This is a genomic window from Roseovarius sp. MMSF_3359 (assembly GCF_030733385.1).
Classification (GTDB): domain Bacteria; phylum Pseudomonadota; class Alphaproteobacteria; order Rhodobacterales; family Rhodobacteraceae; genus Roseovarius.
In genome coordinates this window covers 110,229-164,747 of the sequence record NZ_JASHJC010000011.1, presented here as the reverse complement: position 1 = coordinate 164,747, position 54,519 = coordinate 110,229, and the positions used below count along the sequence as shown (strand labels likewise).

The following is a 54,519-nucleotide window of genomic DNA, read 5'->3' as shown; positions in this document are numbered from 1 at the left end:
CCTTTCCTAGCAGTGATAGACAACTGCAGTATGGCGCATCGCGACGCCGGGGGAGCAGGAGCCATCCACCCCATCCGCAATACGGGCTGCGAACGCAGCATCAAGGTGCTTTTGCGAGTGACCGCTTTGGGCCGACCTGCGCGGTTCTTTCAATTGTTTGGTTCCCAAAACCTAAGAAGTTCAGGGTTAAGCTGCTTAACCTGGACCATAACATCTTGTGGTATACCGACCGCGTTTTGAAGGTGATGTGACTTCGCTAAAACATCGGGCGTGACAACTGCGCCCGTGAAATTCGTACCCTCAAAAGACGCACCTTCTAGAGATGCGCCGGTTAGATCCGCCAGAGCGAAATCGGCTTGGTTGAAGTTACCACTTAAGGAAGCTCCTGAAAAATTGACTTCGGCGAAATTCGAACCCTCAAAAGTCCCTTGGATCGTTGATTTTGAGAAATCGCTACCACGTAGGTTGGTCCGCTCAATTGATGCATTCAACATAGTCGTGCCGACAAAGAGCGAACCTCCAAAGTCAGAACTACTAAATCGCACGTTCGGTAGGTTCATGCCCGATAGATCAGTGTTTCGAAACCTAAAATTGCTGAATTCAATTTGGCCGATTATCAACAGCTCTCGGAAAGCGCGAACCTGGTTCGTATGCTCAGCATCGTTGTGAAGTTGCCAAAACAAATCACGAAGGGTCTGTTGAGCAAGCCGTTCGGTCTGCGTCTTGATTGCGTTTGTTTGTTCGATGAGGGCGGCTACTTGGACCACGAGAACCAATTCGCCCAATAGCGCCAACAAAAGAAAAACAGATATCATTCGCGCGCGAAAAGCTGCGAAGCTGCTCAAGATTATGGGGGCCTTTGTCTTTATCAAGTCACCGAAAGCACCAGCTTCCACGTCTTTTGCTGCTTCTTCGAAGACATCTTGGATTTGATCAGAGGTTACGCCAAAAAAGGCATCGGTAACACGCCTCCCCCAAAACAATAGGAATACGTTTACTGCAATTACGAGACAGATAAGGCCAAGGAACACGTAGGCCCATAACTTGGGAAGCTGCGCGAGATCGAGTGCAACGACCGCCAGCGCTAAAGCGAGAACTGCCCCGGTCGCAGCCCCAATGGAGAGATGAATGAGTTTGTTATCAAAAGCCATCAATGAAAACTCCCGTCCCGTGGTTAGCATCAAACCTCAGCGTGTTAAGTCTAGTTGAAATTGAGCCCGATTATCGAAACGAAGTTCTACGCATTATGTACTAAAGCAACCTCGAACCCACTCAACGACAAAAACGGTCACACAATCGAAAGAGAACCCTAGCAGCATTGGGGCGATGTCTGAAGTCGACCCGCATTAGATTTGGCGTTCGCAGCGAAAGTCCGGAAAGTAGGCTGCGACCGCAGAATCGCAGATTGCGGCTGGATGTCGGCTTCGGGCCGTCCTCATCGAAGATAATCTGGCCCAACATTCTGATGCCGCGCTTGCTCCTATGTCCGCTCTGAACCCTAAACAAACGTTCGATCAACGTGTGCCGAAAGGTCATTTTGACCGATAAATCACACGCAAAGGGCTGCGGCTTCGGCAGACCAGTCGATCATCAAACTGGGTAACTGTAGCACGTCATTTTACCTATACCTCTCAACTCCACTTCTCTGTTGGAGAGTTCACCGATTTTCGGTCTGACACGGTTATAGGTGGTTTCGGAAATTAGCATCTCACCTGGGTCGGCTGCCGTCTGAATGCGACTTGCTACATTTACAGTGTTTCCCCAATAATCGTAGGCCCACCGCCTGGATCCAATGACTCCTCCAATTATGGAACCTGTGTGAATTCCTATCCTGAGCTGAAGCGGTATATTCAGTGAGTCCCCAATTTCTACGGCCGATTTTTGCCATTGCTGTCCACATTCGATTGCGTGGAATGCGGCATCTTTTCCAGATTTTGATGGGGAAACCGCCATATAACAGTCTCCAATAATCTTCACTTTGTCGATTCTATGTTCGTCAGTCGCTGAATCAAAAGCCCCGAACAGCTCGTCCAATACCTCCAAAAGATGCTCAGGCCCCAACTGATTGGTTAACCCTGTGAAACCTTGTATGTCTGCGAATATCACGGTTGCTTCACCAATCGGTTCTGCGATTGGAGGAGCCCGAGTTTTAAGCGCAGCAACGATCCGTTTTGGGATAAGCTCGTGCAGCATGCTTTCTGTCTGGGCACGTTCATGGTCAAGTTCGACATTGAATTGATAGACTTGGCGAACAAACCACTCGCGCCAATAACCAAGGAATGCGCTGAGAACGAACATTGAAAGAATGTGGTAGCTGTACGCGTAAAATTTCGTTGGTTCAGTACTTAGGCCTTTGTACGTAAATCCAACAAAAACAGTCGTCAGCGCCACTCCTGTCCAAAGCGCAAATTTAAATCGCATGCCCGAAATGAGAAAAAGGAGAAGGATAACAAAAACATAGTTTATGACACCGGCGCCTGAGGTCAGGCCAAGCCCACCGTCTTGATCAAGTATCAGCAACCCCCAAAACAAACCTGATGATCCAATGAGGATGATAGCAGAAAACAACAACTCAAGATGTGGTCGAACAGACCGTGCAAACGACACGGCAAAAGCCGATGCGATACAGGGAAGAACGACAAACCCCCTTACGTAGTTCGCACGCGCTGACTCAGCCGGATACAATAAAATATCAACGATGATGTCACTGATTAAAACAAGAGCGGTTAAACCCAGAGCAATTTGAAGCTGGGGCACAAATCGTTCGACATAGTCCTCTGCGAAATCCCTCTCCAGACGATGGCCGGGAAATCTCAGTAGCACTCGATCCAATACTTTTCTCAATGGCATGAAAGAACTGAATTCCATCGTCAGGGTTATTAAGGATAGATGGGCATATGCCCAAAAAACAAAGGCTGACCCATCTCGATCTGCCGATTATGCGGTGGTTGTGCGATGAAGCAAGCTTCGTTTTTCGCTGATCCTTCTTCCGATGCTAATTCATTTGTTAGAATGCGTGTTTTCTCAATAGTTAGATATTGGGCGATACAAGGTTAAAAAGTCTATGGCAAAAAACGCATGCGAACGTACAGTCGTCGAAAGCTTCAGATATTTTTCTGAGGTTTAGGGGGTGGCAGCTTTGTCCTATTTTAGTACCAAAGGGACAGTTTGAATAGAGCTTGGAGGTGAGGATTGCCGACGAGCTGCTGCCATAAAGGTGTGCAGTTGAGGCAGTGTGTCTGACATCAGCACCTGTGGGCCTGATTAGAGGATTTGCATAACGGAAGGTTTCTGGCTCATCTGAACCATCAAGGAGTGAAGATGAGACGGAAAGCTGGAACTGACAAACCGACGGCCGATCGGGTCGTCAAAGACATTCGCCGCAAGACGCGGAAGCTCCATTCGGCGGAAGAGAAGATCCGCATTGTTTTGGAGGGCCTGCGGGGCGAGGAGAGCATCGCCGCTTTGTGCCGGCGCGAGGGGATCGCCACGAGTCTGTATTACTCGTGGTCCAAGGAGTTCCTGGAAGCAGGGAAGAAGCGGCTGGCCGGCGATACAGCCAGGCAAGCGTCAAGCCCCGAAGTGAAGGAATTGCGGGCCGAGGCGTCGGCCCTGAAGGAGGCCGTTGCCGACCTCACCCTGAAAAACCGCCTGCTCAAAAAAAGCATGCTCGGGGTGTCCGTCATCACATGAAGTGGTCCGATTGAGCTGACAGCGTTTAAGATGTTCTGGCTCATAGATTGTGATGTTACGCGGCGCGCCCAAGGTTGAGCAAGCGTCGCTGTTTCAGTGTTCTTTCCGTGGTTTTTCTCCTTTCCTTCAGAATGCCATCGCTGCGATCGAAATAGACATCGGCTGACCATGTTAGCGAAAGCAAATCGATTGGCCCATGCTAAAGCGAGAAAGAGAATTTTTGCGCCCGCTGCTTGGTCTTGGCAGAGCTAGATAATCGTAAGCTCTGGCCTAATTTTTCGACCAAAAATATACCAAAAATACCAATTACCCAAAAAAAGAACCAATTTTATTGGCAAATTAGCTTAAACCTGCTAGCCAGTTGTCATGAGGCCAACCAATTGCAAAAAATTGGTATATTATATTCTGATGTGAGGATGCACCTGCATCGAATGGCTTCCACAAAAATTTGCTCGGCAAACGGGCGTTTCAACACGGGAGAAATTCAATGTTTTCAATGATTGTCAAATCAGGGCTGACGCGCCGCACATTCCTGAAATCGTCAGCGGCTGCGGCGGCGGCCAGCAGCATGCCTCGGGCCGCCCTGGCGGCAGACAAAGTGATTAGAATCGGGTTCCTGGCGCCATTGACCGGCCCGGTAGCGGCGTGGGGCAAACCCGGGCTGGACGGGTGTGAAATCTGGGCCGAGCGGATCAACGCCGCCGGAGGGATTACGCTGGCGGATGGCAGCTATCAGGTGGAGTTCGTGGGATATGATAACGAATACGATCCCGCCAAGGCACGCACCGGTGCAACCAAGCTGATCCGCGAGGACGGCGTTAGCTTCATCATGATGCTGGGTGGCGATACCTGGCCCGGGGTACAGCCAGTGGCCGACAAGACCGGCATGTTGTTCTCGACGCTCCTGCCCAGCGACCTCAGCCCCGACACAACCACATTGATCGCGCCAGCCGAGGTTCATCCGATCTACAACGTGACCGGCGTCGAATGGCTGGCGGCCAACAAGCCTGAACTGAAAACTGCCGTGATGTGCGCGCAGGACGATGCGCTTGGCCTGCCGTCGGTGGCGACATATCTGGCAGCCTTCGAGGCAGCAGGTATCGAGATGCTGGACGATCCGCTGCTCTTTGACCCGGCGACAACGGATTTCGCACCGGTGGTGACCAAGCTGATTTCGGGCAACCCCGACATCGTCTGTCTCGACACCTGCTATTCTGACTACGTGCACCCGATTGCCGAGCAGCTTTTCCAGCAGGGATACGAAGGCCAGATCATCAGTTGCACCGCAGACTTCTATGACCAGATGATCGAAAAGACGTCCGAAGAGTTCCTCGAAGGCATGGTGTTCCAGTTCCCAGATTTCGATGACCCGGCACTCAACGCCGAAAACATCAATTTCGATGATCCCAACGGGTTCTATTTCGAGTTCAACAAACGCTTCCCGGGTCAATGGGGCGCGGTGAGCTGGGAATATGCCTCGATCATGGATCTCTGGAAGGCCGCCGCCGAGAAGGCCGGATCTGCCGAGCCGGACGCGGTGATCACCGCGATGAAGGAAGGCGGCACCGGCAAACACGCCTTCGGCGATGCCAAATGGTGGGGCACCGAGCTTTTCGGGATCGACAATGCGCTGGTCGGTGACTGGCCCGTCGTGGCGATCGAAAGCGGCAAGGCCCGGATCAAGGGTTTTGGCAACATCCCGACCTGGTACGAGAAACATGGCGATCTTCTGGTCAAGCATATGAAGGCATATGACCAGATGTGGGATCAGCGCGGCTGATCCTTTCCCTCGGGGTGGCGCTCTCCCCGCGCCGCCCCGGCCATTCCTGAATTGAGAGCCTACGATGCTGGACCTTCTTGCGCAGACCGGCCTGAACGCCGTCTATGCCGCTTCTTATATTTCGCTTATTGCTGTCGGTCTTGTACTGATCTTCGGCGTGATGGGCGTGGTGAACTTCGCCCATGGCGAGCTTTACATGGCAGGGGCCTATGCGGTGGTCCTGCTCTATACCGACTTCCAGATCCCGTTCTTTCTGGCTGTTGCGGTGGGTATGATGTTTGTCGGCTGCCTCGGCCTTGCGATGGAACGTGCGCTGTTCCGACCGCTTCGGGATAATCCGCTGGGTGGGTTGGTCGCCTCGATCGGTTTCCTGATGATCCTGCAATCGCTGGCGGTCATGGGCTTTGGCGTGCGCATGGAGCATATCCCGCCCGTCACCCAACATGTCATCGAGTTTTCCGAGCGTGTACGGCTGCCGCTCTCTCGTCTATTCGTGATTGTCGCGGCGGTCGTATTGTTGTCGGCGCTCTGGATCTTCCTCAAGAAGACCCGCTTTGGCTGGGCCTTGCGCGCAGCGGCCCAAGACCCCGAAGCGGCAGCCTTGCAAGGGATCTCGATCAATCAGACCGCGCGGATCGCCATGTTCATCGGTGCGGGCCTGGCGGGGATTGCGGGGGCGATGACCGCGCCCTTGGTGTCGGTCAACCCGCATATGGGCCATTCGGTGATCGTGACCGCGTTTATCGTCATCATCGTCGGCGGGGTCGGATCGCTTGAAGGGGCCATCGTAGCGTCGGTCGCCTATGCGTTTGTGCACACCTTCGTCACCACCTTTTTCGACGGGGTGATTGCCGATATCACCGGGCTGAGCCTCATGCTGCTGGTACTCATCGTCAAACCCACCGGTCTTTTTGGGAGCGCGGATCGTGCGTAACCTCCTGATCTTCCTGGCCGGTGCGGCGGCCCTGATTGCCCTGCCGCATTTCCTTAGCTTCTCGCAGCAGGAAATCCTCGTCTTCCTCACGATCAATGTCCTGCTGGTCTCCAGCTACCGGTTGCTGACCCTAACGGGCGAATGGTCGCTCGGGCATGTGGTCATCATGGGGGTGGGGGCCTATGCCAGCGCGCTTTTCACCAAGGAATTGGGGATATTCGTGCCGGTCTCAATTCTGCTGGGCGGTATCACGGCGGCGCTCCTGGCGGTGCTGCTCAGCTTTCCGCTCTTCCGGATGAAGGGGTTCTATTTCCTGATCGGCTCCTTCGCGGCGGGCGAGATCATCCGCCTGCTCTGGAAACGCTTCCGCGACCCGTTCGGTGGACCAAAGGGCATCAAGGGGATCGACCCGATGCCGGACTTTTCCATCGGCATCTACGATTTCGATTTCTTCGAACCGGTCAGTTATTACTATCTTTCGGGCGCCGTCGTGGTGGTCTGCCTCTGGATATTGTGGCGGATCGAACGCAGCCCCGTGGGCCTGACTTTTCATGCGGTCCATTGGCAGGACAAGCTGGCCGAGGCATCGGGCGTGAACCTGCGCGCTTACCGGACGCTGGCCTTTGCCATCGCCAGCGGCTTTGCCGGGATCAGCGGCGCGCTGCTGGCGCATTACGTCGGCACGATCAATCCCAACAGCTTCGATGTCGAGGTCATGGTTTTCGTGCTGACATGGGCCATCGTTGGTGGCACCGGCACGTTTTACGGCCCCATTCTGGGGTGCATTGTCCTGACCGTTATCAACGAAATCGTTCTGCGCGAGTTGGGGTTCGAGCAGATGCGCCCGCTGATCTATGGGGCGATCATGATCCTGTCGATCCTCTTCATGCCCAAGGGCCTTGAAAGTGTCGTGCAGAAACTCATCAGCCGGAGAGCCACGGATGGCGCTACCGGACAGGAGGCCAAGACATGACCCAGTTTCTGGAGGTCGATAACCTGACCATGCGATTTGGCGGACTGACGGCCGTTGACGGCCTCAGCTTCAAGGTCAACCACGGCGAGATCCACGGGCTGATCGGGCCCAACGGTGCGGGCAAGACCACGACGTTCAACATGATCTCGGGGTTTTACAAACCGACCGAGGGGCAGGTGCGGCTCAGGGGCGAAGACATCTCGGGCCTCAAGATGCACGAGGTTGCGCGGCGCGGCGTGGTGCGGACCTTTCAGCATTCGACGCTTTTCGCCGAATTGACGGTGATGGAGAACGCCCTTGTCGGCACGCATATGCCGTTCCGCCCCAATATCTTTGCCGCCATCATCGGCTGGGATCACGAAGACCGGCGCGGTGCCGCGGCGCGGGCCAGCGAGGCACTTGAGTTCTTTGGCCTCGATCACCTCAAGGACGACCTGGCCGGTGACCTGAGCCACGGTCATCAACGCGCCCTCGGCATGGCCGTGGCCTATGCCAGCCATCCGGATGTGATGCTGCTGGACGAGCCATTCACCGGCATGAACCCTGAGGAGACGAAGGGAATGATGGACCTGATGCGCAAGCTGCGCGAGGACGGCATCACCATCCTGATCGTCGAGCATGACATGCAGGCGATCATGGGGCTTTGCGACACCATCACCTGCATGAGTTTCGGCAAGTTCCTTGCCGAGGGTGGCCCCGAGGAGATCCGCAACCACCCCGCCGTGATCGAAGCCTATCTTGGGGGCGCCCGCCATGTTGCTTGAGATGAAGGATATCTCGGTCAGTTACGGCAAGGTATCGGCAGTGCGCGATATTTCGATCAGCGTGCCCGAGGGCGGCATTGTCACGATCATTGGCGGCAATGGCGCCGGCAAGACCACAACATTGCGGGCGATGTCGGGGATGGTGCCACTGACCAGCGGCGAGATCCACTTCAACGGCGACCGTGTGGATGGCCTGTCCAGCGACAAAGTCGTCGCCCGGGGAATTGCCCACGTCCCCGAAGGCCGGCGCATTTTTCCCGACATGACGGTTGAAGAGAATCTGCGCACCGGTGCCTTCCTGCGCCGTGACAAGGATGCGGTTGAAAACGTTCTCGAAACGGTTTTTGGACGGTTCCCCCGCTTGCGCGAACGCCGTCGTCAGATGGCCAAAACCATGTCCGGCGGAGAGCAGCAGATGCTGGCCATCGGGCGTGCCCTGATGTCCGCGCCAAAACTTCTGCTGATGGATGAGCCGTCGATGGGCCTCGCCCCGGTGATTGTCGAGGAAATCGCGCAGATCATTGAAGAGATCAACGCGCAGGGCCTGTCGGTCGTTCTGGTGGAACAGAACGCCGAACTGGCACTGGAACTGGCCGATCACGCCTATGTTCTGGAAACCGGAAACATGGCCCTGGAGGGACCAGCAAATGAGCTACATGACAACGACCATGTTCGCGCCGCGTATCTGGGGATTTGATTTTTCGCACCCGCAGGCGCAGGTCGCCCTGGCTGCCGGATGGCGTCGGGCGGACATCCTTTGGGAAGACCTGATGGTTGCGGGAAATGCTGCATGGCTCAAGGGCGAGAAGTCGCTTGCGTCCATGTGTTTTCGCCGGGCGTCCTGGGTTGCGCGCCTTTGTTTTGATGCCCGCGACCTGCGCCGTGCAACGGTTCTGGTCAATCGTGCTATTGTGGCCAGAGAGGCCGGGAAGACGGTCAGGGCAGCAACATTTTTCGCCAAAGCCGTATCCATATGGGACAGCGCGTCCGGGCAGGCGGTGGCCGACATGCAGATTGCGCCACGGTCCCGGAGTTCGCTCTTTCATCTGCGCATGGAGGCGCTGCACCGCGACACCTATCACGACAATTTCCGCAAACGAATATCCATGATCGCCAGCGAGGTGCGTGCCGCCATTGGGAACTACCAGCAGGATCAACTGCCGGAGTGCCGCCTCTATTCGCGCTGGATCGGGGAACGGCCAACTGTGTACGACGACACACGCAAGGCTATCGGCGCGTGCCTACTTATTGTTGATAGCCCCCCACCTGATTCCATCAAGAGACCCTCATCCCAACGACTGAACAGTTAGGCCCGAAACCCACCTTTTCCGCAAAGTGTGCTGAAACAGCTGTTCAAGCAATCATTGGAACGGCGGAAATGTCCGCTGAGCGTGAACTAGAGAGGCTCTGGATTTTGCGAACGCGGCGAATGTCTGCAAAGCGGACTGCGACTACAGCACCGTAGTCGGTCATTGGATGACTGCTTTGGGCCGAAGGCAACATTGGTTCCCGTCGCATTGCCGCCTTGGAACAAAGGAAAGATCTAATGGATATCACGTGCATTCGTCGATGACCTTGCTTGCGGCCAATGCACAGAAAGTTGCTAGAAAACACAAAAGACATATCGCGGAGGCGGTGTATTCAAACTCCACCCTTGCGAGCATGGCAACTGTCGCTATCCCGCCTAATCTTGCAAAAGTGATGTCCAGACTTGTTGAAATCGCGCTCATACCCTTTGGTGCAAATTTTAAGACCAATTGCGTTGACGGTGCGTTGCTGCATGCCAGCCCCGCACCGACGAAAACCGAAGACAATAAAAGGAAAAGCATGTTTTCATTAACGTAGGACAGCAGAAACCCTACGACTATAAAGAGAGGGCCGATCAGCATTATTGTTCTAACATGAGGTGCGTCCACCTTGTTTCTCAACAGAGTGCTTAGACCTGAGAATGTCAGCCATAAAACTGACAGTGCGAAGCCGATGCTTGACGTTTTGATTTCGTTTTCGGACAGGACGATTGGCAGCCGGAACAGGAAATAGCTAATGGATCCATAAGTGCAAAACACATAGACGAACATCAGCCAGAGGTCGCGGCTTCGAAAAAGTTCAATGTAGTTAGGCTTTTGTTGGGCGTGCGGGACGTCGTTCTTCGTGACAAGTATGTCTTTCGAGAAAAACAAAGCGACTATAGCTATCGCTGCAATAAGGATAAACGCGATGCTCCAACCGTGCTCCGAAAGAAAGTTGCCGTAGAATAGTGGCGCGAGAGCGGCAATATAGCCTGCGATACTGCCCCAAAATATCAGCATTTTTCCCGGTGTTAGCGGTGCAGCGCGCGTCAGTAGAACGGGGACAAGTGGCGAAAAGATTCCACTGCCAAAGCCTTGCAATGTGCGTCCAACAATAAGCATCTGGAAATTGTCTGCAGAGACGACAATCAGTGATCCAGCGACGAAAAAGGTGACGCCAACACTGAAGACCCTTCTCGTATCAAATGTGTCTCCGAACCAGCCGCCAAGCAGAACGCCGATCGCAACTGCAGATCCATATGAGTTGAAAACCCAGGTCAGTTCACCGATCGAAAGACCGAATTGCATTTGTATAGTCGGCAGTAGCAGCGGAACCAGCGTAAGTTCCATGACGAACGCAATGTATGCAGCAACTGGACCGAAAACTGCCGTTCGTGAGGATAAAACGACTGGGTCCACCTTTTCAATATCCGGTATATGGGATGTCATCAATTAAGCCCTTTGACCCGACTTGCCTCTCATGCGTCCAAATGTTTTTTTATGTCAAAGGGAGGAGAGGTGAGCTGGACCGCGGCTACGCCATTTGCGCGCTGAACGCTTTGGGGTGCTCTTGCGAGTAAGTTTGCCAAATCGTTGACGCCCATCCAGATTAAGTGATCTTCTTCGGTTACCTGCTGATCCGGTCCCAACCAGTGGCCGGGTTCACAATGGCTATAGCCGTACCGCAGATGGGCTCCCTTGGCGGCCAGCTTTTTGGGAACAAATGCAAACACGTAAGACGGGCTCCAGGCGCTGGCCATGATTTCAAGGAGGATACGCGATAGCAGTGACGTTGCACCCTGGCTGCGCGGACCACCCAGGCCGTTGGCGCGGAGCCAGAATTCGCCCTGATAACAGACCTTGCCTGTGATCGTCTGAAGTGCTTCGGGACCAGAAAAGAATGTGAGATCGGGATCCGGTGTTGAATCCGGGGTAATATACTTGTGACGGTGCGTCTTCAGGTGCTCGGCGAGTGAAACACCGTCCAGATCCAGAAGCCGTACAGCCTGCGTGTGAATCAATTCCCCGCATGGAGAAAAGCCGCAGATCCAGAAGCCGTTGGTGTGATCTATGTACGAACTCGCCACATCGAACATAGGGTAAATCGGGCCACGATCGGTTAGTTGGCCTCGCAAGGTGCGGTACTTTGCGAAATCATCGCCTATCTCAACTCGAATTCCCGCGTGCTCAAGGTCGTTGAGTGTGTCGGAAAGTTTTTTTATCAACTCAAATAGTCTATTCGGTGACATCACCATCCGACTGGCCCTCTCTTCATGGTCTGACCGTTAACCTCCCATTAATTAGTTAACGATGTGTTAGTCACGTTTATCGGCTTCTCCCTCCGTCCTCTGATCGGTCGGTCGAATGATTAAAATGCCGCACTCTGCACGACTGTCGGCTTTCGGGAAGCCCGCAAGAGAAATCGGACAGGTGCCGAATGTCTGGTATGGGCCGCCTGTGAGGGCGGCCCGTCTCTTTAGATTTCGATCGCTTCTGCAATCGCTAGCGCATCCTCCAATTCGACGCCCAGGTACTGGACAGTGCTGTCCATCTTGGTGTGACCCAGCAGCAGTTGAACCGCTCTCAGGTTACCTGTTTTCTTGTAAATCTGTGTGACCTTCGTCCGGCGCATTGAATGCGTGCCGTATGCTGTTGCCTCCAGGCCGATGGACGTCACCCAGTCCCTGACGATCCGGGCATATTGCCGTGTCGAGATGTGAAGTCGTTCGTGAAATCGCCCTGGCCAGAGGTATTCGGATCCAACCATCAGCGGATCTTCCATCCAGCGTTCGAGCGATGTTCGCGTGCCTTCCATGATTTCGAAGCGAACGGGTTTGTTGGTTTTGCTTTGCAGAATGGATGCACGCTCCTTGATCTGGCCAGCCGCCATAACATCGGCAATCTTCATCTTGACCAGATCGCAGCCGCGCAACTTGCTGTCGATGGCCAGGTTGAAGAGGGCGAGGTCCCGGTGGTTTTCTGCCAATTCAAGACGAACGCGGATGGCCCAGACGTGTTTCAGTTTCAGTGGGCGCTTCTGACCGACGATGCGGCCCTTGTTCCAGGCCGGTCTGAGCGCGCGGATGGCTGGTAAGTTTGGTATGTCCATGGCTGATCCTCCAATCCGCCACGCCCGCCAGCACCGTCAACACATCGTTGACGGCGAAGGATACCACGGGGTTACTAAGACGCGTTACCAGCCAGTTGGGTGTCGAAAGCCGGTAAATGTGATTTCTTGACGCGGGGGCTCGCTCTACCAGCAAAAAATGCAGCAGAAAGGAATACTATTTATGGGCGTCAACCCGGTCGAAAATTAGTCAAGAAAACAAATTGTAATATTGCACGGAAAGTTAATCGTCACTGCATTCGGACGGGGAATTGTGACCAGTCATCAAAATAAAATTATCTGACAATTTACTTGCGTGATAAATTACTCTCCTGGAATCCGGTAAGTAAAACTTTGCCACAACCATACTCAATTGCCCGACGCCATTTGTTGGCAATGCGTGGAATTCGACTTCCGGGTTAATTCTTGCCCCGCCAAAGAACTGTTTTCGATGCGCGAGCTTGGTAAATTCTTCAAGGTTACTAGGCTTTTCGTGTTGGACACCGGCTAACTTGCCGTCCGAAAATCTAAGCATCACGCCTGTTTCATCAATAACCCATCTTTGGTCCGATGTTTGTGACATCGACCATTCGTTAGATTCAACAAAGCTCTTTGTCTGTTCTTTCGTAATGCACAGCGGGAAGACATCAAGTGGATCTATTGGGGCGGTCTCAACCAAAATTTGTTGTGCGTCGGTGCTCTCTACTGAAACTCCAAACGCGGCAGCAAAAACTAGCGAGTTTCCAATTCTTGTCATCGAGAAAGTCGACCGATTCCATCTAGAGAAAACTAGCTTAGGCTTTGTAGCGACCCGTTTCAACGGACAAGCTGTTTCGCTTCAGTATTGTCCGCTTTGTCCGCATTGCTGACCTTCGGCACAAGTTAGACCAACCAAACTTGTCAGATGACCGCTTTGAGCCCAAAGCAGACAAAAAAATTTGTCGGTGGACGACTATTAGCTTCGCCTTTCTTCACCGGCTGCATAGCGATCCAGATCATCAATCGCTTCAAGAAACGCGTGACGGATTTCAGATTGGCTGAAAGCACGGTCCCACAACTCAGTCATTAAGTCGTTCATGACATGCGTTAGTGGATCAGCAAGTTTGCTTGGATTTTCATCACATAGCTTGCGTATGATCTCAGCGAAGTCATGCGCTGCGTTTATCATACGCCTGTTCCAATCAGTTTCTTTGTCGAGTTCCATCGCGCAGTCTCCAGAGGTTGAAGGCAACCCTTAGCCTTGTGGCACTTACATTGACAGCACGAACGGCAGCTTTGTCCGCGAAATGTAAGTTCGGTCTGGTCCAGATCTTGCGCTTACAGCGAATGGCTGCAAAGCGGACTGCAAGCGCAGAATCGTGTGCCAGCGCTGAACGGCAGCTTCTCTAATTGGGTGTCTGGGTCAAGCTCGTTTTCCTTGTTTCTCGAGGGGCATTTGTCGCTCATCCGGGTCACGCTTCTCTTCGCAGTCTAGTTGATGCCGCGTGGGACATCGCTGCACGCATGTGTCGGATTGGCAGTAGAGAGCCTCGCTTAGGGACGAGCTTCTCGTTGCGCAGCAGACATATTCGGCTTCATCCACGAACCTCGTCCGGTGAGGACGACCCCGTTCGGTTTTGGTGTTGGGCGGGTCAGATCATGCTGTGCCCTCCACCTTTTCCGGACGGAACTCAGTGCCATCTGTCCACATGCGATGAAGCAGAACAGCCAGCTTGCGCGCAACAGCGACGACAGCGCGACGTCGGCCTTTGGTCCGCATCAGACGCATCCCCCAGGATTTGACTTGAGACCCCGCCATGGTTCGCATCAGAAGGGCATTGGCCGCAGCGTACAGAGTTGCGCGAACATCTCGATCGCCCGCTCTGGATATGCGCCCCGGATTGTCATGCTCACCCGACTGGTATCGTCGTGGCGTCAGGCCAAAGTGTGCCGCGACAGTGCGGGATCTCTTGAAGCGCGCAGGATCATCAATGGCGGCCTTGAAGGTCAGTGCTGCTATAGGACCGACACCTGGCACTGTCATCATCCGCAAACAGACGTTGTCACTCCGGGCCGCATGTTTGACCCGGCGGTCCAGATCGAGGAACTGCCGATATATCTCAAGCCGGGCATCCAAAAGCGGCAACATGGCGTGAGCCAATACGTCATCAGCTTCGATCAACGGACGCACGATGTCATCGAAACTGCCATGCTGGACAGTCTTGGGCAGGCGCAGTCCGAAGATCTTCAAGAGCCCCCGAACCTCGTTTGCCAGATCGATTGTTTTGTTGAGTAAGGCTTTGCGGCAACTCAGCAGGGCGCGCGTGCCATGTGCCTCTCTGCTCTTCATGTGAACCGGGCTGAACCACCCAGTTCTCAGGATCTGAGCAATGCCTCTGGCATCGTTCCTGTCCGTCTTGTTCCGCATCGCCGATAATGCGGCACTTACCTGACGGGCTTCCATGCAGACGACATCAAAGCCATTGTCCGTAAGCCCATAGAACAGATGCTGGCTCATGGTGCCCGCCTCAAATCCGATCCGAATGATCGAATGCGGGAAGCTCGTCAAACAATCGGCAATCTCATCAACATCGCATGCCAACTCGCGTTCCAGGACAACGTCACCCCTCGTATCCACAATGCACAGCGCGCATGATCGCAGCGACACATCCAGCCCGGCAAAATACTTCATTGTCTTTCTCCCTTGTCCACAGATGTCCTGTGATCCTAACGGGAGCTCGACCTCAGTTCAGGGTCAGCCCAATTACGCATGCTTTGGGCCGTCGTTGATCAAGCTCGGCGGTTCACACTGGGTCGACGCTGCACCGCCTCCAAGGTCGGCACCGAGCCCATTTTGACAGATGCTGCACTTCCCATGAATGACGTCATTTGGTTAGCTCACGATGCAGGTTATACGTAATCAAATCGAACAATTTGATTCTTCGGCAATCTGGAATTTCTTCACTTTCTCTGTCAGCACCGCACAACCGGTTTGCCGAAAATCCCGAAAGCCAGGTAAGCGTCCTGTAGATTTCGCCTTTTGCCACAGGCTGATTGGTGCGCTGAATAAGCATGGCCTTAAGGTGGACACCCGTGCCAAATTCGGCCGCTAGATTAGCAGGAGGAATGATACGAGCAGTCTCAGGCCGGTTTTCATCGTCGAAAACGATCAAAGTCGGATAACTATGGTATCGCCGACTCCCACCTACGTTTAGCGGAATGACTTCATTAAAATTCGCGAACGCAGACGCGACTTTGGCCATGCTACCCTTTGCTCCTTGAGCCCTCAACGCCGACATCGCCCAGTATTCCATCCCGTCCACCAAAACAAACAATCGACGTCTCTTGGTTATCTGGACGAAGAACGCCTCGCCAAAGGTTAGTATCGTCGCATTCCCAACATCGCCTTTGAAGAACTCACTGGGCGGCGTTATATCTACGGAACTGATCGAACTCGCCTGCACATCGCCAGCAGGTGTTTCCACCACAACAGTCAGGAGTTGGTTCCAGCTTTCAGCCAATGCGATTGCAGGCAGAATGAAAACCAAGGACACGACCAAAAAAAACGATTTCATATTCATTGCTTTATCACGCGAGCGTTCACAAATTTACTGAAATCTGGCCGCATTCGCAGCTTTGGATTCCTTGGCCGGATTTCAATACACAAACAGGCAGTACCAACCGAGATTGAGCGGTTGACGATTTTCATTCGGCCGGTCGACGAAAGGTCCAACTATTGCTGCTGAGCTTTTTCTTTCGTGTGTAGGAGATTTTCAAAAGCCCTTCGTTCTTCTTCGTCAATGTGTCCGTTTTCGTCTCGATCCATTTGTGCGAGAACAATATCGGCGAAACCTGAAAACTCATCCAAAGTTACAGCACCGTCTAAATCGCCATCCAGATCAAGTGTGGGAAGCATGGCCAGAATTTGATGAATGGCTGGTCTTCCGAGCTGAGGTTTGAACTGCGAATGTCGCAATCGAATTTCATCTACAGTTAAAACTCGGTCGCCGTTAAAATCTGCATCCATGGCTTCTTCTATCTTCGCTGATACGATTTCCTCGACTTGTTCAGCTGTGGGCATCACTTTGATTCCATTCGACTTGAGAGGTGAACGCGCATTGTAGATAAAGCTTGGTCTCAACTCATCCACAGTTACCTGAAAGTCAGCATTTAAGTCATTGCGAAGAAAAAGTGATAGGGTGCTCGCCCATCCACCGGCGGCGTGAATTGCGGCCAGGTATTCAATATCTGTTGACGAGATACCGGGAGCATCGTCGACATCGTTTTTCTGAAAACTAATCAACACTTCACTCTTGATCTCATGTACCTCATGTGTTTGCCGAGAATGATAGTAAATTTGTCTGGCGAGCCACAAGTTGTCATCAACTATGTCTGCAAGTGAACCGGATGGGACTACAATGAATGCTAATATACTGGTTCCGATTGCCAAAAGTTGATTGCGCATATTCTAAATGCCTAATGTCGACTCAATAAATTCAAGTCTCACCGAATAATATGAAACTAAGTTGACGCTTATCTGGCGAAATTTGGAAGCGTCCAAATTGCCGCCGTGAAATTACTATCATGATCAAATTTGCTTCTACGTGGTGGCGACAGTTGTGAATGATGTTCTGGTATTATGGAGAAGCAGGCGACCTAGGCCCACCGGAAGCCTCACACTAAGGCTACTAAGCAGTACAAACCAATTGATAACCAGGTTTTAGCAAAGGAACAGAAAATAGCTAATGCAGCTGAGCATCCCTATTTGAATGGGTCCACCGTTAAGGTTAAGAAACGGAGGACCAAGAATGGCAAACAAGCGACCGAAGCCGGAAGAGATTGACTCGAAGCTATGACAGGTTGAAGTTCTGATGGGGCAAGGCATGCCCCGTCTGGTTGCAATCAGACAGATTGGGTTTGTCGAACAAACCTATAACCGCTGACGCAAGCAGTACGGTGGAATGGGTGTAGATGAACTGAAAGAACTGAAGCGGCTTCGGAAGGAAAATGAGCGGCTGAGGCGTGCGGCCTGCAGACACAGCATCCGCTGGGTGCATTGGATGTCAACTCTGGGCCGCAGCATCCTGCTTACTCGGCAAACTTAACCCTAAACCCGCTTGTTCCAGAGCATTACTGGCACCATTTACTGGGCTTTCTGGGGCAAGATGTTTTCCCACAGCGAAACGGTACCGCCAGCCTCTCGCCAATCAAGATAGAGCCTACGTCTCGACCATCGACCAACAACGTGCCGCATAACCGGCCGAAATTGCATTGTTTGGTTCCTTCTGTGCCCGGCTTGCATGCGCACGCGACACGACGCACCTGGATACTGGCTGCAGTTGAGACGAGTTGACGCAATCTAGCCGTGGCCCTGTTGCCAAGATTCTTTTCGGCTGTGCACTTTGCTCGATAGGTTTCCGGCGTGTTGAATCCTACAAGTCGCACATCGGCAGACAATCCAGGAACAGCTATAGTATCACCATCAATGATGCGGACCTGGCTGGCTCGGAGTGTTTGAAATTCGAAGTAGGGATATGCGCTCGGCGCGGCAGTCGATTGGGTGGCTCCGCTTGTTCGGTTTTGGGACAGGTAACTTGAGGACATCCATCCTTCGCCCAAACGCGACGATATTTTTGACCAACCATTCTGGCGATTGAGCAACCTCACTTTTGCGCCCTGCGCTAGCTGACCCATCACCGCGTGGTTTGTACCGGGCCCACTGCGCTGATTGACGTTAGTCCCAGTGACGTACCAAACTGAAGGGGCTTCCCCAATCGAAGTCCCTGTAGCGCGATACTCAGGCTCAGTATCAAAAAACGCACTGATCAAGGTAACGAGCCCAAATACGATCAGAACGGGAACGAATAGCTGTCTTTCAACGCGACGAATAGCACGTCTCGGGGCATTGATAATCCGCAGTGGGTTAACTGGCGCAGAACGTCGTGAGCGAGACTTCGACGCCACTTTGGAAGGCACGCGGCTAGGCTTTGGTTGTTTCGCGCTTTGCGAGTCTGTAAGTTCGATCCCCAAGATCTCGTGCAACTTGCGACATTGCGCGGTACTCAGACGTCTCTTTTCACCATATTGCGTAAACTTTTGGTCCATGTTGGTCAGAAATGACCTTTGCCATGCATCGAGCGACCGAGTGCTAAGCTTTTCCTTGATCCTGGCTTTGATTAGCTGAGTTCGTTCCGGCGAGAAGGGCATCAATACCGCAGAGTTTGTAGCATTTAATCAGTTTGATTTAGGTGTGTTTTTACGACGATTACAATGCGCCTAGTCGTCGCCGACTACCCTGCGATCGCGTTGACAAGAAATCGCATCTTGTGAAATGAGTCAGTGCATTCGATTTGCGTTGAAACTTGAATTGCTACGGTCACAAATTCTGAAAATGCAGTTATTCTGGAGATGAATTTTTTGAAACCAGCAGTTCTGGCTGTCCCATTACTTTGTTTTCTTGGCTTCGCGCTCTTTGGATGCGAACGAAGTATCGAATGGAATCAGCGTACAATTTTACATTTTGAGACGCCGTACGGACCAATGCAGGCAAGTGGTGTGATCGCCGTACGCTTTGGACATCCAACGGCTTTTTCGCGAAATTATTTGATCGGGGGTGGAGGTTTACGGAGTCAGGTCAGAGGAGAAGCTGTTGTTGCCGATTTCGGCGATGGCAAGGTGTTGATTGCTTTGCTGCAGAATTTGACACCTGCACTACGAACTGCTGTTTACCACCAGCAAGAAGATGTTGCGCAGAGTTCACATGATCGCAACGCAGCGCTTCGTACAAGCAAAGCAGCAGCGGGGCATTTTGAACCGATAGATGTGGCGCGCCAAAATTGGCCCAAGATCGTTACCTTTGCTAACCTTAGTGATCCGACAACGATTAAATTGGTCGACCCAAACAGAATTTCATTGGTCATTGGTGACGGTTTCACCCTGACACACGTTACGGTCCAGGCAACCACAGACCCAGTTACAAGAGGTAATGTCGCCAAGGTGTTGCCCTGCTTCGATTCGCGTGAAGGATGCGTTACACCCTATCAGCCCACACCTTACGGTCATCCTTTGGGTCTATTGTTGGGTGGATTGGGCAAAAGCAGCTTTTGAAAAAGTGTCAGGCATCTGAGTTATGACCCTCGATCGGTCACGATAATGGGCCCGCTTATCGAACTTCCCAGTGAAGGACCGCCTGTTTGCAGTAGTTGGCAGATCCCCTACACTTGAAGGCCAGCGGGATCATGATAAGACAAATAGACGGTTCCTTTAGAAAGTTCGACTTGGTGCAATTCATCGATAAGCATGTAGGAGCCCGCATTCAGCTACGCAGGCTGATTTTGGGACTTTCAGCCGATGAGCTAGGGAATGAAACCGGCTGCTCGGCCGTTCAAATCCAAAGATACGAACAAGGGCTCGAGAGAGTTCGTGCATCAAAGCTATTCGATTTGGCGACTGTGCTTTGTGTACCTGTGACACACTTCTTTGACGGCCTTGAAGTTCCACCGGTACGAGGCTGTTCGAGCGAGGACGGCTTTGTTTTCGACAACGAGGCCACGTGTCTGATTGCTTCGTATCACGGGGTGAGCCCTGAGGAACGTGAGGAAATTTTTGCGCATACTGTTGCGTTGGGTAAGCCTCAAGCCGGAAAGTTAAACTGAAAGCCCGAATAACGCCCATCTTACTGATCGCACCACCTTTTGGCCCAGGATCAAAATAGGTCATTTATTCCCTCACCGGTCCTTTTCATCAGCCGTGCTGATATTGACCTTTGGCGTTTATTCTCACAACTTAGAAGGATCCTGGGTGATACCAGGGCCAGCCCAACAGGGAAGTGCAGCTGATGCTTCGCGGCAATCTCCTGCATGCTTTTTATTCTCGCAGCGCGTCCAACGCGACCTTGGCTTTGAACTGATCTGTGAAATTCCGGTGCTTGGCCATTCTCGTATCACTTCAAAGGTTCAGGATACCACCTAGCCGACTGTCCGGTTTTCCGGGGCAATTTTCGTTATTGTCGAGCAGAAAACTTCGCGACAAAACGAAAAGCACTCAGAACTTAGTAAAATTACAAAAGAAACAGATGCTTAGGGTGTAAAGCCATTAACAACTCTGCAATCTGGCCCGAGTAAATTCAACAACGGGCCAAAGCCCGCAGCAGTTTGCAACTAAAAGTATTTTCGAGGGAATGTTATGAGTGATCCATTTATCCACCATCCGGAATTGCGCGACAAAATTACCGATCCTTCTCGGTCCTTCTTTCGTGATTTCGATGCACGGGATGTCTTTTCTCAGCAACCTGGTCTGAGCTGGGTCGTCGATATGCTCAGGACACCGGAGCAGCGCGCAGAGTGCCGAGAGGCTGTGATTGCGGACCGACGAGACGATCATCTGTGGGTTTTCGCCTATGGCTCCCTCATGTGGGATCCAGCATTCGAGTTCCGACAAGTCCGGCGCGGGCGGATTGAAGGGTATTCACGCGGCTTCATTCTGAAAGATATCTACGGTGCCCGAGGAACAGTTGAACAACCAGGTCTGATGGCAGCACTTGAAACCGGGTCGGGTTGTGACGGCCTGGTTTTCCAAATTGAGCGCAACAAAATCGAGATCGAAACAGAAATAATATGGCGTCGTGAAATGGCGTTTCCGTGCTACATCCCAACCCTTGTGACAGTGGACACAGGTGGCGAAATGATTGAGGCTTTGACATTTGTCGCCGATCATAGTGCGGATGCAATGCATCCGCATCTGACACACGAAGAGCAGGTTCAGTTCCTAGCCACAGGAAAAGGTTTCCTCGGTAGCAGTATGGAATACCTGGAAAACATCGTGAGTCATTTCTCGGCCCTCGATATTCTGGATGAACATTGTGAAATCTTGCTCAGAGACGCTCAAGCATTCAGCCGTGCCAACCAAGCTGCCTAACGTCTCAGATTGTGCAGTAGCGTTCGAGGTTTTCTTTGATCGGCTGATCAATGCGCAGGGCTAGAACGTGGGCCATGATGTCTTCAAAGATACGTTCGTTTTCCGCGGAAAATTGGCGAGATCCTCACACAAGGATGTTCAATCCAACCACTCCCTGCTGTCGCGTGCTGTGACCTGGCATGGATTGTGATTATTGCGCGCGTCTAGGTGGTGCTTTTTGTGACAGCTTGGGCAGAGCGCTATCGGGATAAACTCGCGATGTCCGCTTGCAATGTCAGATGAAAATTCTTCCGCGCAAACTTCGAGAGCTTCGCTATGCGATAAGAGGGCTTTGGATGAAATGCCGCAATGTTGGCATGCCGCATCTGCCAGCGCATTCAAACGCTCGGCTACAGTCACAATCTGCTGGTAATTGCATGTGATGCTGGACATGGGCGTTCCCTATTCAAAGCTTCGCGCGATTGGGAGTATCGCGGATGACGCAACCGGATGCGATGGCGATAACAAATAAAGTAGACACAGTAGATTCATACAAGTTGAGTATAGCAATTGCTGTGGCGGGACTGCGGCGGAGGCAAGGACATTCCGCGATTATGTGTTTGCTGGCAGAGAAACTTTTCTGCCTATGCCGGGACTCAAAAACTGGTATTCAGCATTATTTCGATCGGTTTGGCCCCGAGCTACCGTCATTCATGTTTCTTGAGTGCCGCACTATCTTTAAGGATCGGTCCTCATCACGGATATGAATCATTGCCGGCGAACTGATTCAGCAATGTCATTGGACAGGCGGGCCGTACCGAATGATAATTCGGCCATGCAATTGCCCGAGGCCACACCTGTCCATCTGATCCATGTGAACCCTGAGCTCAACATGGCGCGGTTCTACGGCATCGAAATTCAGCCCACGCTTTTCGGAGAAATGTCAGTGCTTCGCAGCTGGGGGCGTATCGGTACAAAAGGGCGCGGCATGATGGTGACCTATGAGGATGCAGCTCAAGCGACCGAGGCGTTCCTGAAGTTGGACAAGCAGAAACGCCGCCGCGGATATGTGGCGGTGCCAGAGTGATCGCGGATGGCTTGGTCGATCATTGCGTTCCGAACAATTCATCCCGCGCAGTGCCGTCGAAATTCTGACCTCCTTTTCGGTCATGGCGTGGTTTTAGCCCGTAGCCTGTGACGATCCTCGCTCACGTGTTTCTTCAAGATGAACATAAGCGGGCAGCCGGACCTGGCGCTGCGCTTCAACAGGAAAATTCCCCTGCGCTGATCGCGCATTCCTCGCGGCCCAATTTTCCTGATGACAGATCCTTGATGCCCGCTTTTCGCATGTTCATCGAAACACTAAAAAAGCGAGGATCAAACAATGGCTACTCAAACATTGAAACTGAACGTCAAAACCGGTGAAAAAGACGGCAAGAATTTCTGGGATCGCTGCGGGGTTCTCTTCCTCAACACCGACGACCAGGGCAACATCACCTCGATCAATGTCAAACACAACATGTTCCCCGGCGTCGACATGGTTGCCTTCCCGAAACGAGACGATGTCCCTGAATAGGGCTGAACCCAGAAAGGGCGGTGCAAGCCGCCCTTTTCACCTTTCTCCGCTTCAGAGCCCAACTACCGTATTCAATTAGACCGCCAGCTTCGCGGTTCACTCCGGCAGATCGGCATCCGCGAACAGATTGGGGAACAGGCGCTCCCTGTAGTCCAGTGGGAACGCAAGGCGCACCGGTGTCTTGGGCGAAGCGGAGGCCAGGAAACCCGCCGTGGTGAGTTGCTTGAGCGTGTTCCGTGCCGTGCGCTCGGAGGTCTTGAGCACGTATTGCGCTTCCCCGCGTTCCAGGGCGCCATGCCGCAGGACGGCGGAGACCAGGTCCGGCGCGCGTTTATCGTCGACCGTGTCGGCCACAAGGCGCCGGTAGCGTTTGTCCAGACCACCAAGGTCGAACAGCTTTGCCGAAAAGGTGATCTGATCCAGGGCCACATTCAGAAACCACGCGCAATAGGTTTTCAGGGCGGCCTCTGAGAGGTTGCCGCGTCCGTCCCGGTCGCCTCGGCGGGGGCTGTCCGCGTGATCCATCATCTGCTTGTATTCTCCCCGGTCTTTCAGCCCACGTGCAAGTCCGCGGGAAATCGACCAGAGCCCTTCGCCGCCAATACCCGCTTCCAGGGCCATGGCATGGGACATCAGGCGGCTGACGCGTCCGTTACCATCCGGGAACGGGTGTATGTAATTCAGACGGTGGTGGGCGGAGGCAATCGCGATTATGCGGCCACTTGCCGAGCGCGCGGCAATTTGAAACCGCTTGTCGAAGTGTTCCATGAAGGCGGCCACCCGGCTTGATGACGGCGGCTGATGGCGCCCGACCGCAACTTCAGTGTCACCTTCTTCGCGCATGCGGCCGGGGATAATCGGTTCCTGCGACCCGTTCGGGTGTTCGATGACACGAAACTCTTCTGGCATCTCGTCGTAGAAGGTTTTGTGGACCCAGGTCAGAAACTCAGCGGATGTGGGGCGGGGCAGGGTGCCCGCTCGGTGCATGTCGTCGATGGCACGCTGCACGATGACATGGGCGCGAGCCTCCAATGCAAGGGGTCGTGTCTCCTCTTCCAGTTCGGCGCCGGCGAGCGCTTTTTCGATATCGCGGGGGCGCGTGTTGTGGCCTTCGATCAGATTGGAGTAATAGCAGTTCATCATGCGGACGAGATCGGCCAGTTCCGCGGCACTGTCCGGATGCAGGCCTTTGCCAAGGCCGCTGGCTTCCCGCTGGATTTCGACCGACAGGTCTGCCAGTTCGGCCGGGATATGTTCCTCGAAGAAACAGGGTTCTATTCTGCCGGGAGTTTCGAGCATTTCTTGCCGATCTTTGTTCCTCAAAAAACTGAGTATTTATAGTGCTTTTATCCTGAACAAGGCAAGGTTTTGCCGATATGGGCTGCCGATCTTATGTGCCGACCTCCCGAAAACCGGGTGTGAGCCTCAGTTTCGTGTTCTGACGACAGGAAAACCTATTGGCAAATCACGCGCCTCACGGCCCGTGACCGCGTGCTCGTTAGGCACCGGCTTTGCCGCCGCCAGACCGGAACCAATCCGGCCCTGTCTCCCTGCGGGCCTGGTGCGGCGGATTCTGTCTCTCTGAGCCAGCCTCCGCCGCGGCCGCATGGTCGCCCGGACCTGCTTGTTTCCGCCCTTCGGGGTACGCCCGCTTTTGCGCGCAGGATCGGAGATCCTTTGCCATTCCTTGTTTGGTCAGGCGGGATTTGGGCAAGCCAAACGCCGCCTTCCCGTCAGGGGGAAGGCGCGGCCTCCCCCCTCGGACAAGACAAATAGACAAGACCGTGTCCTCGCGCTGGCGCGCTGCGGGCCGCACCACTCTTGTCGATTTGTCCTGTCTCGCCCCTCACCGCGTTCGCCACGTGGCACGTTTTAGAGACGACGCCCTTTCAGGGCTCGGCTCAAAACCAGCACCGATTGGGGATCAGCCCCAGAGGTCACACCATGAAAAGGAGAGACGGTTTTGGAGACTGAAACAGCAAGAGACATCGAGAATGACACCACCCTGCAGGCGGCAGAGATCGCGGCGCAGAACGACCTGTTCCGCAAGGCGCTGATCGACCCGGTCGCGGCGTTCGAGATGCAGACGAAAGGCATTCAGGGGCAGGTGCTTGTCACCCCCGGTGTTTCGGGCGAGGGGGCGGAGTTTCAGGCGGCGTCGCTGGCGGCCGTGGCCACGGATACGCGCTTCACCGACGAAAATGATCCCTACGGCGATCACACCTTCGGGACCGTGACGGTCAGCGGCCAGAAACTCTTTTGGAAAATCGATCTGTATGACGCGGATTTCACCTACGGGTCCGAGCGCCCGTTCGATCTGAGCGTCACCCGCCGCGTCCTGACCATCATGTGCCCCAGCGAATACTGATCCCAACCGCAGAGCAGAAAGGGGGTGAGAACATAAGCAAGGAACGTCTGCAAGTCCTGCGGCAGCAAGCTGTTGCGTTAATCAGGAAGGGCGGTCTCTCGGCAAAGATCGGCCACGCCTTCCTGAAATCACACGCCGGGGCCTGAGCCCCCACGCCCTACCCGGAAGAGGGTAGGGCAACCCTAACCAAACCCAAACTGCAAAATCAAGGAATGTCCCTATGACCAACCAAGCGAACATCGACACCGCCGCTGCCACCGACGTGATTGAATACGTCCCTCTGACCGATCTTTACCTCTCCGATCTGAACCCGCGTCAGGAGGTGGTTGAGGAAGGCATTGATCTTCTTGCGGACAGCCTTGTCGCCTGCGGATTGATCCAGAACCTCGCCGGGTTGCGCGACGACGCGGGCAAGGTGGGTGTCGTGGCCGGGGGCCGCCGCCTGCGGGCGCTCAATATCGCCGTGACCGCGCGTCCCGATCTGGCGCAGGTGCCGGTGCGCATGGCGCCTTCGGCCTTCGTGGCCGAGGAATGGGCCAATGCCGAAAACACCGCGCGGGAGGAACTCGATCCGGTGGATGAGGTGCGCGCCTATCACCGGATGGCCGAGAAAGCGCTTTCGATTGCCAAGATCAGCCAGGCCTTTGGCGTGACCGAAGCCCATGTGCGCCGCCGACTCGCGCTGGCAGGCCTACCCGATCCGGTACTTGATGCGCTGAAAGCGGGCGAGATCAGCATGGGTCAGGCCAAGGCCATGACCGTCAGCGAGGATGACAAGAAAATCCTCGAGGTGCTGGAACGGGCCAAGCGCGGCTGGTTCAACGAATACCAGATCATATCTGCGCTCAAACCCGATGCCGTCGATGGTGACAACTGCAAGGCCAGATTTGTCGGGCAGGAGGCTTACGAGGCCGCAGGCGGTAGCATCACACAGGACCTGTTCGAAGATGAGGTGATTTTTAACAACCCCGATATTCTGGACCGTCTCTTTGCCGAGAAGCTGGGCGATAAAGCAACCCGACTGCAGGAGGCCGAGGGCTGGGCCTGGGTTCAGACCACCGAGGACAGCAACCCGTTCTGGTACGAGTTGCAGCGAGATCACGGGTTTGCGCGGACCTACAGGATCGAAGGCGTTCTGAGCAAAGAACAAACCGAGCGCTATGACGAGCTGGCCGACCTTGCCAATGGCGACGTGCTGGACGAGGACGGACAGCAGGAACTTGATGCGCTACAGGAGATCATCGAGGGCGAATACAGCGACGCGCAAAAAGCCCTGTCGGGCATTCTGGTACATGTCTCGCATAACGGATCGGTCGAGGTCATGCGCGGGCTGGTCCGGCAGGACGATCAGGCCGAGGCCCTAGCACAGGGCATCATCGAAGAATCCAAACATCGAGACGCGGGCAAAGCGCCAAAGGAAAAGCCCGCATATTCGCAGAAATTCGTCGAGGACATGACGGCGATACGTCTGGCGGCGGTGCAGACCGCGCTGCTGGAGAAACCCGATTATCTTCTGAGCCTCTTTGCCTTTGCCGTGTCACCTGCATCGGGCTATGGCAACGATCTCTTCGGCTTCGGCTACAACGCGACCGAGCGCAATGCGCCTGAGATTGACGACCAGTTTGCGCTCGATCCGCGCCTTGGCGGAGAGCGTGACGAGGAAACCGAGGCAGCGCTTGAGGCACTCCGTGACATGGCGGGGCAGGGCAAGGTGGATGCCTTCGCGGCCTTCCGTGACGCGGGCAAGAAGCTGCGCAACGGCGAAATCACCGCCTTCCTCGCGCGTGCCTTCAAGATGCAAAGCCCGGACTTCATGGCAGAGATCGAAGCCGAGATCGGTGCGGACATAAGGGCAATCTGGACACCGTCCGCCGAGAATTGCTTCAAGCGTCTGAAAGGCCCGCAACTGGACGCACTCTATCTGGCGATGCTGGACCTCGCTGCAGACTGCGACGCCTACAAGTCCTTCGCCAAATCGAAGAAGGGCGAGAAGAACGCGGCGCTGCACAAACTCTTCAATGATCCGGACCAGCAAAAGGCACTTGGCGTGACCGCCGAGCAGAAGGCACGGATCGAGGCATGGGTGCCCGAGTGCTTCTGAGCAAAAAACAGCGCGGCTCCCTTCGGGGAGCCGCCGATCCGCAAATCCCGCTTGTGCATCACGGCAGGTCTTGCTTGATGGCGGCGACGGTTTTCGGACAATAAATTTGGCGTGAAAGGTGAGAAGATGGATCAGGTGAGACGAACAGCATTGCGGGTCTGGAAATCGGCGCAGCTTTATATCGGGTTTCACCGGGACCGGCAGGGCAACCCGCGCTCAGAAGCCAAGGTCTGGCCGCCCAAGAATGGCAATGCCACCATTCACGCCAATCCCGAAGAACAGGAGGCGTTTCTCGTGGTCAAGGCGGCGGACAAGACCGAGCCGCGCGACGTGCAGATCAAGTTCCGGCCCGACAAGATCGTGTTGCGCCGCGATCCGGGCATCAGTTGGGAAGGCATAGTGGTCGAAGAGGGACTGATCTCGGTGCAGGTGGGCGGTGCCTGGGTGCGGATCAAATCCGATGGCTCCGTCGCCCATGAGCGGGACGGGGACATGACTTACGTTGAATCCGATGGGGCTGTGCTGAAGAAAACCGAGTTCGTCGAAGCGATGATGTCCGGCGACGGGGTCGAACTGTCGCGAAGGACACCGACCACCATCGCCGCGATCCGCGAGGACGGCGTTCTGGCGAAGTCGCGGAGTACCTCACCGAAACTGGACACCTGACGAGCACGATCTGCGATCGTCAAAATCGCTTTGCCCTTTTGAATGTGCTCTCACTGTCGGCTTTCGGGCTAAATCCTTAGCCATCCTCTGGTGTCCCTGCCGGTCGGGACAATGCCCCGACGAGCAGGGACTGGCGCTCCCGCTGGGGCGGCCAGAACCTGGCCGCGCGCCACGCCAGATAGCGTCGGCTGACAATCCTCTCCCACCCTTCGGCGAATTTCGGTCAATGCATTGAATCGAAGCAGTTTCCCGTTGCAGCGCGGTGGTGAATGCGGCACTCAGAATACAACCTGAGGGCGTGGTTTGCGAAGCCTTCGTCTCTGAGCAGAAAATTCAACAAAAAGGGAATTCGAGCAAGTGTCGAACAGGTATGAATCGTGCCCGCATGACGGGACAAGCGGGCAATGAAGAAGATCATCATTGCCAATAACAAGGGCGGGGTCGGGAAGACCACGATTGCCAGCCAGATCGTCTATGCGCTGGCAGACAGGGGGCATTCGGTGATCGGCGTCGATCTCGACAGCCAGCGGAACTTCACCGGATCATTTGAAACCGGCAAAGACCTGGGCAGCGCGCTTGACCTGGTGACTAAGGGCGCGTCCACCGAGGCCGATCTGAGCGCCGGCGAGATCGGCATTCTGCCCGGCCACAAAGACCTGTTGGCGCAGAATTCTGATGATGTTCTTCTCAATGTGCGCAACGGACTGGTTCACAGCCACGGCGCCGATTTCTGCGTGATCGACGCCCCGCCCAGCTTCTCCGAAGTGGTTTACGGGGCGCTTCTGGGATCGGATTATCTTTTGGTGCCAATCGAGCTGAAACGGTTTTCGCTCGATGGCATCGAAGGCGTGCTGGAAGCTTTCATCGCGGCCCAGGAACACAATCCGGGGCTGGAACTTCTGGGGCTGCTGCCATCGCGATTCGACGCGGTGAAGCAGGTGGAGCGGGATGCGCTTGTCACCGTCGCGGAGGCGTTCGAACGCCTGCTTGTGCCCCATGCGATCCGGAACCGCGCGGCCTACGTGCAGGCCCAGGATGCGGGTGTGTCGCTCATGGAGATCAAGACCCGCAGCGGTCGTGAGGCGGTGGCGGAATTCACCGCGTTCTTTGATTGGTTCTATGCAAAAGTAATGGGAGAGACATGCCATGGCGCGCAGCCTTACCGACACGCTGGATAGATTGGCGGCCTCGGGAAAACTGGACAAGTTTTCGAATAGCAAACAAGCGCCCGAGGGCGGCGAGCAACAGATTGATCTGTCCGAGATCGTACCCGACCCAGATCAGCCGCGACGGGTGTTTGACGAAGACAAGCTCAAGTCTCTGAGCGAAAGCATCGCGGTCCAGGGCGTGCTTCAGCCAATTACGGTGCAGCCGAGAAATGCCAACGGCAAGCATCTCATCATCATGGGCGAGCGCCGCTGGCGGGCGGCACAACTGGCCGGGCTGGTGCACATTCCGGCGATCGTGCGGGAGGCGACGGCGGAGCTGCGCGCCATCCAGCTCACCGAAAACGTGCAGCGTGCTGATCTGACGACGTGGGAAATCGCGCAGGCTGTCGGGCAAATGCGGGAGGCGGGCAAGAAACGCCCCGAGATCGCCAAGGCCCTGGGTTGGAGCGAGTCAGCGGTTTCCAGATACGCCGGAATCGCAAAGATGCCTGACGAATTGCAGGCGCTGGCACGCGCGAATACGCCTGTTCTCGCATTGTCTGATCTCGGCTCGCTGTGGAAGAAGGATGAAGGTGCCGTGCGCGAGTTTCTGACCAATACACCGGCAGAGGATATTACGCGTGTCACCGTCGGGGCCCTGCGATCCGAGATTGATGCGGGGCAGGGCGCACCTTCAACCGATGACACCGATCAGCCGGATCAGCAGAATTCCGGTTCGTTCATATTGTCACGGTCTTCAGATGAGATCGCCCCCGATGCGGAGCCAGAAGCGGCTCGTACCCAAACCGGTCCTGTCGCCATTCTTTGCCGACATCAGGGTGACATCGGTCGGATTCTGACTGACCGCAAACCCGGTTCAAACAGAGCACTCGTGGTGAGCTTCGACAATGGTGCGCGGCTCGAGGAGATTGCTTTAACCGAAATCGAGCTGCTCGAAGTCATCGATGCGTAATCAATACCCGTGCCCGCGCCGGGATCAGACAAGAAACCACGCCTGCCAAGCAGACGTCAAAGCAGGATCGGTTATCCAGTCGGGGGGTTTTCGACTTCAGGAGAAAATGCCCCGACCCTGCGCCCCCGGAGCGGAGACATCAAACATCGGAGCGGAGGGGGTGTGGGTAACTGATCCTGTTTTGACCCCCCCGGAAGATGCACCTCCCGAAGAAAAAGGCGCCCTCTGGGCACAACTGTTGAACAGAAGAAATGTGCTCCCGGAGCACAAAACCGATGAAGGAGGAGACTAATGCAGGATAGGCGAAGCGCCAGCATTGTAGCACGGATTGATTATGCCTCAGAAATCTGAACTCGTCCGCGCTCGTGTCGCGCCCGCCAGCAAGACCCGCTTTGAAGCGGTTGCGGCTGAGCACGGGCTATCTCCGTCTGAGTTTCTGCGGCAGGTGATTGAAACGGTGTCAGGCGAAGCCGACGTTCCGGATCAGAAGCAAACCAAAGCGCGCCGTGAGGGCAAGGTGACAGTCCGTCTTGGCCAGGGGGTTCGGCAGTCGCTGGAGCGCGAGGCCAAGTCCCAGCATGTTCCAGTCTCAACTTGGGCATCGCGCCTGCTGACGGCGCGCGTCAGATCCGCCCCTCAGCCGGTGACGGGCGAGCGCAAGATCATCCAGACGGCGTTTCGTCAGTTGCGGGGCATGGCGACCAATCTCAACCAGATGGCCACGGTCATGAACCGCGGCGTCTTCACCGGCGATAGCTACGCGCCAACCAAGGAGGAACTGCAGACCATGCGTCGGGAGGTGCAGGCATTGAGAACAGAGCTCGCGAAATATGCCGGCGGGCGCTTTAGGTTCCAGATCGGAGAGGAGGCAGGCAGTGAGTGATTTCAAATCCACTCTGGGGTTCGAGGACTGCTGGTCCAATCCCAAAAGTGGCTGGTCGGTCCGCTCGCCGGCAGCGGGGAATTTCTCGACGGAAAAGGCGGGCAGGGACGGGCAGGGAGATGCGAGCCCCCGCAAGCAATCTGCGGGCAATTCCTCGTCGAGTGGGGTAGGGCGGTCGGAGACCCAGGCTGCATCGATCAGCGCCGCGGACAAGGCGCGGCTGGCCCGTGTCGTGCGCGGCGCGCCCGAGGTCATGGCGAAGGTGTCCAAACCCGCAAAGATGGACAAGCATGGCAACCCGATCCAGGTCAATCGCCAGACCGAGGGCGCGCGCGTCGCAGCGCATTTCGATTACATCAGCCGCAATGGCAAGCTTGATCTGGAGAACGGTCTTGGCGATGTGCTGACCGGAATGGCCGCGACGGCCGCGCTCTGTGCCGAATGGATGCAGAGCCATGACGAAGATCGCGCCAATGGTCTGGCCTCGGACCGCACCCGGATCACCACCAGCATCGTATTCTCGATGCCGGACAACACCAATGCGAGCGCCGTGAAAGATGCCGTGCGCGCCCTGGCCCAGCAGGAGTTTGGCGGACGACATGATTATGTCATGGCGCTGCATACCGATACGAAACATCCCCATGTACATCTGACTGTGCGCACCGTCGGTCATGACGGGATAAAACTCAATCTGCGCAAAGCCGACCTGCAACATCTGCGCGATACCTTCGCCACAAAACTGCGGCAGCGCGGAATCGAGGCGGAGTCGACACCGCGTTCCGCGCGCGGTGTGACCCGCAGGGGCGAGCGTACGCCCGTCTACAAGATCCGCCAGCGCGGTGAGGCGGTTGCCATCGACAAGGCCAAACAACGCGAAGTGCGGCGGGATGTGGCGGATCATGGCGGCCAGATTCCGGATCGACCGTGGGATACGGCAATCGTCGCGCGTCGAAATCGCGTACTGACCACCTATTCAGCGGCCGCAGCGATCCTGACGCGATCACCCGATCCGGAAGACCGTGCGCTTGCGCGCGCCACTGAGAAGTTCGCTGCTGGTCTGACCGACGTTACGACCGAACGGGCGGCCCTGGCGCGGGAGGTTGCGGTTGAACAGTCCGCGACGCGCAGCAAGCCAAGTACGGCGGGTCCGGACGATCGCACCTCGGTACGAGAACAGGGTGCTGAAAAAGGGGTGCCGGATCGCGACAAGGGGCCAGGCAGAGAGCGGTAAATTGTGCTGGGGCAGACCTTATTGCCCCAACCGATAAAGGAGATGAAAAATGGGGCGCCTGACTTCTGTGATTGCTATGCTCGCCGCTTCGAATGCGGTGGCGCAGGAGGCCTGTATCGAGCCCGTTCGCCCTGATGCAGGTTATCTGTCGGATGCGGGATACGGGGCGCGGGAAATTCGATCGGCTTTTCGCGGTTACTTCTCGGACGTCGAAGACTACCTGAACTGCCTCAATCAAGCCTCGGGGCGGATACGCCAGGAGGCGACAGCGGCTGCGCAGGACTACGACCGCGTTCTTGATCAATATCCCGCGGAGTCGGGGCAGGGGGGTGATCCGGAGCGAGCACCTCGCATCGAGATGACGGACAGCGGGACATTGTTTCTGGATTATCAGGCGGGATGGCTGAAATGATTGCACTAAATTCGAGCTATTGCCGCCATTCGCGATAGTGCTGACAAATTCACGCAAGGCGGGACAAACCAGTCATACGCCGAGCCCCGCAGCGGCACCGAATGGCACCAAGCTGCCGTTGAACCATCCTGTCGAATGCTGCGGCCGCGGCCCGTACTTCGGACATTCGATGCAGGTGCAAGATTGGTTAGTAGGTGGACTCACAACTTGCGGACAGACCCGCCACTCTTCCCAATCGCTACCAACTCCAGCTTGTTATTCATAACGTGCAAGGACGCTGGTCTTATCGGTCAAGGCCGACCGGTATCATTCCGCTGCGCTTATGTTCGTAGGCAATCGACGTTTCGTAGGTAGTTATCTCGATGCGCTCGGTCAGCGCGTGGTAGGCGATGGACTTCAGGTGGTCCATGTCGCGCGCGATCAGCGAAACCACAAGGTCGTACCGGCCAGTGACAAGATACACATTCTGGATTTCCGGAACCGCCACAAGGTCCTCCATGAGTGTGTTGATGTTGACCTGGCCTTCTTTCGAGATGTTGACGAAGATCACCGCGGCAAGCCCGAAGCCAAGGCGCTTGGGGTTTACCACGGTCTCGGTTCCCTCGATGGCACCTTCCTGCCAAAGCCTCTTCACCCGCTCATGGACAGATGAGGGCGCAAGCCCCACTTCGGCCGCGAGCTGTTTGTTCATCAACCGAGCATCCTTCTGCAGAAGTTCGAGAATTTGACGGTCTGTTCGGTCAAGCGGCATTTTCACCTCTTCTGGTTCGAATTTAATTCGATTGCGACGAAGTGACACACAGATCATTCTGTGTCCAGTGAAAAATCCGGCGAATATTCGGAACTGATCTAAATTTGCCGAACAAACAGTGGGAATGCTATGGGAGTGCCGAAAATCGACGATGCGCCGTTTCTGGATCCGTCCGATCCGAACTTCTCTACCCGCTCCGACGCTGTACGCCGCGCCCGCGAGGAAAGTTGGTTTGCCCGAACGCCGTACGGTTTGGCCGTGCTGCGTTACGAAGAGATGAAAGAGATGATCATGCACCCGTCGCTGCGGCAGGGGTCCTACCGCTGGCCGGAGCACAACGGCACATCCGGTCTTTGGTCGCAATGGTGGAAGCGGATCATGCTCAATGTCGAGGGCGACGATCATCGGCGTTTGCGCAAGCTGGGCGCGCCGGCCTTCGCGCCCAAACTGGTCAGTTCTCTGATCCCGGAGTTCCAGGCGTTGTGTGACGAACTGATCTCGAACTTTGCGTCGGTCGGCAAATGCGAATTCATGGCGGATTTCGCCGAGCCTTACGCCGCGCGGGTGATCTGCTCGCTTGTGGGGGTGTCGGGCGACCAATGGCGCGAGCTGACCGACCACGCTGTCGAGATGGGCTATGCGCTTGGCGTAAACTATGCTCGGGACGAGCCTCGCGTGGATGCGGCCACAGAGTGGTTCTTCGACTTTGCCCGGGAGGTCGTCGCAGATCGCCGCGCCCATCCTCGGGAAGATTTCATCGGTGCGCTGATCTCGGCCAATGCCGACAAGGATTCACTCAGCGATCAAGAGCTTCTGGACATGATCGTGCTGTCGATCTTTGGCGGAATAGACACCACTCGCAACCAGCTGGGCCTGGCGATGGCGACGTTTGTCGAGCATCCCGAACAGTGGAAAATTCTCGGAAACGATCCTGACCTCGGACGTCAGGCGGTTGAGGAGGTGATGCGCGTTCGGCCGACGGTCACCTGGGTGACACGCGAGGCGATGGAAGATTTCGAATACAAGGGCTTGGCGATCCCGCAAGGCACGACAATCCATCTATTTTCTGAATCTGCCGCCACTGACCCCACGCATTTCGAACCCGGTTTCGATATCACCGTCAAACGCAAGCCGAATTTCGGATTCGGTGGCGGCAAGCATCATTGCATCGGCTCTCCCATCGCGCGTGGCGACATGTCCGAGGCACTGAAGATGCTGGCGCAGCGGTTGAGGAACCCGGTGCCGGACGGGCCCGCCGAATGGCTGCCAGACAGTGGTAATACGGGTCCTCTGTCCCTGCCGATCCGTTTCGACCCCGAGGAGCGTCGAATTGTTTGAGAAGCTGCTGCAAGAACATGAGGCAGAGGTCGTCCATGTCGGCCAATTTGACTACGCCTCGATCTTCCGCGAAAGGCGGTTGCGGCGCGACCAGTTTCTGCAATGGGCGCAGGACCCGCGGTTCGCCAACGTGGTTGCCTATTGGGACAGCGCCGACAATTTGATCGGTGGTTCGTCCTATTATACCGAACAGCAGAAGATCGACGCCGACAGCATTCGCCGCTACCCGGCAGAGCCCGGTGCCGTCGCAATCATCGCCGAAATGGCCGGAGAACCGGAAGAGGTGATGCCTCGCCAGGTCTTGCGCCGTCAGCTTCAGCGAGCCGAGGCAATGGGCTATGTCGTCGATGCCGGGTTCGAGTTCGAATTGATCCTGCTCGATGAAACCGACATGTCCGTGCGCGAGCGCGGATTCGAGAACCTCGAAAAATTCGCACCTGACAACAAATGCTGGTCGGGAACAACCGCAGCCATCCATGCCGAGTTGATCCGCGACCTGGAAGCCGAGATCATGGGATATGATGTCTGCCTCTTCGGTCTTGGGGTTGAGCTTGGCCCCGGTTGCCTCGAGGCGACGCTTGGAGCCACGCGCGGCTTGCGCGCGGCGGATGACGCGGCCTTCTTCCGGCTCGCAGCCCGCTCATGGGCAAGGCGGAACGACCTGACCGTCAGTTTCATGCCGTACCTGGGGCCCGATTATCCCGGGATCGGTGGCCATTGCACCCTGTCGTTGCGTGACAAGGCAAGCGGCGCGAACCTGTTCTCGGACGCGTCCGGCCGCACGAACGATCTGGCCAAAAGCTTTATCGCGGGGATGATCGACGTTGTGCCCGAGTGCTTCGCGATGTGCACAAGTTCGGTTAACGCATATCGTCGCCTCGCGCCGGGATCCTGGGCGCCCAAGGCCGTGACCTGGGCGGAATACACCTTTACCACCGCCGTGCGCTCGGTGCCGTCCGACTCCGACATGGCGCGGCTGGAATTCCGGTCGCCTCCGTCGGACTGCAACCCGTATCTGACCATGGCGCTGATGTTGGGCGCGGGGCTTGACGGGGTTGAGCGGGGGTTGAGCGCGCCCCCTGCGGCGCAGGCCGCGGGACCTGATGATGTGCCCGAAGGCGCACAGCGGTTCCCGCGCGATCTTTACGAGGCGGCGCACAGAATGGCGCAAAGCGATGCCGCAGCAAGATTGTTCGGTGATCGGTTCGTGCAGAACTTCACAGCCGCCTGCCTTGCCGAGGATGCAAGCCTGCGCACGGCCGTCAGTGCCGATGAGCGGCGCCGATACCTGGAAGCATAAACAAAAGAACCGACGGGGAACGAACGGAATGATACCAACGGATTCAGACTATCACCGCGAACGTGACGCAGAGGGACGAGACGAGCTGGTAAAGCGCGTCCGCCAGAAGATCGATGCGCTCGGGGTGGATTATATCTACTACCAATATATTTCGATCACCGGGCGGGTGATGGGCAAGGCCGCACCGGCCCGGCACTGGGAAACGCAGGCCCGCAAGGGCGTGCAGACCTGGATGGGTGGTGTGTCAAACGTTACTCCGAACTTTCAGGGCGAGTTGATCGGGTTTGACGCGAATGCGATGGAATGCATCGCCCTGCCGGATCCTGAGACCTTTGTGCAATTGCCTTGGGACAAGCGGATTGCGCGCGTCTTTTGCACGCTTTTCTACGGCATCGAAGACCCTGAAAAACCTGGGGAATACTACGAGTACGACACGCGTGGAAACCTCAAGCGGTTCGATCGCGAGTTCCGTGAAAAGCACAACGGCCTGTACCTGAAAGTCGGACTGGAACCGGAAATGCTGTGGCTCAAGCCGAAGGAGGGCGAAGTGCAGCCTTTCGAGGGCATGACACAACCTTTCGCCTATCATATCGGACAGTTCGAGGAGGTTCGCGAGGTCTGGAAACAGGTCTCGGATTACGCGCTCGCCATGGGGTTGGACATGATCCAGGGCGATTGCGAGGACAGCCCCGGCCAGGTCGAACTGAACTACCAGTTCGACGACGCGCTGCAGACCTGCGATCGGATGACGACCTATCGCCAGATCTGCGCCGAAGTCGCACGCCAGCGCGGATTGATCGCCTGTTTCATGGCCAAACCCTATATGGGTTACGCTGCCAATGGCTGTCATCACAATTGCTCGCTATGGACCGGGGGTCAGCGCGAGGTGCAGCAACTGACCAAGGACGACCTACCCGGTATGGAGGAAAACTGGGAATATTCGGTCGGCGGGACCAACGAATTCGAAAGCACCGAAGGGGATTGGCTACCGTCCGAGTTAGGCCATCATGCGCTCGGCGGTTCCTTGAAACATATCAACGCTTTGACCGCAATTGGTGCATCAACCGTCAATTCCTATCGTCGGTTCAATGATTTCGGGCTTTGGGCTCCGATCGGGGCGAACTGGGGGCTGCAAAACCGTTCCTGTGCTGTCCGGATTTCATCTCCCGACCGGTTCGAATTTCGTGCTGTGGATTCCATGGTCAACCCTCACCTCTTCTGCGGCGCACTTATCAAGGCGCTGGATGACGGCATCACCAACAAGATCGATCCGGGCAAACCAGAGGCTCGCAACGTGACCGAAATATGGATGAGCGGTGAAGAAGAAGTGAACTTGATCCCGCTTAACCTTCGCGACGCGTTGGAGGCGCTTGAGAAGGACGAGGTCATTCGTTCGGCTATGCCGGGCAAACTTTATGGCCTTTACCAAGAGTACAAGCAGGACGAATGGACCCGATTCCTGCGCGAGGTCACTAACTGGGATGTGGAGCGCTATCTGCACTGCGTCCCCTGATCCGCAATGACACGAGGCGCGGAGACCGGTGCCGCGTCGTACAAAACCGGAAAACCCGAAGCACCGGCGAAAATCAAAAGAACCAACAGGGAGTTGGAAACATGAAGAACCTGACACTGACCACCAGCGTTGCCGCGCTGGTTCTGGCTGGCGGCGCGGCCTCTGCACAAGAGCTCAACGTCCTGACATGGGAAGGCTATGCTGACGACAGTTTCATCAAGTCGTTCGAAGAGGCCTCAGGGTGCAAGGTAAACGCGACCTATGTCGGCTCGAACGACGATTTCGCGCCGAAACTGGCGGCGGGCGGCGGGGTCTACGACCTGATCACGCCGTCGATAGACACAACTCAATTGATGATCGACGCGGGTTTCGTGGAACCGATTGACACGTCGAAAGTCGACGCCTGGGGCGACATCTACCAGAAATTCCTGGATCAGGACGGCATCCAGGAGGGCGGCGAATATTACGGCGTGCCCTATACGTGGGGGTCTATCCCGTTCATGTATCGCAACGATGCCTTCGACACGCCGCCCACCTCCCTCAAGGCACTGTGGAGCGACGACCTGTCAGGCAAGATCTCGCTATGGGATGACAAATCGGCGCTTTATGTCGCCGCGCGACTGAATGGTAACATGAACATCTATGACCTCAGCGACGACGAACTGGCCGCCGCGCAGGCCAAGCTTGTCGAACAGAAACCGCTGGTGCGCAAATACTGGGCGACGGCGGGCGAACTGGTCGATCTCTACGCGGGCGGCGAGGTGGTGATCTCGAATACCTGGGGCGGCTACCAGTCGGCGCTTCTGGCGGAGCAGGGCATCGAGGTGACCGAGTTCATCCCCGAGGAAGGCGCTGAAGGATGGATGGACAGCTGGATGGTCGTCAAGGGCACACCCAACACCGAATGCGCCTACAAGTTCATCAACATGCAACTGAGCGAGTTGGGCCAGTGCGGCGTTGCCAATGTGAACGGCTATTCCGTCGCCAACCCGGTCGCGGCCAAGGCCTGCATGCCGCCTGAGCAATTCGAAGCGCTGCACCAAGCCGATCCGGACTATCTCGATAGCCTGCTGCTTTGGCAGCCGCTTGGCGAACGCCTCGAGACCTACACCAATACGTGGAACTCGGTAAAAGCCCAGTAACAAGGAAACGTGCGGCGGGGCTTGTGTGGACTTGCCCCGCCGTTCAAATCACAGGCTTGAACAACCATGCCCGCAATCATCGAGCTTTCGAAAATCAGCAAACACTATGGCTCCGTCATCGGGGTCGAGCACGTGGACCTCAACGTGGCGGACGGAGAGTTCCTGACGCTTCTAGGCCCATCGGGCTGCGGCAAGTCCACCTTGTTGCGGATGATCGGCGGGTTCGAGATGCCGACCACGGGCACGATCACACTTTCCGGGCAGGACGTGACTCACCTGCCACCGCAAAAGCGCGACGTGAATATGATGTTCCAGGATTATGCGCTCTTTCCGCATATGACGGTTGGGCAGAACATCGCCTACGGGTTGAAGATGAAGGGCATCGGCAAGAACGAAGCCCGGCGCAAAGCGGAAGACGCGCTGGAACTTGTCGGTTTGGTCGACAAGATTGACCAGCAGCCGCACCAGATGTCGGGCGGCCAAAAACAGCGCGTAGCGCTGGCCCGCGCCATCGTGCGCGAGCCCAAGGTTCTTCTGCTGGACGAACCTCTATCGGCGCTGGACGCCAAGTTGCGTGAGCAAATGCAGGTCGAACTCAAGCACATGCATGACAAGCTGGGGATTACCTTCATCATGGTCACTCACGACCAGACCGAGGCGCTGGTCATGTCCGACCGCGTCATCGTGATGGAAAGCGGGCGCATCGCCCAGGACGGCACGCCCGAAGAGCTTTATGAGCATCCGTTGACGCCCTATGTGGCGAACTTCATCGGCACAACCAATTTTCTGCCGGCCCGTATAACTCAACGCAGCGCACATGAAACCCGGTTGGATGTGGCCGGCCAGATTCTGACAACCCAGTTTGACAGGGTGCCACAGGGCGATCGCGTGCGCGTCGGTGTGCGCCCGGAAAAGGCGCGCTTCCTCAACGGGTCGGCGGCTCCGGGCAATATTTTGGCCGGCACGGTCAGCGAACACATCTACCACGGCACCAGCCTGCGCACTGCCGTTATACTGCCCGATGGAACCGAATTTTACGTGGACGCGATGCTGCCGTTTGGAATGGCAAGGGCAGACGCGCCCGCGATTGGCAGCGAGGTCCGGATCGGAGTCGAGCCCGAAAATGTACTTCTCTTTGACGCCGAGGATTGAATGATGGGGGGCACTTTCCTTTCGCGTCATTCCGCCAAGCTGGTCCTGGGCATCCCGATTCTATGGATCGTGCTGTTCATGCTGGTGCCCTACGGCGTGCTGCTGACCTACAGCTTCTGGATCAAGAAATACCCGCTGTTCGTTCCTGCCTTCCAGTTCGGCAATTACTGGACGCTTTTGACCGACCCGCAATACGTGCAGGTGCTCTTGCGTACGCTCAAGATCGCGGCGCTGGTGTCGGTTGCATCGTTGGCTTTGGCCTATCCCTTCGCCTATTTCCTGGTTTTCCGACTTAAGAACCACACTATCCGCGTGTTCCTGTTTATGGGTGTGATCGCCCCCTTGTGGGTCTCTTACCTGCTGCGCGCCTATGTTTGGAAAACCATTCTGGGAACCGAGGGTATCCTGAATTCCTTTCTGATGAACATCGGGATCATTGATGAGCCGTCCGGGATCTTCCTGTACAACCAGTTCGCGATGGTGCTAACGCTGACCTACATCTTCATCCCCTTCATGGTCATGCCCATCTATACCGCGCTTGAGAAGATCCCCGGCAATCTTGGTGAGGCGTCGGCAGATCTGGGCATGGGCGCCTTCGCGACGTTCTGGAAGATCACACTGCCGCTCTCGATGCCCGGTGTGGTGGCCGGATTTACCATGACGTTCTGCCTCAGCTTCGGAGATTTCATCGCGCCGTTTCTGGTGGGCGGCCCGGATGGCCAGATGGTGGCGAACGTGATGGTCTCGCAGTTCGGGGCGGCGCTGAACTGGCCTCTGGGTTCGGCACTGGCCGTGGTGATGCTGATCATTGTGCTGACAATCATTTCGCTTTCCGACCGGTTTGAACAGTCCGGAAAGGTCGAACTATGAGCGCCGCTTCCACCACTCTTGTTGCCACTGCACCCGCCAGGCGTGGCCGACTCGCCGCTGACAGCGGATTTGTCCTGATCGTTTCGCTGGTCATGGCGTTTCTCTACCTGCCGATCTGGATTCTCATCATCTACAGTTTCAATGACAACCGGACGCTGACCTGGCCGCTGACCGGATTCACCACGCACTGGTACGAGCAACTGTTCCAGAACGAGCAGCTGCTCACAGCCATCGGCAACAGTTTCTACGTTGCCACCTGTTCAACCTGCTTGACGCTGCTTGTGGGCGTACCCGCCGCGCTGGCACTCCACCGGTTCAGCTTCCCCGGCAAGACGATTTTCCGGCGGCTTCTACTGTTACCTATCGCGCTGCCGGGGATCGTGACGGGCATCTCAATGCTCAACATGTTCAAGATGTTCGGCTTCAACCTCAGTCTCGAAACCGTCATCCTTGGCCATGCCACCGCGCTTCTCGCGGTCGTGGTGACACAGGTTTTTGCCCGACTTCAACGGCTGCCCAAATCTCTGTCGGAAGCGTCATCGGATCTGGGTGCAAACCCGCTGCAGACATTCATCCATGTTACACTGCCGAACATTCGTACCGCGCTCATTGGTGCCGGACTTTTGTCCTTCGTCCTGTCCTTCGACGAGATTCCGGTCACGTTCTTCCTGACTGGCCGAGACAACACGCTTCCGATGTATATCTATTCGACCATGCGGCGCGGGGTGACGCCGGAAATCAACGCGGTCGGCACGATCATCGTACTCATGTCGCTGATCCTGATCATCATCTCGGTTGTCTTCACCGTGCGCGACAACACGAGCAAGGGGATTGCGTAGCGATGCGCATCTGCATTCTCGAAACCGATGTCCCTGCCGACGAGATGAAGAAGGAACACGGCGATTTTGCCGACATGTTCGAGACGTGGCTATCCCCAGCCCTGCCCGAAGCGACATGGGACAGGTTCGCGGTTCATAGTGGCGACAATCTGCCAAACGCCGACAGCTTCGATGGTTACATGATTACCGGCTGCCGCCACGGAGTGTATGATGATCTGTCATGGATGACGCCCTTGGCCGGGTTTCTTCGACACCTCAGGGACAGGCACATTCCGGTTGGAGGCGTTTGTTTCGGCCATCAGATCATGGCGCACGCCTATGGCGCCCAAGTCGAGAAATCAGGCGACGGATGGGTGTTAGGGGCTGACACCTACGACAACCTCGCGGCTTTTGCGATTCATCAGGACCAGGTGCAGTCAATACCCACCGGCGTGCGTCACGTCACGGGAAGCCCGCGCTGCCGGATTGGTCGCATCGCCTACGCGTTTCCTGCCTTGTCGGTCCAGTATCATCCGGAATTCACAGCAAGTTTCATGAAATCCCTACTTGACCACTATGGAGGTACACGGATTGACAAGTCGCTTACTGAAGCGGCGGAACAAACGTTGTCGCACCCCACCCATGTCGGCGATATCGCCCGTGATTTTGCCAAGATATTTCGATGCGCGCGGCCAAGAGATGCAGAAGCCACCCAGGAGGAGTAAATGTCCGTGATCCATGTGAAGGATAGAGACGGGTCAGAGCATACGCTAGAAGCCCGGCCAGGTCTGAAGATCATGGAAATCATCCGTGATGCCGGCCTTCCCATCGAGGCGGCCTGCGGCGGCTCCTGCGCATGCGCGACCTGTCATGTCTATGTCGCGCCCGGCTGGATCGCTCGCCTGGACCCACAGGATGATATGGAGGTGGATTTGCTGGATCTCGCGGACGCGGTCACCGAAACCTCGCGCCTGTCCTGCCAGATCGAATTCGATGAAACTTTGGATGGATTGAAGGTTGAATTGGCGCCGGAATGAACTGGCACTACGTCCGTCACCAAACGAGTGTGTCACATCTACTAATGCTCAGAGGTTTTGCTGTCCCAACTGCGGTCCATTGAAATATGGAAGCCTTTCAACACTGGGTGACCAGGTGCCGGATTTCTGCATTGCATCCATATAATCCGCAATTCCTGCAAGGGTCGAAAACCACACTTTGCGTGTTTTCAAAATGTCTTCGATCCATTTTTCAACCAATCGCCAACGTGCAAGTCTTCCGGTTAGAAATGGATGGAGGATCAGCATGAAAAATCCGCCGGCTTCGTACTGTGCCTCGAACTCTTCCCAAAATCCGGCGAGGGCTGCTGCAGGTGGCCGGACCGGCATCATGTAGCCAATTTCCTCGTAATGTGCGAAGGGCGGCCAGTCATCTGTGCCCCAATGGACCGGCATCTCGTATAGCCGGCCGTTCGAGGTCTCGATGGCATAAGGGATATCGTCCGCCATCATCGAGCTGTCATAGCGCATCCCATTTTCCTGCATGAGGTCCAACACTTCATCGGTAATGTTGTAGACCGGGGCGCGGTACCCTTGGGGAACCTGTCCGCAAATACGCTTATGCGCATCAAGCGTTCGCTCGAACCATTCGCGCTGGTTGCCATAGGTGGTGATGGGGTCCTCGTGAAGATATCCGTGATGTCCGATCTCATGGCCGTCCTTCAGGATTGCCTCTGCGGTCTCGGGATATTGCTCCAGGCACCATCCGGGAATGAAGAAGGATTGCTTGAGGCCAAATCGCCGATAGGTTTCGAGGATACGCGGCAGCGCGACATTGGGACCATAGCGCCCCATAGACGTTTGATAGAGGCGGCGATGACTGTCATCCGGGCGGGCGATGTGGATCAGGCTATCGGCATCCATATCGAAGCTAATCGCGACCGCGCATTTGGCACCATTTGGCCATGGGATCGGGTTGCGGATCATAGATTATTCGTGATCCAGAACATGCGCATTCTGGACTGCCCAGCTGAGCCATATCTGATCATCATTGTGCAAGTCCAACTCAATCAGGTCGCGTTCCTGCATCTGCACCTTGAATTCATGACCATCCGCGCTTTCCAGAAACAGCGTCACCATCGAGCCCACGAATTCCTCCGAGATCAATGTGCAAAGGACGCGGTTTTCGCCTGTGGGCTCTTCTCTTGACACGCTGACCAGGTCTGCCGACACGACGAAGGTGGCATCGGCCCCTACACTGCGCGCGGTATCCGGGGCTGTTGCGACAAATGCTCCCGAGGGTGTCGATATCGTAACCGTCTCGCCGTCCAAGGACGCCACTGTTCCCGACAGGATGTTGTTGCGGCCCACAAATTCGGCCACGAACCGATTGGCGGGCGCGCGGTAAATATCCTTGGGCGAACCGACCTGTGCAATTTCGCCCTGACTCATGATGACCACACGGTCGGCCATGGCGAAGGCTTCGGATTGCGAATGCGTGACATAGACGAACGTGATCCCCAGCTCCTTTTGAAGGCGGGTCAATACAGCCTGCATGCGGATCACCAGGTTGGCGTCGAGCGCCGATAGAGGTTCATCCAGCAGCAGCATCTTGGGCTCCATCACCAAAGATCGCGCCAGAGCCACACGCTGCTTCTGACCGCCTGACAATGTCGTAATGTTCCGTTCGGCAAACTCGCCGATTTCCATCCGGTCCAGCCACTCAAGTGCACGACGCTTGCGTTCTTCCTTGCCAACGCCGCGCATCTTCAGGCCAAACTCGACATTCTCTCGTGCGCTGAGGAACGGGAACAGAGCCAGTGACTGCCAGACCAGCGGTGTCTCACGCTCATGCGGCTTGACCTCGTTCATCAGATCACCACCGATGCGAATTTCGCCCGATGTAGGCGCTTCCAGACCGGCCAGCATCCGCAGCGTTGTAGTCTTGCCGCAGCCTGACGAGCCCATAATTGCCAGGAACTCTCCGGCATGGATATCAAGGTCCATTTCCCGGACGGCCACGAATTCACCGAAGTGTTTTTTTACGTTGCGAAAAGTAACGAGAGGCTCTGTCATGTCACGAATGGCTCTTCACTTGGCGGCTGATGAAAAATACCTGGGCCAGGATCACCAGCGTCATGGAGGTCAGGAATACGAATGTTCCGATGGCATTGACCTGCGGGTCGATATTGCCCTGGACAATCTCCAGGATGACCACGGGCACAGTCTTGTTCAGGCCCGACACAAACCACGAGATCGCAAATTCATCGAAAGATACGGCTGCGGTCAAACAGAGGGCCGATACGATCGCGGGAGCACAGAATGGGATGATGACATGGCGCATGGCTTGCCATTCGCTGCTGCCCAGATTCCAGGCGGCCGCCTCAAGATCGGGGTCCATCTGGTTCAGCCTGAGCCGGATGATGGCCATGGCAAACGGGGCCGTTAGCACTGAATGGGCCAGGATGATTGACCACAGCTGGCCGGACAGCCCCAGCTTTGACAGCCACGCCAGCATCGCCAAGGCCATGATGATCAGCGGAATGGTCGGCGGCAGAAGGATGAGCGCCAGATAGGGCCCCTTGAAGCGGAAGTTATACCGGAAATCCGAATAGGCGGTGCAAAAGCCCAGGAAGGTGGCCACCACTGAAGTGCTGACCGACACGATCAGCGAATTGCGTGCTGCAAGCCAGACATCCGGGTCGGCAAAGATTTTGGCGTACCATTCGGTTGAAAACTCTCCCAGCGGAATAGTAGGGAAGCGTTGTGAATTGAACGAAAACACCATGCTGAACAAGATCGGCGCGAAGATAAAGACAAAGATGCACAGCACATACATCGCCAGAATGATGTTGAGGGTACGGTTCTGGTTCATCTCGCGCCCCCTTTGCGATAGGCCAGCGCGATAGCGGCAAAGGCAATGGTAAAGAGTGTCGCCATCATCATGATCGCGACCACAGCTGCCCTTGGCCATTGCTGCCCGGATTTGGTGGTGTCGAGGATCAGGATCGGCAAAGTCGGCTCCTGCGATCCACCCAGATAGAAGGGGGCCACGAAATCCCCGAATGAGAGGATGAAGCAGAACAGCGCGGCCACGATCAGACCTGTCTTTGACAGCGGCAGCACAACGCGCCAGATGGTCGCCAGTGGTTTGCACCCGAGGTTGCGTGCAGCTTCGATCAGGGTTTTATCGACATTGGCCATGGTCACGGTTTGCAGGATCACCACCAACGGCAATGTCAGGGTCAGATAGCCAATGACCGTACCGAAATGCGTGTTCAGCATCTTGAACGGCCCCAGCCCGATCTGTCCCAGCATCGCGTTAACCACGCCACTTTCGGCCAGGATCACATACCACGAGAATGTACGCACCAGATATGAGGTGAAAAACGGGATGATCAGCAGGAAAATCGCCCAACGGCGCAGGTTGTCTGAGGCACGAAACGCCAAGGCGAAGGAAGCCGGAAAGGCAAGCAACATTGCCACCGTAGTACTGATCCCGGCAATGAAGATGGTGTACCAATAGCTGTCCCAAAAATAGCCACGAGACAGCATCTTCTGCCAGTTCACCATCTCGAAAGCTTCGGTCATGCGATAGTTCTTCACGACAAAGAACGAGATCGCGACCATGAAGAGAAGCGGGCCAACAAAGAACAGAAGCTGCCAGAAGATGATCGGCAACCGCCATGTCATGGCATAGAGATCAAACTTGCGCTTCACGAGGACCCGCCTTTTTTCGGCTGATCAGAACAGCCCTGGTCGGGCTGTACCGTTCAATTTTCCAGATGTTGCCCAATCAGGCGTTTTTGTATTCCGACCAGAAGTCATTCCAATCCTCGAGCGATTGCTGCTGAGGAATGTCACGGTAGTGAATACGGCCCTCGTTGATCAGGGCGATAGGATCATTGGCCATACCTTCCATCTGATGGCTACGCTTGGCCTCGGCAGGATCAACTTCCTGAAGCATGGCGCGGCCAGCTTTGGTGATGCAGAAGCCGGGATAGGCCACCATCTGCGCCGATTTCACCTGACCCTCGGGCGACAGCATGTATTGGATGAACTTGGTGCAGATATCCGCCTTCTCGCTGTCTTTGCCGATCGAATAGCTTTCCGTGAACTGGATGCCGCCTTCCTTCGGAATGGTAGAGGCAACCGGCGCGCCATCGCGTTCCAGCACACCGGTGATCCAGTCGCCGATGCCGCACATTGCCAGCATTTCACCATTCTTGAGGCCGTTGAATGTGCCCCCATAGTCAAAGAATCCACCAACCTGAGGCCGCAGCGACAGTGTGGTTTCTTGAACCGCAGACCATGCCGCGTCATCCAGATCCCACAGGCCCGCGCCGTTGCCGTTCTTTAGGCTCATCATGCCCAGGGTAGGCAGATGCCAGTCGAAATGGCCAACCTTTCCTTTCAGGTCTTCCTTCCAGAAAACCTCATAGCTTGCCGCTTCTTCGGCCGATGCAGCTGTGGTGTTATAGGAAACGCCCAGATGCCCGCCGCGTACCATCATCGAATAGAGCTTGTCGTCGGCCCAGTGGCCCGGGAATTTGGTGAAATCCTCGTGCAGCATGTCATCGAACGGATAATCCGCCGCGTTCAGTTCTTCGATATACCCGGCAGCATTCAACTGCTGTACAAATTCGGCGTCCGACAGGATGATGTCATAGGTGCCCGGAGGCGATTGCGCGATCAGCGCCAGCATGTTGTCGCCACCTGCGTAGTACTTGGGGACGAACTTAACGTTGTTGGCCTCTTCGAAGGCACCGACCATGTCGGGCTCGCCATGACCGTACCAGGCCAGCATGTTGATTTCCGTGGTCGAGGCCCAGGCCCGGCCAACAAAAGGAGCCGAGAGCGCCATACCCCCACCGATCCTTAGCACATCGCGACGTGTCGGTGTCATCCGACGGGTTATCAGGTGTTTCGGCTTCATTACATTTCCTCCGTGTTGTTCTGCGATGTTTCGTTGGCTGAACGCCGAATCCGGTTACACATTTTGCCGCAGATTTGTCCGAAGGATATTCCAGTGCGCGTTCAAAAGGAAATTTATCGTCAATATGATCTCATTACGAATGTTTATCCTGATTGATGTCCGAGGATTGCGATTCAAGCGTCGTTACAATGGCATCGATTGCCGCGTAGCCACCTGGCCCCAACTGCGCCTGACGCGCGAAGAGCCCTATGTGGAGAGGGGGCAATGCCGGAAGGCCATCCTGTTCGGTAAATAGGCGCATGCCGTCCAGAACGGTGGGGCCAGTCAGGCAGGACAAACCCAGCCCATCCCTCACCGCATGCTGCACGCCGCCAATGCCTGGACTGGAATAGGCGATGCGCCAGTCTTGCCCGGCCAGTTTCAAGGCCGTGGCCATGCGCTCCCGATAGACGCAGCCAAAGGGGTGGACCACAAGCGGAATATCTGCGTGTTTAGGGATCTCAAAATCCTTGGCCCCCACCCAAATGGGCTGTTCTTTCCAGTTTCGGAATAGAAATTGTTGATCGTCACCATCGAAGAGCGCCACTGCGATGTCGATTTCATTGCTACGCAACGCAGAAAGAAGATTTTTGGATAGATCGCACCTTATTTCGATTTCAACGTCCGAGAACTGTCGCACGACGTTCGTCAGGCAGGACTGCAGTGTGTTTACCGCATAATCCACAGGCAATCCTACCCGCAACTTGGACGATTCTTTCTGGTGCTCGAACTTCGCCACCGCCAGATCGTTTAGTCGCAGGATTTGCCGCGCATGGATGGCCAAGGACTCTCCACGCTCGGTTAGGGATATGTCTTTGCCTTCCCGCTTTATCAGAGCATATCCGACCGTGTCCTCCAATCGCTTTATCTGAAGGCTGATCGCTGGTTGCGTCCGGCCGAGGATTTCGGCGGCACGCGTGAAACTTTCCACTTCGATGACGGTCACGAAGGTCCGCAATAGTTCGGTTGAGAGGTTGACAACGCGCATGCCACAAACATTAGCGTTGAAAATGCTTGGAGAGCAATCATTAATGGAACGAATGATATCCCGTCATTCAAACAAGACGCTGACAGACTCCCCGCTGGCAATGCGGGTAATCGCCTTTGCAAACATCGGCGCGATAGAAATTGTGCGGATGGTCGAAGACGCCTCGACAGCCTCGGTGGCGCAAATCGTATCGGTGATGACCAGTGACCTCAGATCTGATGCGTCGATCCTATCGACCGCCTTGCCAGACAAAACGCCATGAGTGATGTAGGCTGACACATCAGCGGCTCCGTGTTCCAGCAAAGCTGTCGCAGCATTACAAAGAGTTCCGCCTGAATCGATGATATCGTCAACTAGCACACAGGATTTGCCCTCAACATCGCCGATGATGTTCATGACTTCCGATGATCCCGGCTTGTCGCGTCGTTTATCGACAATGGCCAGGGGGCTGGAAATACGTTTGGCCAATCCCCGCGCACGAACCACGCCGCCTACATCGGGCGAGACAACCATGATATTATCACGGCTGCTTTGCTGCTCGATATCGCGGACAATTTCGGGCACTGCAAAGAGATTGTCCGTGGGTATGTCAAAAAAACCCTGTATCTGCCCCGCGTGCAAATCCATCGTCAAGACCCGGTCGGCGCCCGCATGGGTTATGATGTTCGATACCAGTTTGGCCGAAATCGGTGTGCGTGGGGCGGGTTTGCGATCCTGGCGCGCATAGCCAAAATAGGGGATTACGGCAGTAATTCGTCCCGCTGATGCGCGCCGCAGTGCATCGATCAGCACCAGCAATTCCATCAGGTTGTCGTTGGCGGGAAACGACGTTGACTGGATGACATAGACATCGTCGCCTCGCACGTTTTCCTGTATCTGAACGAAAACTTCCTCATCGGCAAATCGGCGAACATTGCATTCTGCCAGAGGCACTCTCATATGCGCTGCGATTGCTTCTGCAAGCGGTCGATTGCTGTTTCCACAGACCAGTTTCATCTGTCGAGCCCTTTTGTGATGAGATTTTTTTGCAAATGTGCGCCGAGGTCAGAACCTAGACAGGAAAAGCCATCTCGGGTTTGTAGGTCTTGAAGCTCTCTAGATACTGCGCATTTGCTTGGCGCTGCCATTCGGTTCCCGGTTGAATGGCGGTGACGCATTTATATTTCTTGCGATATTCAGCGGTGTTTTCGTTTTCTTCCATGACGATAGCCACCATGCCAGCAACCTTGCCCTTTTGCTGCTCAACCAACTGTACCGCACCGTGCATGGTGCCGCCGGTCTCCACCCATTGATCCACAAGCAAGACCCGTGTTCCGGGTGCGAATGCCGGCAACCGCATCTCCATGGCCTGCGTCTGACCTGAGTAGTTGGTCATCGACGCCTGGTCTGTATCAACACAAAGCTTGCCCGGCTTGCGGATGGGCAAGAAACCCCGACCGATCCGCGCGGCGATACCGGCCGCCAGCACGAAACCCATTGCATCAAGACCCGCAACGACGTCGATTTCACCCGCGTCCAGATCAGCAACAAGATCGTCCAGCAGATCATGATAGGCTTTACCGTTGATGTAGATCGAGGTCGGGTCCAGCCAGGCGAATTTGTCGCCCTTGGTGTTTGGCGCCATGAGCGAGAAGTACCAGCGGTCGTCCCGGGGTCCTTTGTCGTGTGTCATTTGTACGTCTCCCTTATTTCCGTGTCAGGTCCATGAGGCGCTTCAGGCGATCGGGGTCGATGTTGTAAAAATCCCCTTCGAAATTGATTCCTGTCGCAACCATGAAAAGATCAACCGCATCGGCATATTGCTCTGCGTTGTCGGGTGTGATGCCCGAGGCAAGACCGAGGGCCGTATCACCGCAGCTGTCCCGAAAGGTCTCGATTTTGCCCACATCTGCGGCATGGCCGGTTGCCACGCCAGACGTCACCACGACATCCATGTAGCGTGTGGCGATGCGGGCGCTTTTGGCATAGTGGGCAGGGTCTACCTCGCGCTGTTTCTTGAACGCGGTGCCTCCGATATAGAGGCCCGTCCACCCGCTCGTTTTGCGGATATCGGCGATTTCTTCCGCCTCGGGCTGATCGTCCTCGGGTCTGCGTTCATCTATCCGCGCATCATCTGCCCAGTAGCCGTCGACCTGAGTGCCCTCTTCTTGCAACTGGCCCAGAATTGGGAACGCGAACTTACCGGTCACTGCGAGAAAATTCACTCCAATCCAGACATACGGAAAAGCCTGACGCATGTCCCTGATGATCGGAACCAATTTCTCTTTCTCGAAATCGTGATTGATCAGAAAAACGCCAGGACACCCACCGTTAATGGCCGTTTGAATGTTCCTGTTTGCCTGCTCGGCATCAAGCACGTGAATGACCGGGAGCACGACCGGGCCGGAGGCCCCGAAACTTTGCTGAAAGTTGTACCGGTTCATTTCTCGTCTCAACTCCATAGGTCTCGACAGTAAGTATCACTGGCCTTTCAATTTAGAAAATTTATAGTCTTTATTTGTTCATAAGGATTGAAAATGGCGCCCTTTTGAGACAACAGAATTTTGCGAATAGAGTTACGGCCCGTCGCCCTGCATTGAGCAATAGCCGCTCGCTGCAGATAGCCGCCTTTCAAACGTCTCGCGGCATATAATGCTTTGGGCTCTTCGGCAGCCATTGTCGCAAGTTAGGCCAACGGCCGCTTAAACTGCCTTAGAGGCAGAGCGGCTCAACTCACCTTTCCCGACCGCGCTCAGTTTGCGCTGATCGTTCATGATCTTTCGCAGCCATCTCACCGTTCCTTTTTCCTGCGGCCTGGATCCCGGTTGCATTCTTGACCCTGGCCTGTTCAATAATCCGGGAAACATCTTCCGGGCTTAGAGCTTTTGCCGCCATCTGCTGCGCAATGCTCACGTTAGGCAGTTTCTGCACATCATATTGCCGGCCTTCGCGTATGCCCTTGGCAAGCTCGCTGGCGGCAAGATCGCGCACCGTTGCGCGGTCTTTCTCCGGAACACCGGCTGCGCGCATCTCGGCATCGAGCTTGGCCAGGATACTGGCAGCCCCGCGCAGTTGAGGATCATCTGCCGCATCCTTCTGTTTCAATCGATCCTCAAGTCGATCCGGATGGCTTGTCTCGATCACGGCTTCATCGCGCTTCTGGACGGGTTCAATGTTGTCTTTTTCCGGGCTTCTCGCGCGTTCGATATCCCGAGCGCCCCACTCCCGCCGAAACGTCTGAATGTCGCGTTCCTCGCCGGTTTTCGGATCGCGGGATTTGACAGTGACGGCCTTTCTGCCATCATCGTAGATCGTCGCCCTGTCGCCAACCTTCAGCTCGTGCCGGTCGATCATGTCCGGCAAGGCCACGCCCCAAAGTTTATGCGTCCGCCCATCTGCAAGCTCCAGGGCGACATAGGGCGTAGACGAGGCCCCGTCGCGATCCCGGTAGGGTGCGGTGCCGATGCCGGTGATCTTGCCCTCGATGCCTTTCTGATAGTCAATCATCGGCACGACATTTGAAGCGGCCTTTAAATTGACTCGCGGCTCCGCCTCGGTTTCTGAACGGGTTCCGTTGGCGCTTTTGCCCGCGTCAGTCCGCTCAATGACACGCTCGCCGATCAGGTCGGCCCGACGGTTCGCCTCGGCCCGGTCTTTTTCGTTGGGCCGGTATCCCTGAACCCGGATGCCTTGGGCGGTGGCTTCGATCCACATCTCGCGGCGGAAATCCTCCGGGCCCTTTACTTTCATGGACGACCAGCCCCGATGGGCGGCAAGTTCGATCATGTCCATGGCGGTGCTGCGGTCTGCGTTCCTGGTATGCAGGCTGTCGCCGCGGTCGGAAATCGCGGGCCGCATGTCGTCATAGGCGCGGTACATATCCTGCCGATTGGCCTCTTGCGTTAGAATGAACCGATTATCAAAGCTGGGCGGCAGGGCAAAACGGTCTTCGCGTGGTTTTTCCGGTTGCGGCGTTTCGGGTTCGACAGAACCCTCTTGAACATTGTCGGACTTCATCGGTGTTGGAGTATCATCTGAGTTCTCTTGTTTTTCTTTGCCCCTCGCAGGTTCCCGCAATTCAACAGGGGTATCTTCAGCCAGCGGGCCTGGGGCCTGTTTGTCAGCGTCATTCAAAACTACGTTCAAATCATTATTTGCATCTGCTTCCGACATTATTACCTCTCAATTTATGCTTTCTCAGCAGCGCTGAGCTCGACACCCATGGCCGTCAGCAAGTCCCGCGTGCCGTCTCGTGTCGTCAGTTTCCCGGAGTTCTTGAGGGCCTCGAGTTTGGCCCGGGCGCCGGAGTGGTCAAGCTTCAGGCGTTCCGGCATGATCGTTTCGGAGTTAGCGATTTCCTCGCCGGTCATCGGAAGGCTGGCGGGCTGACCACTGGCGACATTTTCGGCGCGAAACTCTGCCAGCATGGAAATCCGGGCCAGCTCTTCCCGAACCGCTGCCAGATCCTCACGCTGGCGCTGGTTCTCGGCCTTCAATTCGGCCAGTTCGTCCTGGGTTGCGCCCTTGACGATCGAGAGAATGTCAGGCGGAGGAATGCGCGAGCGTTCCAGAAACACCTCTTCGGCGTAGAAGCGCAGCTTATTGGCTCTCACGGGTGGGTGTCCGGCGATGATCACGAGTGCCTGGGATTGATCCATCGCCAGTAATTCCTGCGGCATCATCAGGGCGCGTTTCTGTTCGCTGATGCTGATGGTGGTGCCCTTGCTGTCGATGAGATGCTTGGATTTGGATGTGCTGCGGCTCTCCATCGCGTGTGTCCCGAAGCGGTCCGAGAGGTTGCGCGCTTCTTTCAGGCTCTTCGGAGTGAACACGATCTCGACACCGGCATTGTCCATATAGGCGGCAGCGCCATCGGGGCCGTAAATGTCGGAGAGCTGTGCCGGTGTCTGGATGATCGTCAGAACGGTCAGGCCGTAGCCCGCGAAATATCCGATGCCACGCTTGAAGGAGGGCAGCTCGCCCACGGCGGCAAATTCATCCATGCAAAGAAGCACCTTGTGTTTCAGGGCGGGATTGGTTTCGGGCAGCTCCTGCATGTTTGCATCTACGCAGGACTGGAAGAAGAGATTGAGCAGGGGGCCGAGGCGCCCGAGATTGTTGGGCGTGATGCCCACATAGATTGACATGCGCCGCTTGCGCAGGTCGGCGAAGTCGAAATCCGAGTGGGACGTGGCCCGATCCAGCATCGGGTTGGCAAAAAGACCCAGGTTGGCGGTGATGGTGGATTTGACGCTTTCAAAGGTGTTCTCGGATTTCGAGATGAAATCCATGAGCGCCGCTTCGGTCTGCCAGGAGAGGGGACGGCCGTCTTTCTTGCGCTCTTCGATCCGGTCCTTGAAGGTCTTGGCCACGTTGCCGGTGAGTGTGAGCTGGCGGAAGATTTCGCCGAGAGTGAAGGGTAGGCTGGGAGTTTCCGCGAGATAGCCGCCGACGCCGACAAAGGCGGTCTGCGCGGCGCGATCAAAAAACGGATCTTTAGAGTGAACCGGGATAAAGAGATCGGCCAGGCGTTGCAGATCCTCGATCTGGAACTCGGTGCCCCGACGCACGGTCGAGAGTGGGTTCCAGCGATGGGTTTTGCCATTTGGCTCCAGCGGATCGAAGAGATAGACCTCCTGCCCGCCGCGCTTGCGAAAGCCCGCCGTCAGGGTCCAGTTCTCTTTCTTGATGTCGAGGATGACAGCGGAGCCTGGCCAATTGAGCAGGTTCGGCACCACGACACCGACGCCCTTGCCGGATCGGGTCGGGGCGTAGAGGAGCATGTGTTCCGGCCCGCCATAACTCAGCAGGTTTTTGGGCGTCAGGTTGCCCTTGGGGGAGATTCTCACATCCCCGCTATCTTCGACGGGCCGTCCCATCCTGTCGACCGGCTTGCCGTAGTGACGCGAGGGCAGGGGGCCGGTGAA

53 protein-coding genes and 2 pseudogenes (1 of these 55 cut by a window edge) are annotated in these 54,519 nt (G+C 55.8%); 30 read left to right on the top strand and 25 right to left on the bottom strand.

The features are described from left to right. Positions 1 to 149 precede the first annotated feature (149 nt). Positions 150 to 1,151 carry a pentapeptide repeat-containing protein gene (locus tag RBB29_RS16300; RefSeq protein WP_306115091.1) on the bottom strand — a complete coding sequence of 334 codons (1,002 nt, stop codon included), beginning with the start codon at positions 1,149 to 1,151 and terminating at the stop codon, positions 150 to 152. Positions 1,152 to 1,590: 439 nt separating this feature from the next. Beyond that, on the bottom strand, positions 1,591 to 2,868 hold the full coding sequence (locus tag RBB29_RS16295; RefSeq protein WP_306115090.1) for an adenylate/guanylate cyclase domain-containing protein: 1,278 nt from the start codon (positions 2,866 to 2,868) through the stop codon (positions 1,591 to 1,593). A gap of 453 nt (positions 2,869 to 3,321) precedes the next feature. Here RBB29_RS16295 and RBB29_RS16290 point away from each other — a divergent pair. The 7 genes and pseudogenes from RBB29_RS16290 to RBB29_RS16260 form a co-directional block, all read left to right on the top strand. Beyond that, positions 3,322 to 3,663 (top strand): annotated as a pseudogene (locus RBB29_RS16290) (transposase); the annotation flags it as partial. 517 nt (positions 3,664 to 4,180) lie between these two features. Next, positions 4,181 to 5,473 (top strand): ABC transporter substrate-binding protein, encoded by a 1,293-nt coding sequence (locus tag RBB29_RS16285; RefSeq protein WP_306115089.1) that lies wholly within the window; start codon positions 4,181 to 4,183, stop codon positions 5,471 to 5,473. 64 nt (positions 5,474 to 5,537) lie between these two features. Next, positions 5,538 to 6,407, top strand: a complete 870-nt coding sequence (locus tag RBB29_RS16280; protein ID WP_306115088.1) for a branched-chain amino acid ABC transporter permease — start codon at positions 5,538 to 5,540, stop codon at positions 6,405 to 6,407. Continuing rightward, positions 6,400 to 7,380, top strand: coding sequence for a branched-chain amino acid ABC transporter permease (locus RBB29_RS16275; RefSeq protein WP_306115087.1), 981 nt, complete (start codon positions 6,400 to 6,402; stop codon positions 7,378 to 7,380). The genes RBB29_RS16280 and RBB29_RS16275 overlap by 8 nt, the downstream gene beginning before the upstream one ends. Further along, positions 7,377 to 8,144 (top strand): ABC transporter ATP-binding protein, encoded by a 768-nt coding sequence (locus RBB29_RS16270; protein ID WP_306115086.1) that lies wholly within the window; start codon positions 7,377 to 7,379, stop codon positions 8,142 to 8,144. Before RBB29_RS16275 ends, RBB29_RS16270 begins: the two co-directional genes overlap by 4 nt. Next, the gene (locus RBB29_RS16265; protein ID WP_306115085.1) at positions 8,134 to 8,841 is read left to right on the top strand and encodes an ABC transporter ATP-binding protein; all 708 of its coding nucleotides are present in this window, start codon (positions 8,134 to 8,136) and stop codon (positions 8,839 to 8,841) included. The genes RBB29_RS16270 and RBB29_RS16265 overlap by 11 nt, the downstream gene beginning before the upstream one ends. Next, positions 8,792 to 9,454 (top strand): tetratricopeptide repeat-containing protein, encoded by a 663-nt coding sequence (locus tag RBB29_RS16260; protein WP_306115084.1) that lies wholly within the window; start codon positions 8,792 to 8,794, stop codon positions 9,452 to 9,454. Before RBB29_RS16265 ends, RBB29_RS16260 begins: the two co-directional genes overlap by 50 nt. Before the next feature lie 243 nt (positions 9,455 to 9,697). Here RBB29_RS16260 and RBB29_RS16255 read toward each other — a convergent pair whose 3' ends face one another. The 8 genes from RBB29_RS16255 to RBB29_RS16220 all read right to left on the bottom strand — a co-directional run bounded on the left by RBB29_RS16255 (position 9,698) and on the right by RBB29_RS16220 (position 16,983). After that, complete coding sequence (locus RBB29_RS16255; protein WP_306121185.1) at positions 9,698 to 10,882, bottom strand: MFS transporter; 1,185 nt, start codon at positions 10,880 to 10,882, stop codon at positions 9,698 to 9,700. Positions 10,883 to 10,911: 29 nt separating this feature from the next. Further along, the gene (locus RBB29_RS16250) at positions 10,912 to 11,688 is read right to left on the bottom strand and encodes a hypothetical protein (protein ID WP_306115082.1); all 777 of its coding nucleotides are present in this window, start codon (positions 11,686 to 11,688) and stop codon (positions 10,912 to 10,914) included. Between the two features lie 221 nt (positions 11,689 to 11,909). Beyond that, positions 11,910 to 12,542 (bottom strand): tyrosine-type recombinase/integrase, encoded by a 633-nt coding sequence (locus tag RBB29_RS16245; RefSeq protein WP_306115081.1) that lies wholly within the window; start codon positions 12,540 to 12,542, stop codon positions 11,910 to 11,912. A 241-nt stretch (positions 12,543 to 12,783) separates the two neighbouring features. Next, positions 12,784 to 13,296, bottom strand: a complete 513-nt coding sequence (locus RBB29_RS16240) for a hypothetical protein (RefSeq protein WP_306115080.1) — start codon at positions 13,294 to 13,296, stop codon at positions 12,784 to 12,786. Between the two features lie 198 nt (positions 13,297 to 13,494). Next, the gene (locus RBB29_RS16235) at positions 13,495 to 13,743 is read right to left on the bottom strand and encodes a hypothetical protein (protein WP_306115079.1); all 249 of its coding nucleotides are present in this window, start codon (positions 13,741 to 13,743) and stop codon (positions 13,495 to 13,497) included. A gap of 432 nt (positions 13,744 to 14,175) precedes the next feature. After that, positions 14,176 to 15,210 (bottom strand): IS110 family transposase, encoded by a 1,035-nt coding sequence (locus tag RBB29_RS16230; protein WP_306115078.1) that lies wholly within the window; start codon positions 15,208 to 15,210, stop codon positions 14,176 to 14,178. 193 nt (positions 15,211 to 15,403) lie between these two features. Further along, on the bottom strand, positions 15,404 to 16,099 hold the full coding sequence (locus tag RBB29_RS16225) for a hypothetical protein (protein WP_306115077.1): 696 nt from the start codon (positions 16,097 to 16,099) through the stop codon (positions 15,404 to 15,406). A 152-nt stretch (positions 16,100 to 16,251) separates the two neighbouring features. After that, positions 16,252 to 16,983 (bottom strand): hypothetical protein, encoded by a 732-nt coding sequence (locus RBB29_RS16220; RefSeq protein WP_306115076.1) that lies wholly within the window; start codon positions 16,981 to 16,983, stop codon positions 16,252 to 16,254. Between the two features lie 403 nt (positions 16,984 to 17,386). Here RBB29_RS16220 and RBB29_RS16215 point away from each other — a divergent pair. Further along, positions 17,387 to 17,545 (top strand): annotated as a pseudogene (locus tag RBB29_RS16215) (transposase); the annotation flags it as partial. 103 nt (positions 17,546 to 17,648) lie between these two features. On the opposite strand, the gene RBB29_RS22310 reads toward RBB29_RS16215, so the two are convergent. After that, positions 17,649 to 18,623: an SH3 domain-containing protein gene (locus RBB29_RS22310; protein ID WP_371931516.1), complete on the bottom strand. Its 975-nt coding sequence runs from the start codon at positions 18,621 to 18,623 to the stop codon at positions 17,649 to 17,651. A 312-nt stretch (positions 18,624 to 18,935) separates the two neighbouring features. Between RBB29_RS22310 and RBB29_RS16210 the strand changes: the two genes are divergently transcribed. The 3 genes from RBB29_RS16210 to RBB29_RS16205 all read left to right on the top strand — a co-directional run bounded on the left by RBB29_RS16210 (position 18,936) and on the right by RBB29_RS16205 (position 21,434). Beyond that, positions 18,936 to 19,625 (top strand): hypothetical protein, encoded by a 690-nt coding sequence (locus RBB29_RS16210; RefSeq protein ID WP_306121184.1) that lies wholly within the window; start codon positions 18,936 to 18,938, stop codon positions 19,623 to 19,625. Between the two features lie 131 nt (positions 19,626 to 19,756). Continuing rightward, complete coding sequence (locus RBB29_RS22305) at positions 19,757 to 20,173, top strand: helix-turn-helix domain-containing protein (protein WP_306115074.1); 417 nt, start codon at positions 19,757 to 19,759, stop codon at positions 20,171 to 20,173. Between the two features lie 529 nt (positions 20,174 to 20,702). Further along, positions 20,703 to 21,434, top strand: a complete 732-nt coding sequence (locus tag RBB29_RS16205) for a gamma-glutamylcyclotransferase (RefSeq protein ID WP_306115073.1) — start codon at positions 20,703 to 20,705, stop codon at positions 21,432 to 21,434. A gap of 138 nt (positions 21,435 to 21,572) precedes the next feature. Here RBB29_RS16205 and RBB29_RS16200 read toward each other — a convergent pair whose 3' ends face one another. Further along, the gene (locus RBB29_RS16200) at positions 21,573 to 21,866 is read right to left on the bottom strand and encodes a hypothetical protein (RefSeq protein WP_306115072.1); all 294 of its coding nucleotides are present in this window, start codon (positions 21,864 to 21,866) and stop codon (positions 21,573 to 21,575) included. A gap of 382 nt (positions 21,867 to 22,248) precedes the next feature. Between RBB29_RS16200 and RBB29_RS16195 the strand changes: the two genes are divergently transcribed. Both RBB29_RS16195 and RBB29_RS16190 read left to right on the top strand, forming a co-directional pair. Then, complete coding sequence (locus tag RBB29_RS16195) at positions 22,249 to 22,500, top strand: WGR domain-containing protein (RefSeq protein WP_306115071.1); 252 nt, start codon at positions 22,249 to 22,251, stop codon at positions 22,498 to 22,500. A 297-nt stretch (positions 22,501 to 22,797) separates the two neighbouring features. Beyond that, positions 22,798 to 22,989, top strand: coding sequence for a hypothetical protein (locus RBB29_RS16190; RefSeq protein ID WP_306115070.1), 192 nt, complete (start codon positions 22,798 to 22,800; stop codon positions 22,987 to 22,989). A 96-nt stretch (positions 22,990 to 23,085) separates the two neighbouring features. Here the strand turns inward: RBB29_RS16190 and RBB29_RS16185 are convergent, their stop codons facing one another. Further along, positions 23,086 to 24,288 carry a Fic family protein gene (locus RBB29_RS16185; protein ID WP_306115069.1) on the bottom strand — a complete coding sequence of 401 codons (1,203 nt, stop codon included), beginning with the start codon at positions 24,286 to 24,288 and terminating at the stop codon, positions 23,086 to 23,088. Between the two features lie 664 nt (positions 24,289 to 24,952). Here RBB29_RS16185 and RBB29_RS16180 point away from each other — a divergent pair. The 8 genes from RBB29_RS16180 (at position 24,953) to RBB29_RS16145 (ending at position 32,771) form a co-directional block, all read left to right on the top strand. After that, positions 24,953 to 25,357 (top strand): DUF3768 domain-containing protein, encoded by a 405-nt coding sequence (locus RBB29_RS16180; RefSeq protein ID WP_306115068.1) that lies wholly within the window; start codon positions 24,953 to 24,955, stop codon positions 25,355 to 25,357. Between the two features lie 220 nt (positions 25,358 to 25,577). Then, on the top strand, positions 25,578 to 27,458 hold the full coding sequence (locus tag RBB29_RS16175; RefSeq protein WP_306115067.1) for a ParB/RepB/Spo0J family partition protein: 1,881 nt from the start codon (positions 25,578 to 25,580) through the stop codon (positions 27,456 to 27,458). Positions 27,459 to 27,593: 135 nt separating this feature from the next. After that, complete coding sequence (locus RBB29_RS16170) at positions 27,594 to 28,124, top strand: hypothetical protein (protein ID WP_306121183.1); 531 nt, start codon at positions 27,594 to 27,596, stop codon at positions 28,122 to 28,124. A 404-nt stretch (positions 28,125 to 28,528) separates the two neighbouring features. Then, positions 28,529 to 29,302 carry a ParA family protein gene (locus RBB29_RS16165; RefSeq protein WP_306115065.1) on the top strand — a complete coding sequence of 258 codons (774 nt, stop codon included), beginning with the start codon at positions 28,529 to 28,531 and terminating at the stop codon, positions 29,300 to 29,302. Then, positions 29,271 to 30,245, top strand: a complete 975-nt coding sequence (locus tag RBB29_RS16160) for a ParB/RepB/Spo0J family partition protein (RefSeq protein ID WP_306115064.1) — start codon at positions 29,271 to 29,273, stop codon at positions 30,243 to 30,245. The genes RBB29_RS16165 and RBB29_RS16160 overlap by 32 nt, the downstream gene beginning before the upstream one ends. Positions 30,246 to 30,579: 334 nt before the next feature. After that, a complete protein-coding gene (gene mobC / locus RBB29_RS16155) occupies positions 30,580 to 31,128 on the top strand; it encodes a plasmid mobilization relaxosome protein MobC (RefSeq protein WP_306115063.1) in 549 nt (182 codons plus the stop codon). Beyond that, entirely contained in the window at positions 31,121 to 32,359 is a 1,239-nt protein-coding gene (locus RBB29_RS16150) for a relaxase/mobilization nuclease domain-containing protein (RefSeq protein ID WP_306115062.1), read from the top strand. The genes mobC and RBB29_RS16150 overlap by 8 nt, the downstream gene beginning before the upstream one ends. 49 nt (positions 32,360 to 32,408) lie before the next feature. Beyond that, positions 32,409 to 32,771 carry a hypothetical protein gene (locus RBB29_RS16145; RefSeq protein ID WP_306115061.1) on the top strand — a complete coding sequence of 121 codons (363 nt, stop codon included), beginning with the start codon at positions 32,409 to 32,411 and terminating at the stop codon, positions 32,769 to 32,771. A 283-nt stretch (positions 32,772 to 33,054) separates the two neighbouring features. On the opposite strand, the gene RBB29_RS16140 is transcribed toward RBB29_RS16145, so the two are convergent. Continuing rightward, positions 33,055 to 33,522, bottom strand: a complete 468-nt coding sequence (locus tag RBB29_RS16140; protein WP_306115060.1) for an Lrp/AsnC family transcriptional regulator — start codon at positions 33,520 to 33,522, stop codon at positions 33,055 to 33,057. A gap of 129 nt (positions 33,523 to 33,651) precedes the next feature. On the opposite strand from RBB29_RS16140, the gene RBB29_RS16135 reads away from it, so the two are divergent. The 9 genes from RBB29_RS16135 to RBB29_RS16095 all read left to right on the top strand — a co-directional run bounded on the left by RBB29_RS16135 (position 33,652) and on the right by RBB29_RS16095 (position 42,692). Further along, positions 33,652 to 34,860: a cytochrome P450 gene (locus RBB29_RS16135; RefSeq protein WP_306115059.1), complete on the top strand. Its 1,209-nt coding sequence runs from the start codon at positions 33,652 to 33,654 to the stop codon at positions 34,858 to 34,860. Continuing rightward, on the top strand, positions 34,853 to 36,160 hold the full coding sequence (locus RBB29_RS16130) for a hypothetical protein (protein WP_306115058.1): 1,308 nt from the start codon (positions 34,853 to 34,855) through the stop codon (positions 36,158 to 36,160). Before RBB29_RS16135 ends, RBB29_RS16130 begins: the two co-directional genes overlap by 8 nt. Continuing rightward, on the top strand, positions 36,132 to 37,673 hold the full coding sequence (locus RBB29_RS16125; protein WP_306115057.1) for a glutamine synthetase family protein: 1,542 nt from the start codon (positions 36,132 to 36,134) through the stop codon (positions 37,671 to 37,673). The genes RBB29_RS16130 and RBB29_RS16125 overlap by 29 nt, the downstream gene beginning before the upstream one ends. 101 nt (positions 37,674 to 37,774) lie before the next feature. Continuing rightward, positions 37,775 to 38,815: an ABC transporter substrate-binding protein gene (locus RBB29_RS16120; RefSeq protein WP_306115056.1), complete on the top strand. Its 1,041-nt coding sequence runs from the start codon at positions 37,775 to 37,777 to the stop codon at positions 38,813 to 38,815. 66 nt (positions 38,816 to 38,881) lie between these two features. Then, positions 38,882 to 39,967 carry an ABC transporter ATP-binding protein gene (locus RBB29_RS16115; protein ID WP_223118368.1) on the top strand — a complete coding sequence of 362 codons (1,086 nt, stop codon included), beginning with the start codon at positions 38,882 to 38,884 and terminating at the stop codon, positions 39,965 to 39,967. Then, positions 39,968 to 40,837, top strand: coding sequence for an ABC transporter permease (locus tag RBB29_RS16110; protein WP_255612176.1), 870 nt, complete (start codon positions 39,968 to 39,970; stop codon positions 40,835 to 40,837). Further along, a complete protein-coding gene (locus tag RBB29_RS16105) occupies positions 40,834 to 41,676 on the top strand; it encodes an ABC transporter permease (RefSeq protein ID WP_223118370.1) in 843 nt (280 codons plus the stop codon). Before RBB29_RS16110 ends, RBB29_RS16105 begins: the two co-directional genes overlap by 4 nt. A 2-nt stretch (positions 41,677 to 41,678) precedes the next feature. After that, a complete protein-coding gene (locus RBB29_RS16100; RefSeq protein WP_306115055.1) occupies positions 41,679 to 42,380 on the top strand; it encodes a type 1 glutamine amidotransferase in 702 nt (233 codons plus the stop codon). Next, positions 42,381 to 42,692 carry a 2Fe-2S iron-sulfur cluster-binding protein gene (locus RBB29_RS16095; RefSeq protein ID WP_223118372.1) on the top strand — a complete coding sequence of 104 codons (312 nt, stop codon included), beginning with the start codon at positions 42,381 to 42,383 and terminating at the stop codon, positions 42,690 to 42,692. It abuts the gene before it with no gap. A gap of 48 nt (positions 42,693 to 42,740) precedes the next feature. On the opposite strand, the gene RBB29_RS16090 is transcribed toward RBB29_RS16095, so the two are convergent. The 11 genes from RBB29_RS16090 to RBB29_RS16040 all read right to left on the bottom strand — a co-directional run. Continuing rightward, a complete protein-coding gene (locus RBB29_RS16090; RefSeq protein WP_306115054.1) occupies positions 42,741 to 43,637 on the bottom strand; it encodes a polysaccharide deacetylase in 897 nt (298 codons plus the stop codon). Between the two features lie 3 nt (positions 43,638 to 43,640). After that, complete coding sequence (locus RBB29_RS16085) at positions 43,641 to 44,726, bottom strand: ABC transporter ATP-binding protein (protein ID WP_306115053.1); 1,086 nt, start codon at positions 44,724 to 44,726, stop codon at positions 43,641 to 43,643. A 1-nt stretch (position 44,727) separates the two neighbouring features. Continuing rightward, positions 44,728 to 45,525 carry an ABC transporter permease gene (locus tag RBB29_RS16080; protein WP_306115052.1) on the bottom strand — a complete coding sequence of 266 codons (798 nt, stop codon included), beginning with the start codon at positions 45,523 to 45,525 and terminating at the stop codon, positions 44,728 to 44,730. Next, complete coding sequence (locus tag RBB29_RS16075) at positions 45,522 to 46,343, bottom strand: ABC transporter permease (RefSeq protein WP_306115102.1); 822 nt, start codon at positions 46,341 to 46,343, stop codon at positions 45,522 to 45,524. Before RBB29_RS16075 ends, RBB29_RS16080 begins: the two co-directional genes overlap by 4 nt. A 103-nt stretch (positions 46,344 to 46,446) precedes the next feature. Further along, positions 46,447 to 47,586, bottom strand: coding sequence for a spermidine/putrescine ABC transporter substrate-binding protein (locus RBB29_RS16070; protein WP_306115051.1), 1,140 nt, complete (start codon positions 47,584 to 47,586; stop codon positions 46,447 to 46,449). A gap of 133 nt (positions 47,587 to 47,719) precedes the next feature. After that, complete coding sequence (locus RBB29_RS16065) at positions 47,720 to 48,613, bottom strand: LysR family transcriptional regulator (protein WP_306115050.1); 894 nt, start codon at positions 48,611 to 48,613, stop codon at positions 47,720 to 47,722. 63 nt (positions 48,614 to 48,676) lie between these two features. Next, positions 48,677 to 49,609, bottom strand: coding sequence for a ribose-phosphate pyrophosphokinase (locus RBB29_RS16060; protein ID WP_306115049.1), 933 nt, complete (start codon positions 49,607 to 49,609; stop codon positions 48,677 to 48,679). A gap of 55 nt (positions 49,610 to 49,664) precedes the next feature. Continuing rightward, a complete protein-coding gene (locus RBB29_RS16055) occupies positions 49,665 to 50,285 on the bottom strand; it encodes a phosphoribosyltransferase family protein (protein ID WP_306115048.1) in 621 nt (206 codons plus the stop codon). 13 nt (positions 50,286 to 50,298) lie between these two features. Further along, the gene (locus tag RBB29_RS16050) at positions 50,299 to 51,036 is read right to left on the bottom strand and encodes a BtpA/SgcQ family protein (protein ID WP_306115047.1); all 738 of its coding nucleotides are present in this window, start codon (positions 51,034 to 51,036) and stop codon (positions 50,299 to 50,301) included. 289 nt (positions 51,037 to 51,325) lie between these two features. Next, on the bottom strand, positions 51,326 to 52,765 hold the full coding sequence (locus RBB29_RS16045; protein ID WP_306121182.1) for an LPD7 domain-containing protein: 1,440 nt from the start codon (positions 52,763 to 52,765) through the stop codon (positions 51,326 to 51,328). 14 nt (positions 52,766 to 52,779) lie between these two features. Then, positions 52,780 to 54,519, bottom strand: partial view of a type IV secretory system conjugative DNA transfer family protein gene (locus RBB29_RS16040; RefSeq protein WP_306115044.1) — the 3' portion only. 372 nt of this gene lie beyond the right edge of the window; only the last 1,740 of its 2,112 coding nucleotides appear in the window; the start codon falls outside the window, past its right edge; it ends in the stop codon at positions 52,780 to 52,782.

Bases quoted from the DNA above. Each gene is read 5' to 3' on its own strand.
- RBB29_RS16190 (WP_306115070.1), top strand. From the start codon at position 22,798: ATGGCTACTCAAACATTGAAACTGAACGTCAAAACCGGTGAAAAAGAC.
- RBB29_RS16185 (WP_306115069.1), bottom strand. From the start codon at position 24,288: ATGCTCGAAACTCCCGGCAGAATAGAACCCTGTTTCTTCGAGGAACAT.
- RBB29_RS16270 (WP_306115086.1), top strand. From the start codon at position 7,377: ATGACCCAGTTTCTGGAGGTCGATAACCTGACCATGCGATTTGGCGGA.
- RBB29_RS16065 (WP_306115050.1), bottom strand. From the start codon at position 48,613: ATGCGCGTTGTCAACCTCTCAACCGAACTATTGCGGACCTTCGTGACC.
- mobC (WP_306115063.1), top strand. From the start codon at position 30,580: ATGCCTCAGAAATCTGAACTCGTCCGCGCTCGTGTCGCGCCCGCCAGC.
- RBB29_RS16160 (WP_306115064.1), top strand. From the start codon at position 29,271: ATGGCGCGCAGCCTTACCGACACGCTGGATAGATTGGCGGCCTCGGGA.
- RBB29_RS16060 (WP_306115049.1), bottom strand. From the start codon at position 49,609: ATGAAACTGGTCTGTGGAAACAGCAATCGACCGCTTGCAGAAGCAATC.
- RBB29_RS16250 (WP_306115082.1), bottom strand. From the start codon at position 11,688: ATGGTGATGTCACCGAATAGACTATTTGAGTTGATAAAAAAACTTTCC.
- RBB29_RS16050 (WP_306115047.1), bottom strand. From the start codon at position 51,036: ATGAACCGGTACAACTTTCAGCAAAGTTTCGGGGCCTCCGGCCCGGTC.
- RBB29_RS16235 (WP_306115079.1), bottom strand. From the start codon at position 13,743: ATGGAACTCGACAAAGAAACTGATTGGAACAGGCGTATGATAAACGCA.
- RBB29_RS16090 (WP_306115054.1), bottom strand. From the start codon at position 43,637: ATGATCCGCAACCCGATCCCATGGCCAAATGGTGCCAAATGCGCGGTC.
- RBB29_RS16105 (WP_223118370.1), top strand. From the start codon at position 40,834: ATGAGCGCCGCTTCCACCACTCTTGTTGCCACTGCACCCGCCAGGCGT.
- RBB29_RS16165 (WP_306115065.1), top strand. From the start codon at position 28,529: ATGAAGAAGATCATCATTGCCAATAACAAGGGCGGGGTCGGGAAGACC.
- RBB29_RS16245 (WP_306115081.1), bottom strand. From the start codon at position 12,542: ATGGACATACCAAACTTACCAGCCATCCGCGCGCTCAGACCGGCCTGG.
- RBB29_RS16140 (WP_306115060.1), bottom strand. From the start codon at position 33,522: ATGCCGCTTGACCGAACAGACCGTCAAATTCTCGAACTTCTGCAGAAG.
- RBB29_RS16255 (WP_306121185.1), bottom strand. From the start codon at position 10,882: ATGACATCCCATATACCGGATATTGAAAAGGTGGACCCAGTCGTTTTA.
- RBB29_RS16120 (WP_306115056.1), top strand. From the start codon at position 37,775: ATGAAGAACCTGACACTGACCACCAGCGTTGCCGCGCTGGTTCTGGCT.
- RBB29_RS16100 (WP_306115055.1), top strand. From the start codon at position 41,679: ATGCGCATCTGCATTCTCGAAACCGATGTCCCTGCCGACGAGATGAAG.
- RBB29_RS16115 (WP_223118368.1), top strand. From the start codon at position 38,882: ATGCCCGCAATCATCGAGCTTTCGAAAATCAGCAAACACTATGGCTCC.
- RBB29_RS16075 (WP_306115102.1), bottom strand. From the start codon at position 46,343: ATGACATGGCGGTTGCCGATCATCTTCTGGCAGCTTCTGTTCTTTGTT.
- RBB29_RS16280 (WP_306115088.1), top strand. From the start codon at position 5,538: ATGCTGGACCTTCTTGCGCAGACCGGCCTGAACGCCGTCTATGCCGCT.
- RBB29_RS16225 (WP_306115077.1), bottom strand. From the start codon at position 16,099: ATGAATATGAAATCGTTTTTTTTGGTCGTGTCCTTGGTTTTCATTCTG.
- RBB29_RS16265 (WP_306115085.1), top strand. From the start codon at position 8,134: ATGTTGCTTGAGATGAAGGATATCTCGGTCAGTTACGGCAAGGTATCG.
- RBB29_RS16175 (WP_306115067.1), top strand. From the start codon at position 25,578: ATGACCAACCAAGCGAACATCGACACCGCCGCTGCCACCGACGTGATT.
- RBB29_RS16240 (WP_306115080.1), bottom strand. From the start codon at position 13,296: ATGACAAGAATTGGAAACTCGCTAGTTTTTGCTGCCGCGTTTGGAGTT.
- RBB29_RS16205 (WP_306115073.1), top strand. From the start codon at position 20,703: ATGAGTGATCCATTTATCCACCATCCGGAATTGCGCGACAAAATTACC.
- RBB29_RS16055 (WP_306115048.1), bottom strand. From the start codon at position 50,285: ATGACACACGACAAAGGACCCCGGGACGACCGCTGGTACTTCTCGCTC.
- RBB29_RS16260 (WP_306115084.1), top strand. From the start codon at position 8,792: ATGAGCTACATGACAACGACCATGTTCGCGCCGCGTATCTGGGGATTT.
- RBB29_RS16125 (WP_306115057.1), top strand. From the start codon at position 36,132: ATGAGCGGCGCCGATACCTGGAAGCATAAACAAAAGAACCGACGGGGA.
- RBB29_RS22310 (WP_371931516.1), bottom strand. From the start codon at position 18,623: ATGGACCAAAAGTTTACGCAATATGGTGAAAAGAGACGTCTGAGTACC.
- RBB29_RS22305 (WP_306115074.1), top strand. From the start codon at position 19,757: ATGATAAGACAAATAGACGGTTCCTTTAGAAAGTTCGACTTGGTGCAA.
- RBB29_RS16220 (WP_306115076.1), bottom strand. From the start codon at position 16,983: ATGCGCAATCAACTTTTGGCAATCGGAACCAGTATATTAGCATTCATT.
- RBB29_RS16095 (WP_223118372.1), top strand. From the start codon at position 42,381: ATGTCCGTGATCCATGTGAAGGATAGAGACGGGTCAGAGCATACGCTA.
- RBB29_RS16200 (WP_306115072.1), bottom strand. From the start codon at position 21,866: ATGTCCAGCATCACATGCAATTACCAGCAGATTGTGACTGTAGCCGAG.
- RBB29_RS16300 (WP_306115091.1), bottom strand. From the start codon at position 1,151: ATGGCTTTTGATAACAAACTCATTCATCTCTCCATTGGGGCTGCGACC.
- RBB29_RS16045 (WP_306121182.1), bottom strand. From the start codon at position 52,765: ATGTCGGAAGCAGATGCAAATAATGATTTGAACGTAGTTTTGAATGAC.
- RBB29_RS16145 (WP_306115061.1), top strand. From the start codon at position 32,409: ATGGGGCGCCTGACTTCTGTGATTGCTATGCTCGCCGCTTCGAATGCG.
- RBB29_RS16135 (WP_306115059.1), top strand. From the start codon at position 33,652: ATGGGAGTGCCGAAAATCGACGATGCGCCGTTTCTGGATCCGTCCGAT.
- RBB29_RS16230 (WP_306115078.1), bottom strand. From the start codon at position 15,210: ATGAAGTATTTTGCCGGGCTGGATGTGTCGCTGCGATCATGCGCGCTG.
- RBB29_RS16110 (WP_255612176.1), top strand. From the start codon at position 39,968: ATGATGGGGGGCACTTTCCTTTCGCGTCATTCCGCCAAGCTGGTCCTG.
- RBB29_RS16195 (WP_306115071.1), top strand. From the start codon at position 22,249: ATGCAATTGCCCGAGGCCACACCTGTCCATCTGATCCATGTGAACCCT.
- RBB29_RS16070 (WP_306115051.1), bottom strand. From the start codon at position 47,586: ATGAAGCCGAAACACCTGATAACCCGTCGGATGACACCGACACGTCGC.
- RBB29_RS16085 (WP_306115053.1), bottom strand. From the start codon at position 44,726: ATGACAGAGCCTCTCGTTACTTTTCGCAACGTAAAAAAACACTTCGGT.
- RBB29_RS16080 (WP_306115052.1), bottom strand. From the start codon at position 45,525: ATGAACCAGAACCGTACCCTCAACATCATTCTGGCGATGTATGTGCTG.
- RBB29_RS16285 (WP_306115089.1), top strand. From the start codon at position 4,181: ATGTTTTCAATGATTGTCAAATCAGGGCTGACGCGCCGCACATTCCTG.
- RBB29_RS16295 (WP_306115090.1), bottom strand. From the start codon at position 2,868: ATGGAATTCAGTTCTTTCATGCCATTGAGAAAAGTATTGGATCGAGTG.